Here is a 46,607-nt window from a genome sequence, read left to right as displayed (position 1 = left end):
GTAGTCGACGAGGTCCATCTTGTTGACGGCGAGGACGACGTGGGGGACGCGCAGGAGGGCGGCGATGGCGGCGTGGCGGCGGGTCTGTTCGACGACGCCGTTGCGGGCGTCGACGAGGATGACGGTGAGTTCGGCGGTGGAGGCGCCGGTGACCATGTTGCGGGTGTACTGCACGTGGCCGGGGGTGTCGGCGAGGATGAAGCGTCGCTTGGGGGTGGCGAAGTAGCGGTAGGCGACGTCGATGGTGATGCCTTGTTCGCGTTCGGCGCGCAGGCCGTCGGTGAGCAGGGCGAGGTCGGGGGTGTCCTGGCCGCGGTTGCGGGAGGCGTGTTCGACGGCCTCGAGCTGGTCGGTGAGGACGGACTTGGAGTCGTGCAGGAGGCGTCCGACGAGGGTGGACTTGCCGTCGTCGACGGAGCCGGCGGTGGCGAACCGCAGCAGGGTGGTGTCCGCGAACGCCCGTCCGTCGAAGGCGTGTTCCGGCGTGGTGCTGGTGCTCATGTCTAGAAGTACCCCTCGCGCTTGCGGTCTTCCATCGCGGCCTCGGAGAGCTTGTCGTCGGCGCGGGTGGCGCCGCGCTCGGTCAGCCGGGACGCCGCGATCTCCGAGATCACCTGGTCCAGCGTCACCGCGTCCGAATCCACGGCTCCGGTGCAGGACATGTCGCCGACGGTGCGGTAGCGGACCTGCCGCTTCTCGACGTTCTCGCCGTCCTTGGGGCCGCCCCACTCGCCCGCGGTCAGCCACATCCCGCTCCGCTTGAACACCTCGCGCTCGTGCGCGAAGTAGATCTGCGGCAGCTCGATGTCCTCGCGGGCGATGTACTGCCAGACGTCGAGTTCGGTCCAGTTGGAGAGGGGGAAGACGCGGACGTGTTCGCCGGGTGCGTGGCGGCCGTTGTAGAGGTTCCAGAGTTCGGGGCGCTGGCGGCGGGGGTCCCACTGGGAGAACTCGTCGCGCAGGGAGAAGACGCGTTCCTTGGCGCGGGCCTTCTCCTCGTCGCGGCGGCCGCCGCCGAAGACGGCGTCGAACTTCTCGCTCTGGATCTTCTCGGTGAGGGGGAGGGTCTGCAGCGGGTTGCGGGTGCCGTCGGGGCGTTCCCTGAGCACTCCGCGGTCGATGTAGTCCTGGACGGAGGCGACGTGCAGGCGCAGTCCGTGGGTGGCGACGGCGCGGTCGCGGTAGTCGAGGACCTCGGGGAAGTTGTGTCCGGTGTCGACGTGGAGCAGGGAGAAGGGCACCGGCGCGGGCGCGAACGCCTTGAGCGCCAGGTGCAGCATGACGATGGAGTCCTTGCCGCCGGAGAAGAGGATCACCGGCCGTTCGAACTCGCCCGCCACCTCGCGGAAGATGTGCACCGCCTCGGACTCGAGGGAGTCCAGGTGGGAGAGGGAGAAGCCGGTCACACCAGCCCCCGCTCCGCCAGCAGCGCGTGCACCGCGTCCGCCGACTCCCGGGGCGTCTGCTCCTGCGTGCGCAGCACCAGCGACGGGTCCGCGGGCTCCTCGTACGGGTCGTCGACACCGGTCAGCCCGGTCAGCTCGCCCGCGGCCTGCTGGGCGTACAGGCCCTTGACGTCCCGGGCGCTGCACACCTCGACCGGGGTCGCCACATGCACCTCCAGATACGGCGTGGAGCTCTTCTCGTGCCGTGCCCGCACCGCGTCCCGGCTGTCGGCGTACGGCGCGATCACGGGGACCACGGACAGCACGCCGTTGCGGGCGAGAACCTCCGAGACCAGCCCGATGCGCTGCACGTTCGTGTCGCGGTCGGCGCGCGAGAAGCCGAGACCGGCGGAGAGGAAACGGCGAATCTCGTCGCCGTCGAGGACCTCCACGCGGTGCCCCTCGGCCTTCAGGCGGTCGCCGAGGAGCCGGGCGATCGTCGTCTTGCCCGCGCTCGGCAACCCCGTCAGCCAGATCGTGGCCCCCTGGGTCCTTGGCGTGCTGGTCATCCGCTACAGCCCTCTTTCTCACCTGTTCGTCAACGCGTCGCATGCGTCGCGGTGAACGGTAGGTAAGAAGTCTGAGAGGACCGGTTAAACAACCTGAGGTTTGCCTTAGTGACGCCAGGTGTCCGAGGGAAACATGGTGCGAGCGGCTGCGGGACGACGGGTCGACAGGGCTGCGGGGCTCGGGGCCGCGGAACTGCGCGCAGCCGGCCTTCGCCGGTCACACCCCGGCGAAGGCCGCCCCCGCGTCCCGCAGCCGCTCGTGCAGCCCCTGGAAGACCTCGGCGGAGCGGGCGCCCGGCCAGTCGCCGGGCAGCAGCGCGGGCGGCAGCCCGGGGTCGGTGTAGGGCAGGTGGCGCCAGGAGTCGAGGGCGAGCAGATAGTCGTGGTACGCCGCCTCGGGCGGGGTGTCCGCGCGCCCCTCCCACGCGTGCAGGACCCGCTCGTGCCGGTCGAGGAACGCCTCGTGCTCCTTTGCGATCGCGGCCAGGTCCCACCAGCGGGCGACCGCGTCGGCGGTGGCGGCGAAGCCGAGGTGCTCCCCGCGGAAGAAGTCGACGTACGGATCGAGGCGCAGCCGCCGCAGGGTGTGCCGGGTCTCCTCGAACAGCCGGGCCGGGGCGATCCACACCCCGGGAGCCGCGGTGCCGAAGCCGAGCCCGGCCAGCCGCGAGCGCAGCACGTGCCGCTTCTGCCGTTCCGACTCCGGCACGGAGAACACCGCGAGCACCCAGCCGACGTCCTCGGGCGGTGCGGTGGCGTAGATGCGCCGGTCGCCGTCGTCGAGCAACTGCCGTGCCTCCGCGGAGAGTTCGTACCCGGCGGCGCCCGTCCGCGTGCGCGCGGGCAGCAGCAGGCCGCGGCGTTTGAGCCGGGACACCGACGACCGCACGGAGGGCGCGTCCACCCCGACCGCGGCGAGCAGCCGGATCAGTTCGGCGACGGGCAGCGGGCCGGTCACGAAGCGGCCGTACGCGCCGTAGAGCGTGACGATGAGAGACCGTGGAGCAGGTTGGTCGGGCACGTTGATCATCTTAGGTCTTCGGTGTCACTGCCCGTCACCTGCGCTGTCCCGGAGCAGGAATCTCTGGAGCTTGCCCGTCGCCGTACGCGGCAGCGAATCCAGGAACACCACCTCGCGCGGGCACTTGTACGGCGCCAGTTCGGACTTGACGAAGGCGCGCAGCGCCTCGGCGTCGGGGGCGGCACCCTGGCGCAGGACCGCGTAGGCGACGACGACCTGTCCGCGCGCCTCGTCGGGCCGGCCCACCACGGCGGCCTCGACCACGTCCGGGTGGCGCAGCAGGGCGTCCTCGACCTCGGGTCCGGCGATGTTGTAGCCCGCCGAGATGATCATGTCGTCGGCGCGGGCGACGTAGCGGAACCAACCGTCGCTCTCACGGACGTAGGTGTCGCCGGTGACGTTCCAGCCGTCGCGTACGTACGCGCGCTGGCGCTCGTCGGCGAGATAGCGGCAGCCGACCGGGCCGCGCACGGCGAGCAGGCCGGGTTCGCCGTCCGGCACGGGCACGCCGTGCGCGTCCTGCACCCGCGCCTGCCAGCCCGGCACCGGCACGCCCGTCGTCCCGGGGCGGATGGCGTCGTCGGCCGCCGAGATGAAGATGTGCAGCAGTTCGGTGGCGCCGATGCCGTTGATGATCCGCACCCCGGTGCGCTCGTGCCAGGCCCGCCAGGTGGCCGCGGGCAGGTTCTCGCCCGCGGAGACGCAGCGCCGCAGCGACGACAGGTCGTGGCCGCCGTCCGAGGCGAGCATCGCGCGGTACGCGGTCGGCGCCGTGAACAGCACGGAGACCCGGTGCTCCGCGACGGCCGCCGCCAGCTGGTCCGGGTGCGCCTGTTCGAGCAGCAGCGCGCTCGCCCCGGCCCGCAGCGGGAACACGACGAGGCCGCCGAGACCGAAGGTGAAGCCCAGCGGGGGACTGCCGGCGAAGACGTCGTCGGCGACCGGCCGCAGCACGTGCCGGGAGAACGTGTCCGCGATCGCGAGCACGTCCCGGTGGAAGTGCATGCACCCCTTGGGCCGTCCGGTGGTCCCCGAGGTGAACGCGATCAGCGCCACGTCGTCGGCCGCGGTGGATACGGCCGGGTACGGGTCCGCGGGCGCCGGCCGGCGCAGCAGGTCGTCGGGGGAGTCGCCGCCGTACGTCGTGACGGCGAGATGCGGGACCTCCGCCTTGGCGAGGTCGTCGACGGCGCGGACGTCGCACAGCGCGTGCCGCACCCGCGCGATCTCGCAGATCGTCGCCAGCTCGTGCGGGCGCTGCTGCGCCAGCACGGTGACGGCGACGGCGCCCGCCTTCAGCACGGCGAGCCAGCAGGCGGCGAGCCAGGGGGTGGTCGGGCCGCGCAGCAGCACGCGGTTGCCCGGTACGACACCGAGCTCGCCGGTGAGCAGGTGCGCGATCCGGTCCACGTGCGCCCGCAGTTCGCCGTACGTCCAGGCCGGTCCGGTCGGGGTGTGGAAGACCGGGCGGTCCGGGGCGGGGCCGGCGAGCAGTTCGGCGGCGCAGTTCAGCCGTTCGGGGTAGCGCAGCTCGGGCAGGTCGAGAAGCAGGTCGGGCCACTGGTCCGGGGGCGGCAGATGGTCGCGCGCGAAGGTGTCGACGTGGGCCGAGACGTGGGCCGAGACGTCCATGGCGGTTCGCCCCCTTGCCGGTGGGCTCGCGGAGCCGGTGGGTGGCGGGCCCGGGGAGCCGGGGGCTCGGGGTGGGTCCGCGGATCGAGCGTATCGTGTTGGTGACGACAGTCAATGGGGCGCGATACCGTCGGGTGGACGGCCGTACGACAGCTTCGGGAGACGGCCTGGGAGAGAGGACCGGGATGCCCGCATTCTCGCTCGAACCGGCACAGACCGCCTGGTGTGCCGAGCTGCGCGACCTGGCGGCGAGGCGGCTGCGCCCGCTCGCCGAGAAGGGCGAGCCGGGGCGGGTCAACCGCCCGCTGGTCGCCGAACTGGGCCGGCTCGGGCTGCTCGCCCGCCTCTTCGACTCCGGCGCGCTCGACCTGTGCCTGATGCGTGAGTCGCTCGCCTACGCCTGCACGGAGGCGGAGACCGCCCTCGCCCTCCAGGGCCTGGGCGCCCACCCGGTGCACGCCCACGGCACCCCCGCCCAGCGCGAGCGCTGGCTGCCCCGGGTGAGCGACGGCACCGCGATCGCCGCGTTCGCACTGAGCGAGCCGGGCGCGGGCTCGGACGCGGGGGCGCTCGCGCTGCGGGCGGAGGAGGACGGGGCGTCGGCGGTGCGGGCGGATGAGGACGGGGAGTTCGTGCAGCGGGCGGAGGGCGGCGGGTCCGGGGGTTCGGGTGGGGAGGCCCCCGGGGTGGCTGCGCGGCCCCACGGACCGGCCGGACCGGGCGGACCGGGCGGGGCTGGGGAGGTCCCGGCGGCGACGGCGGGGTTCGACGGCTCGGCGGCGCCCGAGGGTCGCGGTGGGGAGGCGTCCGGGGCGGCGCGGGACGGTGGTCGCGTGGGTTCGGGTGGGGAGGCCCCCGGGCTGGTGGCGCGGGCCGACGGGCCCGTGGGATGGCGGCTCACCGGGGAGAAGTGCTGGATCTCCAACGCGCCCGAGGCCGACTTCTACACGGTCTTCGCCCGGACCGGCCCCGGCGCCGGCGCGCGCGGGGTGACCGCGTTCCTCGTGCCCGCCGACCGGCCCGGACTCGACGGCGCCCCGCTCGACATGCTCTCCCCGCACCCCATCGGCACCCTCGCCTTCGACGCCGTACCGGTCGGCCCGGACGACGTGCTCGGCGAGCCGGGCCGCGGCTTCGCCGTCGCGATGGGCACCCTCAACCTGTTCCGCCCCAGCGTCGGCGCGTTCGCCGTCGGCATGGCCCGCGCCGCGCTCGACGCCACCCTCGAACACACCGCGCGCCGGGAGGCGTTCGGCGGCCGACTGCGGGATCTCCAGGCCGTCTCGCACCAGGTCGCCGAGATGGCACTGCGCAGCGAGGCGGCCCGGCTCATGGTGTACGCGGCGGCGACGGCGTACGACGCGGGCGAGCCGGGCGTGCCGCGCCGGTCGGCCATGGCGAAGCTGCTCGCCACCGAGACCGCGCAGTTCGTCGTCGACACGGCCGTCCAACTGCACGGCGCCCGCGCCCTGCACCGCGGCCACCTGCTCGAACACCTCTACCGCGAGGTTCGCGCGCCACGCATCTACGAGGGTGCCAGCGAGGTCCAACGGGGCATCATCGCGAAGGAGTTGTACAAGGAGATGGACGCGAAGGGGGAATCCGCATGACCGCCGAGCGGGTCAACCCGCCCGAACTGTCCCCGCCGACGGGCTTCTCGCACGCGGTCGTCGCCACCGGCTCCCGGCTGGTCTTCCTGGCCGGGCAGACCGCGCTGGACGGCGACGGCAAGGTGTGCGGCGACAGCCTGCCGGAGCAGTTCCGGCGGGCGCTCGACAATCTGCTGACGGCGCTCGCGGCGGCCGGCGGCCGTCCGGCCGACCTCGCCAGGGTCACCGTCTACGCCACCGACGTCGCCGCGTATCGCGAGCACGCGGCCGAACTGGGCCGGATCTGGCGGCAGTCGGCGGGCCGCGACTATCCGGCGATGGCGGTCGTCGAGGTCGTACGTCTCTGGGACGAGCGCGCACTGGTCGAGCTGGACGGGTTCGCGGTGCTGCCGTAGCGCCCGCGTACTGCCGTGACGCCCGCGATGCTGCCGTGGCACCCGCCGTACGGACGTGGTGCGTGCGGTGCCGCCGCGGAACCCGCGGAGCCGCCCGGAGGGGGACGGGCTCAGGCCGCCATCGCGACCGACGGCGCGGACACCCGGTGCGGGGCCACGATCCGTCCGTCCGGCAGCAGTTCACCGGTGTCGTCGAAGACGATCACCCCGTTGCACAGCAGGCTCCAGCCCTGCTCGGGGCGGGCGGTCACGATGTGCGCGGCGCCGGAGTCGGCCGCGGGGCACGAAGGCTGGTGGGAACACATGGCGCACCTCCACGTCGGAGCGAACGGTGCCGGCGGCCTCGGCGCCGCCGTCACGAGACCACCATGCTCCGCTCGCGGACGCCTTGGAACGGCGTGCAGCGAGGTGTGACAGCACGAGGACAATCCCCGGACGGTTCCCGGAAACCCGGTGCGGACTCGCCACCGAAGGAGTGACGATCACGGCTGTCGGCGTGCCCGACCGGTACCAGTTGGAGGCACTCGCTCCGCCGAGGTCCGCCGGTCCCCGACCCCCCCCGGCGGTCCGCGGAGCCCCCACGGAGCTCGCCGAGCTCCCGTCCCCCGGAGGTTTCCCCATGCCCCAGCGCCCCGCCCGCGCCCGCGTCCTGGCCCTGCTCGGCGCGGCCGCAGCCGCCGCGCTGCTGCTGCCCGCCGCGCAGACCGCGTCCGCCGACCCCTTCGAGTCGGTCACCGTCGACCCGCAGGGCACCGTCGCCGCGGACGGCACGGTCACCCTCTCCGGCACCTACCGCTGCACGGACGCGACCGGACCGGTCTACGTCAGCTCCTCGGTCACCGACGCCACGAGCGCCGACGGCATGGTGGTGAAGTACGGCGTCGGCGGCACCCAGGCGGTCTGCGACGGCGCGGAGCACATCTGGCGCAACACCGGCAAGGCCGAGCGGGTCGCGCCCGGCACCGCCCGGGTCGAGGCCACCCTGATGGAACTCGCCCCCCAGGGCGGCCTGCCGCTGCCCCGCTTCCACGCGGCGCACCAGCAGGACATCGACCTGAAGCGGATCTGACCGGCCGTCTCCCCGTCTCGCGCGCACGGACCTTCGCGGACGACGCCCTCGTCCGCGAGGGACCGCGTGGGAAATCCTCGTCGAGGACGTCCTCCATGGAAGGAATCGTCCATCTCCCGGCCACGGCTGGAGGCGGTACGGCCCTTTCCCCACGCTGACTCGTGGCCGGACCCGGTGCCCTGAAGGCCAGGGACCGGTCCGGCGCGTCGACGACGGAGGAGAGGAACCCCGATGACCGCTGAGAACGTGCTGGCGCCGACGCCCGCGGCGGCGTACCGATGGCGGTGGCCGGCGCTGACCGCCCTGTTGCTCGGTGAGGCCATGAACCTGCTGGACGCGACCATCGTGCAGGTCGCCGCGCCCGCGATCCACGCCGATCTGGGCGGCTCGGTGTCCGACATCCAGTGGTTCACCACGGCCTACACCCTCCCGTTCGCGGTGCTGCTGATCACCGGCGGCCGGCTGGGCGACATCGCCGGCCGGCGACGGCTGTTCGTCATCGGCGTCACGGGATTCATGCTGGCGTCCGCGGCCTGCGCCCTGGCGCCATCGGTGGGGGCGCTGATCGCCTTCAGGGTGGTCCAGGGGGCCGCGGCGGCCGTGATCATTCCCCAGACCATCGGCCTGATCAAGACGATGTTCGCCGGTGACGAGATGTCCAAGGCCCTCGGCAGCATCGGCCCCGTGATGGGCCTGGCCGCCGTGTGCGGTCCGGTGCTCGGCGGGGTGCTGACCCACGCCGACCTGTTCGGCTCGTCGTGGCGGGCGACCTTCCTGGTCAACGTGCCCGTGTCGCTGGTCGTGCTGGGCCTCGCCCGCAAACTGCCGGAGAACAGGGCTCCCAAGCGGCCCACGCTCGACCTCACGGGCACGCTGCTGGCCGCCCTCGGCGTCGGGCTGGTGGTCCATCCGCTGATCGGCGCGGACATCACCGCGATGTCCGCGGGCAGTTGGGCGGCGATCGTGGCCGGACTGCTCCTCATGGCGGTGTTCGCGGTGCATCAGCGCCGCATGGCGGCCGCCGGCCGCAGCCCGCTGGTCGAGCCGAGCCTGTTCGCGCACCGGGGCTTCCCCGCCGCGCTGGTGACATCGGCGACGTTCTTCGCGGTGACCAACGGCCTGATGACGGTCATCGTGCTCCAGCTCCAACTGGGGCTCGGCACCGACGTGCTGAAGGCGGGCCTGACCCTCGCCCCGTGGTCGGTGGGCCTGGCCGTGGCGTCCTGGGCGGCCGGCGCCCATCTCGTACGGCGCCACGGGCACCGCATGATGTCGCTGGGGCTCGCCGTGCTGCTGGTCGGTGAGCTGGCCGCGATCGCCGTCTACCACCAGGCGGACCCCACCTCGTACCCGACGCCGCTGCTGCTCGCGCTCGGGATGGTGGGTCTGGGCGTCGGGTTCTTCAGCCCCGCCTTCTTCACCATCGCCCTGAAGCCCCTGAAGCCGCAGGAGATCGGGTCGGCCGCCGGACTGCTCAACGCCGTCCAGCAGCTGGGCGCCACGCTCGGCGTGGCCGTCCTCGGCAGCGTCTACCTCGACGGCGCCGGTTCCGGCGGGCCTTCGGCCGCGCTGCACGCGGTCCAGGTCGCCTTCTGGGTCGCGGTGGGTCTGGTGGTGGTCAGCTTCGTCACCAGCAGGCCGATGACCGGGAAGGATGCGCCCGAGGGGGCCGGGGTGCACCATGATCCGGGCGTGCACCGTGCGCCTTCACAGCCGGGTCCGTGACGCCGAAGCCGAAGCCGAAGCCGAAGCCGCGCGCCGGGTGCGGGCCAGATCCGAGATCATGGGGCTGGCCGCCTTGATGTTCTGGAGCACCGGGCTGGTCTCCAGGGTGTGGATCGCGTCGAGAGAGCCGAGCCGGCGGGTCAGATAGTGGTGCAGGTCGGCCGGGTCCCGGCACAGCGCCTGGGCCACCAGGTTGGTGGGCCCCGTGGTCGCCGCGACGAAGGCGAGCTCGTCGTGGCCCGCCAGCGTCGTCGCCACATGGTCCAGATGCGCCGGGCTCACCGACATCCACAGCAGCGCCCTGGTGTGGGCGCCGAACAGCCCGGTGTCGACCTCCACGTCGAAGAACAGGGCCCCGCCCGCCTGGAGATCGGCCAGTCGGCGGGCGACGGTGACGGGGGACCAGCCGGTCGCCCGGGCGAGTTCCGCGTGGCTGGCGCGCCCGTCCTTCTGGAGCGCCACCAGCAGATCGGCGTCCCCGTCGCCCAGTCGCCGCGGCACCGGCACGTACGCGGTGTCGGCGGCGTCGTCCGAGCGCAGGACGCGCTGCTGTTCCTCGCTGAGGGAGTTCACGCTGCGGCGCCAGTTCGTCGGGCCGCCGAGGTACATGTGCAGTAGCCAGTGCGCGGACATGGCCGTGATGTGGTCGGTGCGCGGGATGTCGCGCAACAGCAGGGAGCTGCCGGCGTCGGTCGGCGCGTGCACGATGGCGACGATCTCGGTGCCGCCGGAGGTGAGTTTGACCCACGACGTGTCCGGGCGGCGGGCCAGGGCGTGCGCGAGGTCCTGCGCCGAGCTCGCCGCGGCGGTCAGCCGCACGAGCCACTGTGTCTGCCCCGCCCGGTGCGGGTCCGCGAGCCCGACGATGCGCAGCGACGCCTCGTCCCGCAGCCGCCGGTAGCGACGGGCGATGGTCTGGGGGGACACCTCGAGTGCGGCGGCGATCTGGCTGAAGGGCGCGCGGCCGTCTATGTGCAGCGCGTGAATCAGGGCACGATCCAGGGCGTCGAGCATGCACACATCCTTCAGTGGGGAGCGGCTTCAGGGAACAAGAGGTGGTCTCGTCATCTGCTGCATGACGGCCTGCCGGTCCCACGGGCCGTCCGGCTCGACCATGTGGGCCGTGAGCACGACGTAGCCGGTCACCAGTGCCGCGAGGGTGAGGACGCCGGCGCACACGCCGGTGCCGATCCGGGCCGCGGCCCCCGGTCCCTCTCGCGTACCTCGGCGGTCGAACCCGCGCCGGAGCTCACCGCGGCTCCTCTTTCTCGTCGTTCCGGCTTCTCGTCGAAGCCCCGACCGTATCCCCGGCGTTCGGGTCTCGTGGCCGGGGACGCCCCCGCAGTGCCCGGGGCGGAGCGGGGCGGAGCGCGGGTCCGACGGCGCGCACGCGACCCGTCCCCTCACCCCTTCAGCCCCCCCCGCACATGCGCCCCCCGCCCGCCGATGGTGCCCTGGGGTGAAGCCACCCGAGGGGAGCAGCCGTGCCCGCGACCGAAGCCCGAGGTGCCGGCGGGATGGACGGCACGGCCAGTGAGCTGCTGCTGCGCGCCGGGCGGTTCTTCCGGCGGGGGGAGACCTCCGCCGATCTGCGCACGCTCTCCAAGGAGGGCGGGCGCGGCGGTGACGTCTTCTACCGGGACCGGTGGAGCCACGACAAGGTCGTACGGTCCACCCACGGGGTCAACTGCACCGGTTCCTGCCGGTGGAAGGTGTACGTCAAGGACGGCATCATCACCTGGGAGACCCAGGAGACGGACTATCCGAGCGTCGGCCCGGACCGCCCCGAGTACGAGCCGCGCGGCTGTCCGCGCGGGGCCGCGTTCTCCTGGTACACGTACTCGCCGACCCGGGTGCGCTACCCGTACGTCCGCGGCGTCCTCCTGGAGATGTACCGGGAGGCCAGGGCGCGCACCGGCGACCCGGTCACCGCGTGGGCCGATCTCCAGGCCGACCCCGAGCGCCGCCGCCGCTACCAGCAGGCCCGCGGCAAGGGCGGCCTGGTGCGGGCGAGTTGGGACGAGGCGGTGGAGATCGCCGCCGCCGCGCACGTCCACACCATCAAGACGTACGGCCCCGACCGCATCGCCGGCTTCTCGCCGATCCCCGCGATGTCCATGGTCTCGCACGCCGCCGGCGCCCGGTTCCACTCGCTGATCGGCGCCCCCATGCTGTCGTTCTACGACTGGTACGCCGATCTGCCCGTCGCCTCCCCGCAGGTCTTCGGCGACCAGACGGACGTCCCCGAGTCGGGCGACTGGTGGGACGCGGCGTACCTGATGATGTGGGGCACCAACGTCCCGGTCACCCGCACGCCGGACGCGCACTGGATGGCCGAGGCCCGCTACCGCGGCCAGAAGGTCGTCGTCGTCTCCCCGGACTACGCCGACAACACCAAGTTCGCCGACGAGTGGCTGCACCCCCACCCCGGCACCGACGGCGCGCTGGCCCTCGCGATGGGCCACGTCGTGCTGAAGGAGTTCTTCGTCGACCGGCAGGTGCCGTTCTTCACGGACTACGTACGGCGTTTCACCGACCTCCCGTTCCTCGTCACCCTGCGGGAGCACGACGGCGGGCACGTCCCGGACAAGTTCCTGCGCGCCTCCGACCTGGGGGACACCACCGAAGGCGCCGCGTGGAAGACCGTCGTCCTCGACGGGCGGACCGGGCGGCCAGAGGTCCCCGGCGGGTCGCTCGGCTTCCGCTGGACCGCGTCGGGCGAGGGCCGGTGGAATCTGGAACTCGGGGATCTGGAGCCACGGCTGACGCTGTACGGACAGGACGGAGCCGTTCCCACCCAGGTGCTGCTGCCCCGCTTCGACACCGACGGCGGGCCGCACGGCCAGGGCAGCGGGGCGGTCCGCGCCGCCGGTGTCCCCGCCGCGCGCGTCGGCGGCCGTCTGGTGACGACCGTCTACGACCTGCTGCTCGCCCAGTACGGCGTCGGCCGCGAAGGGCTCCCCGGGGCCTGGCCCACGGGCTACGACGACCCCGAAGTCCCCTGCACGCCCGCCTGGCAGGAGGTCCACACCTCCGTCCCGGCCGCGGCGGCCGTCCGTACCGCGCGGGAGTTCGCGGACGCCGCCGAGCGGTCCCGGGGCCGCTGCATGATCCTCATGGGCGCCGGCACGAACCACTGGTTCCACTCCGAGACGATCTACCGCGCCTTCCTCGCCCTGCTCCAGCTCACCGGCTGCCAGGGCCGCAACGGCGGCGGCTGGGCGCACTACGTCGGCCAGGAGAAGTGCCGCCCGGCGACCGGCTGGGCCACCCTGGCCGCCGCGTCCGACTGGTCGCGCCCGCCGCGCCAGGCGATCGGCACCGCCTACTGGTTCCTCAACACCGACCAGTGGCGCTACGACCACTACCGCGCCGACACCCTCGCCTCCCCGCTCGGCACCGGGGCGTTCGCCGGGATGACGGCCGCCGACTGCCTGGCCCAGGCGACCCGTTCGGGGTGGATGCCCTCCTACCCGACCTTCGACCGCAATCCGCTCGACCTGTGCGACGAGGCGGGCGACGAGGACCCGGCCGTGTACGCGGTGAACCAACTCCGCGCGGGGAAACTGGGATTCGCGGGGGAGGACCCGGACGCCCCCGCCAACTGGCCGCGGATCGTCACCCTCTGGCGGGCCAACCTGCTGGGCTCGTCCGCGAAGGGCGCCGAGTACTTCCAGAAGCACCTGCTCGGCACCACCTCCTCGCTGGGCGCCGAGGAGGCCGCCCCCGGGGAACGCCCGCGCGACGTGCGCTGGCACGAGCAGGCACCCGAGGGAAAGCTCGACCTGCTCCTGTCCCTGGACTTCCGCATGACGTCCTCGACCCTCATGTCGGACGTCGTCCTGCCGGCCGCCACCTGGTACGAGAAGCACGACCTGTCCAGCACGGACATGCACCCCTACGTGCACTCCTTCACCCCGGCCGTCGACCCGCCCTGGCAGGCCCGCACCGACTTCGCCGCCTTCCACGCCCTCGCCCAGTCCTTCTCCGCCATGGCCGCCCGCCACCTCGGCGTGCGCCGCGACCTGGTCGCCACCGCCCTCCAGCACGACACCCCGGGCGAGACCGCGCAGCCCGGGGGCGTCGCGCTCGACTGGCGGCGCGGCGAGTGCGAGCCCGTACCGGGGAAGACCATGCCCCAACTGACCGTCGTGGAGCGGGACTACGGCGCCATCGGCGAGAAGATGGCCACCCTCGGCCCGCTGGCGGAGAAGCTAGGCCTGCCGGTCAAGGGCATCGCCTTCGACGTCGCGGAGGAGGTGCGGCTGCTCGCCGACCGGCACGGTGTGCGCGGCGCGGGACCGGCGGCGGGACGACCGCTCCTCGACACGGCCGTCAAGGCCGCGAACACGATCCTCGCCCTGTCCGGCACCACCAACGGTCATCTCGCCACCCAGGGCTTCCACACCCTGGAGCGCCGCACCGGGCAGCCGATGGCCCACCTCGCCGCCGAGCACGAGGGCAAGCGGATCACGTACGCCGACACCCAGGCGGCACCCGTGCCGGTCATCACCTCGCCGGAGTGGTCGGGCAGCGAGGCGGGCGGGCGCCGCTACACCGCGTTCACCCTCAACACCGAGCACGCCAAGCCCTGGCACACCCTCACCGGACGCCAGCACTTCTTCCTCGACCACGACTGGATCCACGAACTCGGCGAGGCGCTGCCCGTCTACCGGCCGCCGCTGGACATGCGCCGCCTCTTCGGCGACCGCACGGAGACCGGCGCCGACGGCCAGGCCGAGGTGACCGTCCGCTACCTCACCCCGCACAGCAAGTGGTCCATCCACTCCGAGTACCAGGACAACCTGCTGATGCTGTCGCTCTCCCGCGGCGGCCAGAACATCTGGATGTCCCCGCAGGACGCCGAGACGATCGGCGTGCGCGACAACGACTGGATCGAGGCGGTCAACCGCAACGGCGTCGTCGCGGCCCGCGCGGTCGTCAGCCACCGTATGCCGCAGGGCACGGTGTACATGCACCACGCCCAGGACCGCGTCGTCGGCACCCCCAGGGCGCAGACGACGGGCAGGCGCGGCGGGACCCACAACTCCCTCACCCGGCTCCTCCTCAAGCCGTCCCATCTCATCGGCGGCTACGCCCAGTTGAGCTGGGCGTTCAACTACCTGGGCCCGACGGGCAACCAGCGCGACGAGATCACGGTCATCCGGCGCCGCACCGAACCGGTGGAGTACTGACATGCGCGTCATGGCACAGATCGCGATGGTCATGAACCTCGACAAGTGCATCGGCTGTCACACCTGTTCGGTCACCTGCAAACAGGCGTGGACCAACCGCGGCGGCGTCGAGTACGTGTGGTTCAACAACGTGGAGACCCGCCCCGGACAGGGCTATCCGCGCCGCTACGAGGACCAGGAGACGTGGAAGGGCGGCTGGGAACTCAACAGGCGCGGCCGACTGAAGCTGAAGGGCGGCGGCCGCTTCTCCAAGCTCGCCCACATCTTCTCCAACCCCAAACTGCCCGACATCAGCGACTACTACGAGCCGTGGACGTACGAGTACGCCAACCTCACCGACGCGCCCCTCGGCGACGACATCCCCGTCGCCCGGCCCCGCTCGCTCCTCAGCGGCAAGCCCATCAAGATCGAGTGGAGCGCCAACTGGGACGACAACCTCGGCGGCGTGAGCGAACACGGCGCGCTCGACCCGATGGTGGCCAAGGTCCGTGAACAGGCGGCGGAGAAGGTGAAGTTCGCCTTCGAGCAGACCTTCATGTTCTATCTGCCGCGGATCTGCGAACACTGCCTGAACCCGTCCTGCGTCGCCTCGTGCCCCTCCGGCGCGATGTACAAGCGGCAGGAGGACGGCATCGTCCTGGTCGACCAGGACCAGTGCCGGGGCTGGCGCATGTGCGTCAGCGGCTGCCCGTACAAGAAGGTCTACTTCAACCACCGCACCGGCAAGGCCGAGAAGTGCACGCTCTGCTACCCGCGGCTCGAAGTCGGCCTGCCCACCGTCTGCTCCGAGACCTGCGTCGGACGGCTGCGCTACCTCGGCGTCATGCTCTACGACGCCGACAAGGTCCTGGAAGCGGCCTCCGCCCCCGACGACACCGACCTGTACGAGGCCCAACTGGGCGTGTTCCTCGACCCCGAGGACCCCGAAGTGCGACGGCAGGCGGAACGCGCCGGCATCGCCCAGGACTGGATCGACGCCGCCCGCCGCTCGCCCGTGCACGCCCTCATCAGCAGGTACAAGGTGGCGCTGCCGCTCCATCCGGAGTACCGCACGATGCCGATGGTCTGGTACATCCCGCCGCTCTCTCCGGTCGTCGAGGCCCTCACGGAGACCGGCTTCGACGGCGAGGACGCCGGCAACCTCTTCGGCGCGATCGACACCTTGCGCATCCCCCTTGAGTACCTCGCCGAACTCTTCACCGCCGGCGACACCGCGCCCGTACGGGCCTCGCTGGAGAAGCTCGCCGCGATGCGCGCCGCGATGCGCCCCGGGCTGCTCGCCGGCGGCCCCTCGGGCCCGGCCCCGGTCGACGAGGCGATCGCCCGCTCGGTCGGCATGTCCGCCGACGAGATGCACGCGATGTACCGGCTGCTGGCCCTCGCCAAGTACGACGAGCGGTACGTGATCCCCACCGCGGCCGTCGGCGACGCACGGCGCCTGGAGGAGTCCGTGCTGCCCGACGACTGCAGCCTCGACTACGAGGGCGGACCCGGCATGGGCGGTTCCGGCCCCTACGGCGAGGGGTCCGGCGGCCGGCCGCCGATGTCCGTGGAGAACTTCCACGTGCTGCGCGACCGCCAGACCGCCGACGGCTCCGCGGACCCGGCCCGCAGCCGCGTCAACCTCCTCAACTGGGACGGCCGGGGCCACCCCGCCGGAGCCTTCCCCGACAGAACCGGCACCGGTCCGCGACCGCCCGGAAGCACCGACCGACAACCGTCCGGGAGCGCCGGTCCGCACCCACCCGGAAGCACTGCCCCGCACCCACCCGGAAGCACCGCCCCGCCTCCGCCCGGGAACGACGACGAGGAGGAGAGATGACCACCCCGCACGCCGTCGTCCGCGCCGCGGTCGCCCGCTGCCTGGTCCACCCCGACGACGATCTCCGGGCCGGTCTCGGCCTCCTGCGCGCGGCCCTCGACGAACGACCCGGCCCGGGGGCCGGTCGGGTGCGCGCCTTCCTCGACCACGTGGAGGCCACCGACCCGGGCCGGCTCCGGCAGGAGTACGTCCGGACGTTCGACTTCACCGGCCGCCGCTGCCTGTACCTCACCTGGTGGACCGACGGCGACACCCGCCGCCGGGGCCGGTCCCTGGTGCGCTTCAAGGAGATCTACCGGGAGCACGGCTGGGAGTACGCGGACGCGGAGGAGCTCCCCGACTTCCTCCCGGCCGTCTGCGAGTTCTCCGCCCTCACCGGCAGCGACACCCTGCTGCGCGACCACCGCCCGGCGCTGGAACTGCTGCGCTTCGCGCTGATCGAGGCCGACTCGCCCTGGGCGCACCTCCTGGAGGCGCTCGTCGCCACCCTGCCCGGCGCCTCCCCCCGCGACCGCGCCGCGGCCCAGGCCATGGCACGGAGCGGGCCGCCGCGCGAGGACGTGGGGCTGGCGCCGTACGGGACCCCGCTGCTGGAGGTGGTCACCCGATGAGCCTCGCCGACAGCCTCCTGTGGACCGCGATGCCGTACGTCACGATCGTCCTGCTCGTCGGCGGGATCATCTGGCGCTACCGCTACGACAAGTTCGGCTGGACCACCCGCTCCTCGCAGCTCTACGAGTCGAGGCTGCTGCGGATCGCGTCCCCGATGTTCCACTACGGCATCCTGTTCGTGCTCGCCGGCCATCTCGTCGGGCTGTTCGTGCCGGACTCCTGGACCAGTGCGCTCGGGGTGAGCGAGACCGCGTACCACTACCTCTCCCTGACCACGGGCACGCTCGCGGGTCTCGTCACCGTCGCCGGGATCGCGCTGCTGATCTACCGCCGCCGCACCAACGGGCCCGTCTTCCTCGCCACCACCCGCAACGACAAGCTCATGTACGTCGTCCTGCTCGCGGCCATCCTCATGGGCATGATCGCCAAGCTCTCGCACGCGGGCGGCCACGGCTACGACTACCGCACCACCATCGCCCCCTGGCTGCGCAGCGTCTTCACCCTGCACCCGGACTACGCGCGGATGAACGGCGTCCCCGTCACCTACCAGATCCACATCGTCATCGGGTGCGCGCTCATCGCCCTCGTCCCCTACACCCGGCTGATCCACATGTTCAGCGCTCCCGTGCAGTACCTCTTCCGCCCCTACATCGTGTACCGCAGCCGTGAACGCGGTCAGCTCGGCACCCGTTCCGAGCGGCCCGGATGGGAGAGGGTCCAGTGACCGCGCAGACCGCCCGCGCCGCCGGGAGCGACACGGCGAGCGGCGCCGCCTACCGCAACCTCGTCGTCGCCACCGTCGGGTTCGCGCTCACCTTCTGGGCCTGGAACCTCATCTCGCCGATCGCCACCCCGCTGGGCGAGAAGCTCTCGCTGAGCTCCTTCGAGCAGTCGCTGATGGTCGCCGTCCCCGTGATCGTCGGCTCGCTCGGCCGGGTCCCGGTCGGCGCGCTCACCGACCGCTTCGGCGCGAAGATCATGTTCCCGCTGGTCACCGCGCTGACCATCGTGCCCGTCCTGCTGCTCATCGCCGTGAAGGACTCCTACGCGGGCCTCCTGGTCGTCGGGTTCGTCCTCGGCCTCGGCGGCACGACCTTCGCGATCGGCGTCCCCCTCGTCAACTCCTGGTTCCCGCCCGCGCGCCGGGGCTTCGCCATCGGCGTGTTCGGCATGGGCATGGGCGGGGTGGCCCTGTCCGGCTACTTCACCCCCCGCATCTACAAGCACGGCGAGAACCTGCCGTTCGTGGTCCTCGCCATCGCCCTGGCCGTCTTCGCCGTCCTCGCGTACTTCCTCATCTCCGACCGCCCCGACCGCGTGGTGCCGACCACCTCGCTGGCCGAACGGCTGGGCGAGGCCGGACGGCTGCGGGTCACCTGGGAACTCGCCGCGCTCTACGCGATCGGCTTCGGCGGCATCGTGGCGTTCGGTGTCTACCTGCCGACGTACCTCAAGACCTGGTACGACCTCTCGCCCACCGACGCCGGGTCCCGCGCGGCGGGCTTCGCGCTCGTCACGGTGATCTTCCGCCCGATCGGCGGCTGGCTCTCCGACCGCATCCACCCCGCCGTCGTCACCTCCTGGGCGCTCGGCGTCGTCGGGATCATGGCGGTGTGCCAGGCCTTCGAGCCCCATCTCGTCCCGGGCGGAACGGTCTTCCTCCTGGTGATGGCGGCCGGTCTCGGCACCTCCAGCGGCAGCGTCTTCGCGATGGTCGCGCGGGTCACCCCGCCGCCGCAGGTCGGCAGCGTCACCGGCATCGTCGGCGCGATCGGCGGCCTCGGCGGCTTCGTCCCGCCCCTGGTCATGGGCGCCGTCTACAGCAACAAGGGCTCGTACGCGATCGGCTTCATGCTCCTGTCCGACCTCGCCCTGGCCGGCTGCGTCTACGCGTACGGCCGCATGCGCGAGGCCGGCCGCCCCGCCCGGCAGTCCGCCTGAGACCGGGGGCACCCCCGGCCCGCAAAAGCCGCCGCACTCCGCCGGAACCCCACGTGTCGTGGGCCCTGCGGAGTGCGGCGGCTTTTGTTCTGCTGTGTTGTCAGATGTCCCGGAAGATCTCGATCTGCGCCCCGATCGAGTTGAGGCGCTCCGCGAGGTCCTCGTAGCCGCGGTTGATGACGTACACGTTGCGCAGGACCGACGTGCCCTCCGCCGCCATCATCGCGAGCAGGACGACCACGGCCGGGCGCAGCGCGGGCGGGCACATCATCTCGGCGGCGCGCCAGCGGGTCGGGCCCTCGACCAGGACCCGGTGCGGGTCGAGGAGCTGGAGGCGGCCGCCGAGGCGGTTGAGGTCGGTCAGGTAGATCGCGCGGTTGTCGTAGACCCAGTCGTGGATCAGGGTCTTGCCCTGCGCGACCGCCGCGATGGCCGCGAAGAAGGGGACGTTGTCGATGTTCAGGCCGGGGAAGGGCATGGGGTGGATCTTGTCGATCGGCGCCTCCAGCTTGGAGGGCCGGACGGTGAGGTCCACCAGCCGGGTGCGGCCGTTGTCGGCGACGTACTCGGGCGTGCGGTCGTGGTCGAGGCCCATCTCCTCCAGCACGGCCAGCTCGATCTCCAGGAACTCGATCGGCACCCGGCGCACCGTCAGCTCCGACTCCGTGACGACGGCGGCGGCCAGCAGGCTCATCGCCTCGACCGGGTCCTCGGAGGGGGAGTAGTCGACGTCGACATCGATGTCCGGCACACCGTGCACCCGCAGGGTGGTGGTCCCGATGCCCTCGACCCGGACACCCAGCGTCTCCAGGAAGAAGCACAGGTCCTGGACCATGTAGTTGGAGGACGCGTTGCGGATGACCGTGACGCCGTCGTGGCGGGCGGCGGCCAGCAGCGCGTTCTCGGTGACGGTGTCGCCGCGCTCGGTCAGCACGATCGGCCGGTCGGGACGGATGGAGTGGTCGACCTGGGCGTGGTACTGGCCCTCGGTGGCGGCGATGTCGAGGCCGAACCGGCGCAGCGCGATCATGTGCGGCTCGATGGTGCGGGTGCCGAGGTCGCAGCCGCCGGCGTACGGCAGCATGAAGCGGTCCATGCGGTGCAGCAGCGGGCCGAGGAACATGATGATGGAGCGGGTGCGCACGGCCGCCTCGGCGTCGATGGCGCCCATGTCGAGGACGGCCGGCGGCACCAGCTCCAGGTCGACCCCGCTGTTGATCCAACGGGTGCGCACACCGATGGAGTTGAGCACCTCCAGCAGGCGGTAGACCTCCTCGATGCGGGCCACCCGGCGCAGCACCGTGCGGCCCTTGTTGAGCAGGGAGGCGCACAGCAGGGCCACGCAGGCGTTCTTGCTGGTCTTGACGTCGATGGCGCCGGAGAGCCGGCGCCCGCCGACGACCCGCAGATGCATCGGGCCGGCGTAGCCCAGGGAGACGATCTCGCTGTCCACGGCCTCGCCGATGCGCGCGATCATCTCAAGGCTGATGTTCTGTCCGCCGCGCTCGATGCGGTTGACGGCGCTCTGACTCGTGCCGAGGGCCTCGGCGAGCTGTGACTGGGTCCATCCGCGGTGCTGACGAGCGTCACGGATGAGCTTGCCGATGCGTACGAGGTAGTCGTCTGCCATGCGGTTGAGGTTATCTCAGATATGAGATGGCGCCCGCTGGGGGGTCCATTCGGGTGACATGACGTCAATGTCCCCTGGTGTTCCGCGTGCGACGCCAGCCGAAAGGTCCGGGCAGATCCATCGATGTCGTACGGCGCCCCGTGCTGCTGTGGGTGAAGTGGGGACCCTTCTTCCCGCCCGTCGTGATGGACACGGAGTGCCGGTTGATGTTCAGCCGCACCCCGGGCAGGATCCGGAAGCTCTTGCGGAACGTGAGCCCCATGTGTGTGCTCCCTCCGAGTGAGTGACACGTCGATACCTGCCTACTCGGATGCCCCGCGTTTTCATCAGGATGCCCGGCGCTCGCGGGGTGCCCGGACATGACCATCCGGCCCCCATGTATTAGTGTTATCTCGACATCGAGATATCTGCCGAGGCGCACCGCAGCCGCCCTCCTGGTAAGGGCTACCTAACTTAGCCTTACCTTAGCGGATCGGCCAGGACGGCGTGGCGGCAGGATGCGGTGGTACGCGCAAAGAAATGAAGGAGACTGTCGTGTCGGCGAACAGCTTCGACGCCCGCAGCACGTTGCAGGTGGGCGACGAGTCGTACGAGATCTTCCGGCTGGACAAGGTGGAGGGTTCGGCCCGGCTGCCGTACAGCCTCAAGGTCCTGCTGGAGAACCTGCTCCGCACGGAGGACGGCGCGAACATCACCGCCGACCACATCCGCGCCCTCGGTGGCTGGGACTCCCAGGCCCAGCCGTCGCAGGAGATCCAGTTCACGCCGGCCCGCGTGATCATGCAGGACTTCACCGGCGTCCCCTGCGTCGTCGACCTCGCCACCATGCGTGAGGCCGTCAAGGAGCTCGGCGGCGACCCGGCGAAGGTCAACCCGCTCTCCCCGGCCGAGCTGGTCATCGACCACTCCGTCATCGCCGACAAGTTCGGCACGAAGGACGCCTTCGGCCAGAACGTCGAGCTGGAGTACGGCCGCAACAAGGAGCGCTACCAGTTCCTGCGCTGGGGCCAGACCGCCTTCGACGACTTCAAGGTCGTCCCGCCGGGCACCGGCATCGTCCACCAGGTGAACATCGAGCACCTGGCGCGTACGGTCATGGTCCGCGGCGGCCAGGCGTACCCCGACACCCTCGTCGGCACCGACTCGCACACCACGATGGTCAACGGCCTGGGCGTCCTCGGCTGGGGCGTCGGCGGCATCGAGGCCGAGGCCGCGATGCTCGGCCAGCCGGTCTCCATGCTCATCCCGCGCGTGGTCGGCTTCAAGCTCACGGGCGAGCTGCCCACCGGCACCACCGCCACCGACCTCGTGCTGACCATCACCGAGATGCTGCGCAAGCACGGTGTCGTCGGCAAGTTCGTCGAGTTCTACGGCGAGGGCGTCGCCGCCACCTCCCTGGCCAACCGCGCCACCATCGGCAACATGTCGCCGGAGTTCGGTTCCACCGCCGCGATCTTCCCGATCGACGGCGAGACCCTGAACTACCTGAAGCTCACCGGCCGCTCCGCGCAGCAGGTCGCGCTCGTCGAGGCGTACGCCAAGGAGCAGGGCCTCTGGCTGGACCCGAAGGCCGAGCCCGACTTCTCCGAGAAGCTGGAGCTCGACCTCGCCACGGTCGTCCCCTCGATCGCCGGCCCGAAGCGTCCGCAGGACCGCATCGTCCTCGCGAACGCCGCCGAGCAGTTCAAGAGCGACGTGCGCAACTACGTCGCCGACGACGACGAGGCGGGCAAGGAGTCCTTCCCGGCCTCCGACGCCCCCGCCTCCTCCAACGGCGTCCCGTCCAACCCGGTCCAGGTGACCGCCCCCGACGGCACGACCTACACGCTCGACCACGGTGCGGTGACGGTCGCGGCCATCACCTCCTGCACCAACACGTCGAACCCGTACGTCATGGTCGCCGCCGCGCTCGTCGCGAAGAAGGCCGTGGAGAAGGGTCTGACCCGCAAGCCGTGGGTCAAGACCACCCTCGCCCCGGGCTCCAAGGTCGTCACCGACTACTTCGACAAGGCGGGGCTCACCCCCTACCTCGACAAGGTCGGCTTCAACCTCGTCGGCTACGGCTGCACCACCTGCATCGGCAACTCCGGCCCGCTGCCGGACGAGGTCTCCAAGGCCGTCAACGACCACGACCTCGCGGTCACCTCGGTCCTCTCCGGCAACCGGAACTTCGAGGGCCGGATCAACCCCGACGTCAAGATGAACTACCTGGCCTCCCCGCCGCTGGTCGTCGCCTACGCCCTCGCGGGCTCCATGAAGGTGGACATCACCCGCGACGCGCTCGGCACCGACACCGAGGGCAAGCCGGTCTACCTGGCCGACATCTGGCCCTCCGAGGCCGAGGTCAACGACGTCGTGGCGAACGCCATCGGCGAGGACATGTTCAACAAGTCCTACCAGGACGTCTTCGCGGGCGACGCCCAGTGGCAGGCGCTGCCGATCCCCGAGGGCAACACCTTCGAGTGGGACCCGCAGTCGACCTACGTGCGCAAGCCCCCCTACTTCGAGGGCATGACGATGGAGACCACCCCGGTCTCGGACATCGCGGGCGCCCGCGTCCTCGCCAAGCTGGGCGACTCGGTCACCACCGACCACATCTCCCCGGCCGGCGCGATCAAGGCCGACACCCCCGGAGGCAAGTACCTCACGGAGCACGGTGTCGAGCGCCGTGACTTCAACAGCTACGGCTCGCGCCGCGGCAACCACGAGGTCATGATCCGTGGCACGTTCGCCAACATCCGCCTGCGCAACCAGATCGCGCCGGGCACCGAGGGCGGCTACACCCGCGACTTCACGCAGGACGGCGCCCCCGTCTCCTTCATCTACGACGCCTCGCGCAACTACATCGCGCAGGGCATCCCGCTGGTCATCCTGGCCGGCAAGGAGTACGGCTCCGGCTCGTCCCGCGACTGGGCCGCCAAGGGCACCGCGCTGCTCGGCGTCAAGGCCGTCGTCGCCGAGTCGTACGAGCGCATCCACCGCTCGAACCTCATCGGCATGGGCGTCCTGCCGCTCCAGTTCCCGGAGGGCGCGAACGCCGAGTCCCTCGGCCTGACCGGCGAGGAGACCTTCTCCATCGCGGGCGTCGAGGAGCTCAACAACGGCACCACCCCGCGCACGGTGAAGGTCACCACCGACACCGGCGTGGAGTTCGACGCGGTCGTCCGCATCGACACCCCCGGCGAGGCGGACTACTACCGCAACGGCGGCATCATGCAGTACGTGCTGCGCAACCTGATCCGCAAGTAGGACGGCATCCGCAAGCAGGACGGCATCCGCAGGTAGGACGGTCCGGCCCCCGCGGGGGACGGCGCCGCGCGCACCGTCGAGGGTCGCGTCCCGGTTCCCGGGGCGCGGCCCTTCGCCGTGTCCGGGCCCGGAAAGTGATCCCGCGCCCGCACCGGGGCCCGGTTCGGGGCCTGCCCGGCCCCGGCTCCCGGACCGGCCCTTCCCGGTTCCGGGGCCCGTCCTGTCCCGGCTTGCACCCAAGTGCCCAATAGGTCATGACGGTTCCTCAGGTTGAACACAGGATTCCCCCAGCGGACCGGGACAGGATCCGTACATGACTGGCACCACCGCGCCCCGTACCGACGGCCGGCGGGTGCGCAGCGCCCCCGGCCGGGCACTGCGCACCCGGCTGCTGCTGTTCATCGGCGTCACCCTGGTCGTGGTGTGCGCGGCGATGGCGGTGACCACGGCCTACGTGCAGCGCGCCTACATGCTGAACGGACTGGACGGCAGGGTCGGCGACGCCGCCGAGCGCAGCCTGAGCGGCGCCGCCGCCCACCCGGACCGGGCCGACGACCTGACGTTCCTCGACCGGATCGGGCAGCCCGCGGGGCTGCTCGCCGCCCGGCTCGACGGCGACGGCTCCATCCTGACCGCGGCGGTCGTCCGGGAGGGCGCCACGCCGCGGAACCTGACCGCCGCCCAGCGCTCCGCCCTGACCGGTGTCGTGGCGGACGGCTCGATGCACACCCGGACCGTGCCGGGCCTCGGCACCTACCGCGTCGGCGTGCTGGCCGCGGACGGCACCCGCGTCCTGACCGGACTGCCCATGGACGGCGTACGGGACATGATCGGCCGGCTGATCGTGGTGGACACGCTGGTCGCGGGCGCGGGCCTGACCGTCGCGGGCTGCGTCTGCGCGGTCGTGATCCGGCGTCAGCTGCGCCCGCTCGGCCGGGTCGCCGCGACCGCCGCCGAGGTCTCCCGCACCCCGCTCGGGCACGGCGACGCCGCCGTCCTCAGCCGGGTCCCCGAGCGCGACACCGACCCGCGCAGCGAGGCCGGGCAGGTGGGCGCCGCGCTCAACCGGCTGATCGACCACGTCGAGACCTCACTCGCGGAGCGCCGGGCGAGCGAGGAGCAGGTGCGCCGCAGCGAGGAGCGGATGCGCCGCTTCCTGGCCGACGCCAGCCACGAACTGCGCACCCCGCTGGCCTCGATAGCCGGCTACGCGGAGCTGATGAACCGGGGACCGGGCCGGGTGGAGCCGGTCCTCGCCTGGCGCCGGGTGTCGGCGGAGTCGGCGCGGATGACCGGCCTGGTGGAGGATCTGCTGCTGCTGGCCCGGCTGGACGAGGGCCGCCCGCTGCACGCGGCCGAGGTGGACCTGGCCGCGCTGGTGGCCGACGCGGTCTGGCAGGCCCGCGCCGCGGACGACGGCCACGACTGGCAGCTCGACTTCCGCCTGGACGCGCCCGCCCTGGTCACCGGGGACGCCGCGCGGCTCGGCCAGCTGGTGGCGGTCCTGCTGGCCAACGCGCGGATGCACACACCGGCCGGCACCCGCGTGGTGGCGACCGTGGAGGCCGCGGCCGGCCGCCGGGTGATCCGGGTGCGCGACGACGGTCCGGGCATCCCGCCCGATCTGCTGCCCCGGGTCTTCGAACGCTTCACCCGCGCGGACAGCTCGCGCACCCGCGCGGCCGGCCTGGCGGGCGGCTCGGGCCTCGGCCTGGCGGTCGCGGCGGCGATCACCGCGGCGCACGGCGGGCGGATCGACGTGGAGAGCGCCCCCGGGCGGACCGAGTTCCGGGTCGAACTGCCCGCCCGGGGTGGCGGCCCCGGGCGGGACGCCGCGGCCACGGACCCGCACGCCGTGCAGGATCCGCACGCCGTGCAGGACCGCCCGACAGGCGACCGCCCGACCGGCGGCCTGATCGCCCCGCCCCGCCGCCCGGAGGCGCCGTCCCTTCCCTGACGGGAGAGGACGGCTGCGGGCGAGGGACGGCCACGGGACCCGACGGCCACGGGCGGCCGCACAAGGCGGGACGCGACGGCGGGCGGGCCGCGACGGCGGGCGGGCCGCCCCGGGCGAAGGTGCTCGGGGCGGACCCGGTGCCACGAGCGCACCGGGTCCGCGAGCCGGACGGGCGGCGGGGGAGCGAGTCCGTCCGGAGATCGTTCCGGCTTGTGGGACGTCGTGCTGCGACAACGTTGTCTGACTGATCCGGGCATGACTCTACCGCCTCAACGGACAACGATGTCAAGCGAGTTGGCGACGGTCCCCGGGGTTACACGTGTGACATGCGAGGGCCGCCCGGGTGACCCCCGAGGAGCGCCTGCCCCGGCGCACGCGCCCTTCCGTGGTACGGCTGGCGCACGCTACTGTCCCTGCGGCTTGTGCGACCCGTGGTGCGCGACCCGTCCGGAGGAGGAAGGGCCGCGTCATGCGTTTCCGTTCCCTGTCCCTGCTGCTCGCCGCCGCGCTCGCGGTCGCCGGTGGCACCCCCGCCCTCGCGGCGGCCGAGGCCGTGCCCCCGAAGCTCGTCAAGGACCCCACCCCGTACGTCGATCCGCTGATCGGCACGAGGAACGGCGGGAACGTCTTCCCGGGCGCCGTCGTGCCGTTCGGGATGCTCTCCTGGAGCCCCGAGAACACCAGGGGCGACGCCACCAGAACCGCCGCGCCCGGCGGCTACCAGTACGACGCCACCCGCATCCGCGGCTTCAGCCTCACCCACATGTCCGGCACCGGCTGCGCGGGCGGCAGCGGCGACATCCCGTTCTTCCCCTACGCGGGCGAGGTCACCTCCTCCCCGGCGAGCGACACCAAGGACGCCGTCTACGCCTCCGACTTCAGCCACACCGACGAGAAGGCCGCGCCCGGGCACTACACGGTCGGCCTCGCCTCCGGCGTGACCGCCGACCTGACCGCCACCGCCCGCACCGGCTCCGCCCGCTTCACCTATCCGGCGGACAAGCCCGCCTCACTGCTCATCCGCACCGCCAACTCCGAGGTCGGATCGTCGGATTCGACCGTCACCATCGACCCCGCCACCCGGACCGTCTCCGGCTCCGTGACCTCCGGGAACTTCTGCGGCTACCTCGACCCCGAGGGTCAACGCTCGTACTACACCCTGTACTTCACCGCCCGCTTCGACCGCGCCTTCAAGGCGACCGGCACCTGGCAGGACGGCCGGCTCGACCCCGGCTCCACCAGCGCCTCCGGCTCCACCGGCGGCTTCGCGCAGGGCGGCCGGCCCGTCGCGGGCAAGGGCGCCGGCGGCTATGTGGAGTTCGAGCCCGGCAGCGGCCCGGTCGGCGTCAAGGTCGGCATCTCCTACGTCAGCCAGGCGGGCGCCGCCGCCAACCTGGCCGCCGAGAACCCGCCGCACCGCTCCTTCGACGCCGTGGCCTCCGCCGCGCGCCGCGCCTGGCGGCAGCGGCTGGGCGCCGTGGCGGTCGGCGGCGGCACCGACGCCGACCGCACCACCTTCTACACCGCCCTCTACCACGCCCTGCTCCACCCCAACGTGGTCAGCGACGCCGACCGCCGCTACCGCGGCAGCGACGGCGAGGTGCACCGCGTCGGCCGCGGCCACCGGGCCGCGTACGGCACCTTCTCCGGCTGGGACGTCTACCGCGACCAGGTGCAGCTGCTGACCCTCCTCGACCCGGACACCGGCTCCGACATCGCGCAGTCCCTCTACGAACTCGCCGAGCAGAACGGCGGCGTCTGGGACCGCTGGCTGCACGGCGTCTCCGGCACCCACGTGATGAACGGCGACCCCTCGGCCACCGCCCTGGCCGGCATCCGCGCGTTCGGCGGCACCGGCTTCGACCTCGACGGGGCGCTCGACTCCCTGGTGCGGGCGGCCACCGTGCCCACGGCAGGGGACCTCTCCGCGGCGGGCAAGCCCGTGCTGTCCGCCGGCCAGCGCCCGTCCCTCGACACGTACCTGAAGCTGCACTACATGCCGTCCGTCTCCAACGCCTGGGGCGGCGCGGCGGAGACCCTGGAGATGTCCACCGCCGACTTCTCCCTCTCCCAACTCGCCACCGCTGCGGGCGAGAAGGACACAGCGGCCGCCTTCGCGCGGCGCGCCCAGTACTGGCAGAACAACTTCGACATCGCCGCGGACCCGGGCGGCGGCTACATCGCGGACCGCAAGGCCGACGGCAGTTGGGTCACCGGCTTCACCCCCGGCACCGGCAGCGGCTTCGTCGAGGGCACCGCCGCGCAGTACACCTGGATGGTCCCGCACGACGCGGCCGGGCTCTTCGCGGCGATGGGCGGCACCGCGCGGGCAGAGCAGCGCCTCGACGACTTCTTCCACGACGAGGACGGCGGCTGGGCCTTCACCGGCGCCGGCGGCACCAAGTCCGAACTGGACAACGAACCCTCGATCAACGTGCCCTACCTGTACGACTACGCGGGCGCGCCCTACAAGACCCAGGAGACGGTCCGCGCGGCGATGCGGCAGCTGTGGTCGACCGAGCCCGGCGGCATCCCCGGCAACGACGACCTCGGCGCGATGTCGTCCTGGTACGTCTTCTCCGCGCTCGGCATGTACCCGCAGGTGCCCTCCCGCGCCGAACTCACCCTCGCCTCACCCCTGTTCGAACGCGCGGTGATCTCCCGCCCGCACGGCAACGACATCACGGTCCGCGCGCCGGGCGCCGCCGACGACGCGCCCTACGTCCAGTCCCTGAAGGTCGACGGCCGCAGCGGCGACCGGCCCTGGCTGCCCGCGTCCTTCGTGCGCGACGGCGGCACCCTGGACTACACCCTCACCACCACCCCGAACCGCGCCTGGGGCAGCGCCCCTTCGGACGCCCCGCCGTCGTTCCGCCAGGGCGAGCAGCCCTACCAGATCGGCGTCGGGCCGACGACGGCGACGCTCGCGCCCGGCGGCAGCACCGACCTCTCCCTCCGCGCCCTCTCCCTGACCGGCGGACCGAGACCCGAGGTCCGCTTCCAGATGCGGACCCCGGCCGGCATCACCGCGAGCCCGGCCTCCGGCACCGTCACGGACGGCTCCCGGCAGGTGACCCTCACCGCGGACGCGGGCCTCGCGCCGGGCTTCTACGACGCGAAGGTCACCGTGACGTCCGGGGACACCTCCTACGAGCAGCCGGTCGCCCTGACCGTCGCCGCCCCCGGCACGCTGCTGGCCGCCTACAACAACACCGGCGTCTCCGACGACGACGGCGACCACGGCGAGGCCGACTACGACGGCGGCGGCTGGAGCTACTCCCGCCAGGCCCTCGCCGCGGCCGGCCTCGCGCCCGGCGCGCACGGCACCGTCGACGGGCTCGCGTACACCTGGCCCGACTCCCCGGACGCCCGCCCCGACAACGCGGCGGCCGCCGGGCAGAGCGTCCGACTGGACCAGCCGGCCCAGCGGTTGTCCTTCCTCGGCAGTGCGGTCAACGGCGACCAGCGCACCAGGGCCACCGTCACCTACACCGACGGCACCAGCGAGGACATCGACCTGTCCTTCACCGACTGGACCGTCGGCGGGGGCGGCGGCAGCGTCCAGTACGGCAACGAGGTCGTCGCCGAGACGGCGTACCGCAATGTCTCCGGCGCCGACAAGGACCCCGTCGCCACCTACGTCTTCGCCACCGTGCCCTTCACCGCCCGGGACGGGAAGCGGATCGCGGCCGTACGGCTGCCGTCCGACCAGGACCTGCACGTGTTCACCCTCGCCACCGGCTGACCGCGGCCCGCCCAACGGACGTGCGCCCCGCCGGACGAACCGGCGGGGCGCACGTCCACGGGTGCGTCACCCGGGGCTCAGGCCAGCAACTCCACCTCCGCCAGAGTCGATTCGCCGTCCAGGACCAGGCGGTAGTGGCGGTAGTCGCCCGGGTGGGCGACGGTGAACGCCCTGGTCTGCCGGTCCCAGCGGAAGCTCTCGCCCTCGCGCCGGTCCACGGTCCGCCAGGTGGCGCCGTCGCGCGAGCCCTGGAGCGTCCAGCCGGTCGGGGCCTTGGTGTGGTCGGCCGACGAGGTCAGCGTGTACTGGACGCCCTTCACGTCGTCCGTCACCGGCAGGTCCACGGAGGTCACCGTGGCGTCCGTGGCCGAGGTGTCGTCGAACAGGGCGCCGTCGCCCTTCAGCGCGTCCGCGCGCGGCGTCGGCGCCGTGTCGCCCTGAGTGACCGAGACGGGCCCCGCGTTCTTGCCGGTGCCCCACGACGACGGCTTCGGGCCCATCGCGAAGTCCAGGGTGCCGCCGCGGGAGAGCAGCGAGTGCGGCAGCGAAGTGGAGTTCCACGTCTGCCCGTTCACCCTCACACCCTGCACGTACACGTTCTTCGCGCTGTTCTTCGGCGCCCTGATCACCAGGTCGTGCCCGTTCTCCAGATGGACGGTCGCCTTGGTGAACAGCGGTGAGCCGATGGTGTATTCACCGCTGCCCATCACCAGCGGGTAGAAGCCGAGGGCGGAGAAGAGATACCAGGCCGACTGTTCGCCGTTGTCCTCGTCGCCGTGGTAGCCCTGGCCGATCTCGCTGCCGACGTACAGCCGCGAGAGCGCCTCGCGGACCTTGGCCTGCGCCTTGTACGGCTCGCCCGCCGCGTCGTACATGTAGATCACGTGGTGCGCGACCTGGTTGGAGTGGCCGTACTGGCCCATCCGCACGTCCCGTGCCTCGGTCATCTCGTGGATGATCCCGCCGTAGGAGCCGGCGAAGTCCGGGGACGCGGTCTCCGGCGTGGCGAAGTAGGTGTCCAGCTTGTCGGCGAGGGCCGAGCGGCCGCCGTAGAGGTCGGCGAGTCCGCGGCTGTCCTGGGGGACCGAGAACGCGTAGCCCCAGCCGTCGGTCTCCGTGTAGTCGTAGCCCCACACACGTGGGTCGTACGACGCGGAGTCCACGCGCCAGTCGCCCTTCGCGTCCCTGCCCTGGAAGAAGCCGGCCTGCTTGTCGAAGAGCCGGACGTAGTCCTGGGCGCGGTTGAGGAAGTAGTCGGACTCCTCCTTGTAGTGCTGCTCGCCGGTCTTCTTGTAGAGGGCCTTGCCCATCTGCGCGATGCCGTAGTCGTTGACGTAGCCCTCCATCGCCCAGGAGAAGCCCTCGCCGGTGTCGGTGCTGGTGTAGCCGAGGAAGGGCGAGGTGCTCATGCCCTTGCGGCCCACACCCGACGTGGGCGGCACGACGGTGGCGTTCTTCAGGGCCGCGTCGTACGCCGCCGCCGCGTCGAAGTCGACGCCCTTGACGTAGGCGTCGGCGAAGGCGACGTCGGAGGAGGTGCCGGTCATCAGGTCGGCGTAGCCGGGCGAGGACCACCGGGAGGTCCAGCCGCCGTCCTTGTACTGCTGCACGAACCCGTCGACCATGTCGCCCGCCTGACCGGGTGTCAGCAGCGAGTAGGCGGGCCAGGTGGTCCGATAGGTGTCCCAGAAGCCGTTGTTGACGTACACCGTGCCGTCCACGATCTTCGCGCCGGTGTGGGTCGGGGTGTCCGGGCCCGGCATCTTGGAGAACGGCGAGGCGTACTGGTTCTTGCCGTCCACCGTCTCGAAGCCCGAGTTGGGGTAGAGGTAGAGCCGGTACATGCTGGAGTACAGGGTGGTGAGCTGGTCCGAGGTCGCGCCTTCCACCTCGACCTTGCCGAGCAGCCGGTCCCAGGTGCGCTGCGCCTTCGCCTCGACGTCGCTGAACGAGGCGCCGTCCGGGATCTCCTGGGCCAGATTGGCCTTGGCCTGGTCGACGCTGATCAGCGAGGTCGCGAGGCGCAGGGTGACCGTGCGGTCGGCGCCCGCGTCGAAGCGCAGATAGCCCTTGACGCCGTTCGCGGCGCCGTCGGTGACCGGCTTGTCGAAGACGCCGTAGACGAACAGCCGGGTCGCGCCGGTCGACAGCCCCGACTTCACGTCCGAGTAGCCGGTGACGACGCCGTGTTCCTGGTCGAGGGTGAGGCCCGCCTGCTCGGTGACGTTGTCGAACAGCACGCTCGCGTCGTCGCCGGGGAAGGTGAAGCGCAGGGACGCCGCGTGGTCGGTCGGGGCGATCTCCGCCTTCAGGCCGTTCTCGAACTTCACGCCGTAGTAGTAGGGTCGCGCGGTCTCGTTCTCGTGCCGGAACTCCAGTTCGCGGGCGGTGCGCCCGGTGTCGGGGGTGCCGGACGCGGCCGACGGCATCACCTGGAAGGTCTGCCGGTCGCCCATCCACGGGCTCGGCTCGTGGCTCGCGCTGAACGCCTGGATGGTCGGCAGGTTGTCGTCGTCGTTGGCGCGGGAGTACTCGTACAGCCAGCTGAGCGAGGACGCGTTGGTCACCGGCGTCCAGAAGTTGAAGCCGTGCGGGACGGCCGTCGCCGGGAAGTCGTTGCCGCGCGAGAAGGAGCCACTGGAGTTGGTGCCGCGGGTGGTGAGGACGTAGTCCGACAGATGCGCCTTCGGCCTCTCCGGTGCGACGGTCTTCAGCGCCACGTCGTCCAGCCAGCCGCGGAACTTCGCGGGTCCGGACGGGGAGTCGTAGCCGATGAGGATCCGGTCGACGGTCTTGCCTGCCGCGACCGAACCGATCCGGGAGACCACGTTGTTCCACTGGTTGACGTAGAGCCCCTTCGCGTCGCCCTGCCCGCGCGGGCTGAGCGCGAAGCCGTGGCCGTCCACCGCGCCGAGGTCGCTGAGGTAGGTGCCGTCGGTGAAGGCGAGGTCCACGGAGACGTTCGTGGCGTCGTAGTCCCGGTCCCCGTCCGCCATCTGCGGATAGATCCGGTACGACAGTTCGGTGTCCCGGCCGACGGCCACGTTCACGTCGAAGACCTTGTTGTACGAGTACGCCCGCCCGTCCGCGGTGTGCCGCCCGGCGTAGCGCAGCGCGCGCCGCCCGGTGTACCCGGCCGCGGCCTTGGCGGTCGGCGAGCCGCTCGGGCCCCGGTCGACCAGCGACAGCATGTCCTCGGGCACCGGTCCGCCGCCCGCGCCCGTGGCGAACTGCACGTCCGCGATCTGGAGGATGTCGGAGACGCCGGCGGTGCGCGTGACCTCCAGCCGGAAGTGCTGGAACTCGGCCGGTTCGGCGAGGCCGTAGGACTTCGTCCGGAACCGCTCGCCGAACGATTCGCCGGAGCGGGTGTCGACGGTCTTCCAGTCCTTGCCGTCGGTGGAGCCGGCCAGGCTCCAGTCCGCCGGGTCGCGCTCGGCGTGGTCGTTGGCCGAGGTGAGCGCGTACGTGGTGATGTCCACCGGTTTGTCGAAGTCGAACTCGACCCAGCCGGTGGGCTCGAACGTCAGCCACTTGGTGCCCTGTTCGCCGTCGACGAGGTTCTCCTTCACCTCGCCCGCACCGGTGTTCTCGCCGCTCGCCCGGAGGTCGGTGACGTGGTCGTCGACATTGCCCGGGATGCCGGTGCTGTAGCCGCCGTCGACCCCCGAGGCCCGCTCGGTGCCGTCCGGCGCGGTGTCGACGGTGTTCAGCCAGTCGGGCGCCGGATCTCCCGTCTCGAACGAGGACGCGAACTCCCGGTCCGCCGCGGGTGCCTTGGCGGGCAGGGCGACGGCCGCCCCCTGCATACCGGCCACCCATGCGAAAGCGGCCGCCAGGGCGACCGCCGGAAGCCATCTGTGCCGTGTTCTGCGCTGCACGAGGAAACACCCTCCCTGCACTGCGGACAACGTTGTCATAATCACGCGCAAGGACCAGTAGGGAGTCAAGTGGCGGGGGATGTCAAGGGTGTTGGGTGTGGCATTCGGGGTCAATGCGGAGGAAATTCCGCTCGGGCGATCCACAGGGCGCTCATATTTCCGCGAGGTCTCAACTCGGAAAAGACCAACTGCCAACCTTGCATTCGATCTTGCTCCGCTGGCGGGAAGTGGACTATACCTGTCGGCACCCGAAGAGCTCTCCGGGTGCCGGCGAGCGGGTCCGGGGGAGCTGGAAAGGGCGGTTTGACGTGCCGTAATGCGCCGACCGCCGCGCATGTGAATCCTTCCCCCGGCAGATCACGCACACAGCACTTCCTGCACGACCCAGCTTGACCCGACAGCGGTGCCGGGGAGGATCCGGTTCACCGCCTGAGTCCTGGAGAAGGCGAGGACTTGAGCATGGGATCCACTTCCGCCGAGAACCGCGACGCCCAAGGCGTCGGCCGCCGCGACCTGATCAAGCGCTCCGCGGCGCTCGGCCTGGTCACCGTACCCACCATGAGCTTCCTGGCCGCCTGCGCGAGCGGCGGCGGGGACGACAGCAGCGGCGGCGACGCCGACAAGGGCACCGCTTCCAAGACCAACCCCTTCGGCGCGAAGAAGGGCAGCAAGCTCGACGTCGTCGTCTTCAAGGGCGGTTACGGCGACGACTACGCCAAGGCGTGGGAGGCCTCGTTCAAGAAGTCGAACGGGATCACCTCCACCCACACGGGCACCCAGGAGATCACCGGCAAGCTCCAGCCGCGCTTCAACGCCGGCAACCCGCCGGACATCGTGGACGACTCGGGTGCCCAGCAGATCAAGATCGACGTCCTCTACAAGAACGGGCAGCTGCTCGACCTCGCCGCCGTCCTCGACGCCCCGTCGGTCGACGACCCCAGCAAGAAGGTGCGCGACACGCTCATCGCGGGCACCCTCGACCCGGGCGTCCAGGAGGGCAAGGTCGTCGCCCTCAACTACATCTACACGGTGTGGGGCCTGTGGTACTCCGGCAAGCTCTTCAAGGAGAAGGGCTGGACGGCGCCCAAGACCTGGGACGACTTCCTCGCCGTCTGCCAGCAGGCGAAGAAGGCCGGCATCGGCGGCCTCGCCCACCAGGGCAAGTACCCGTACTACATCAACGTCGCCATCATGGACCTGATCGCCAAGAAGGGCGGCATCGACGCCGTCAAGGCGATCGACAACCTGGACTCCAAGGCGTTCGTGGGCTCCGACGCGGCCCAGGCCGGCGTCGAGGCCATCTACGAGGTCGTGGAGAAGGGCCTGTTGATGTCCGGCACCAACGGCCTGACCCACATCGAGTCCCAGACCCGCTGGAACCAGTACCAGGCCGCCTTCATCACCTGCGGCTCCTGGCTGGAGAACGAGCAGCTCAAGCAGACCCCCGCCGACTTCGAGATGACGTTCCTGCCCATGCCGCTGCTGGACGGCAGCAAGATGCCGTTCGAGGCGATCCGGGCCGGCTCGGGCGAGCCGTTCATCATCCCCGCCAAGGCCGGCAACCTCCCCGGCGCCAAGGAGTTCATGCGCCGCATGCTCTCCAAGGAGTGGTCGACCTCCTTCGCCAAGGAGGCCAACTCGCTCACCATCCTCAAGGACGGCGTCGACGCCAGCGTCAAGCTGCGCCCCGGCACCCAGTCCACGGTCGAGGCGTCCAAGGCGGCCGGTGACAACACCTTCCGCTACCTCTACCCGGACTGGTACAGCGAGATGGACACCTCCATCCAGAACGCGTCCAACGAGCTGATGGCCAAGCGCATCCAGCCCAAGGAGTGGCTGAAGCGCTGTCAGGCCGCCGTCGACAAGCAGGCCAAGGACCCGGCCTCCAAGAAGAACCGGCACGAGTAGACCGCGGACGGCGCCGCGGGTCGGGCTCCGGGCCCGGAGGGTGCATCCTCCGGGCCCCGGGCCTGCCGCGCGGCGCCGCGCGGCTCCCCGCGTCCCGCGGGGGCGCGCCACCGACCGGAACACCAGTGGGGCAGGAACGCCAATGCGCACAGGGCAGCACCGGTTCGTCGCGGGATTTCTCCTCGTTCCCGTGGCGCTCTACCTGATCTTCGTCATCTGGCCGTACATCCAGACGTTCGGCTATTCGCTGACCGACTGGAAGGGACAGTCGCAGACCTTCAAGTTCGTCGGCCTCGACAACTACAAGGCGCTGATCCACGACGACGTCTTCATGGAGGCCATCTGGCACAACATCCTGTTCCTGATCTTCATCCCGGTGATCACCATTCTGCTCGCCCTGTTCTTCGCGTTCATGGTGAACGCGGGCGGGCGCAGCAAAGCGGGCGGAGTTCAGGGCGTCGCCGGATCGAAGTTCTACAAAATCGTCTACTTCTTCCCGCAGGTGCTCTCGCTCGCGATCGTCGCGGTGCTGTTCAACGCCGTGTACCGCAGCGACGGCGGCGGCCTGCTCAACGGCGTACTGATCAAGATCCACCTGGTGGACCCGAACAATCCCGTCGAATGGCTCAACGAGCCGAACATGGTGCTGTGGGCGCTGCTCGCCGCCGTGGTCTGGCACGGTGTCGGCTTCTACCTGGTGCTGTTCTCGGCCGCCATGCAGTCCATCCCGCGGGACGTCTACGAGGCCGCCCTGATCGACGGGGCGAGCCGCAACCAGTCCTTCTTCCGCATCACCCTGCCCCTGCTGTGGGACACCGTGCAGACCGCCTGGGTCTATCTGGGCATCGTCGCGATGGACATGTTCGTCCTGGTCTCCTCCATGACCCAGAACATGGGCGCCTACGGCGGCGGCCCGGACCACCACAGCGACGTCATGTCGACGGTGATGATGCGCAACTTCGAGTACTTCGGAAAGAGCGGCTACGCCTGTGCCATGGGCGTGGTCATGCTGCTGCTGACCCTTGTCCTGTCCGTGGTGATGCTGCGTGCCACCCGCCGTGACCGCGTCGAGTTCTGAGCGGGAGACATCAAGATGAGCGCACCCCTCAAGGAGACCGCCGCGCAGGGCGCCGGCGTCCCGGCCCAGCGGACCGCGTCCAGGACTCCGGCCCGGCCGGGGGAGCGGCGCGGCGAAGGCGTCGTGCTGAACGCCTTCTCGCACGGCTTCCTGGCCCTGTGGGCCCTGCTGATCATCCTGCCGCTGCTGTGGCTGGTGTTCAGCTCCTTCCGGTCCGACGCGCAGATCGGCGGTTCCGCCTTCGGCTGGCCGCAGGCGTGGTCCTTCGACGTCTTCCGGCGCGCCTGGAACAAGGGCATCGGGGACTATTTCCTCAACACGGTCATCGTGCTGGTCTTCTCCGTGCCGCTGACCATGCTGTTCGGCTCGATGGCGGCGTACGTGCTGGCCCGCTACCGCTTCTGGGGCAACCGGGTCGTCTACTACTTCTTCGTCGCCGGGGCCATGTTCCCGGTGTTCCTCGCCCTGGTCCCGCTGTTCTTCATGGTCAAGCGGCTGGACATGCTGAACACCTACCAGGGGCTGATCCTGGTCTACGTCGCCTACTCGATGCCGTTCACGGTGTTCTTCATGCACGCCTTCTTCCGCACGCTGCCGACGGCGGTGTTCGAGGCGTCCGTGCTGGACGGCGCGTCGCACACCCGGACCTTCTTCCAGGTGATGCTGCCGATGGCGAAGCCGGGCCTGATCAGCGTGGGCATCTTCAACACCCTGGGCCAGTGGAACCAGTTCATCCTGCCGACGGTCCTGATGCAGCCGCAGAGCGGCTCCGATCCCGAGCGCTATGTCCTCACCCAGGGTCTGATCCAGCTCCAGCAGCAACAGGGATACGCCTCCGACCTGCCGGTCCTGTTCGCCGGCGTCACCCTCGCCATGATCCCGATGCTGGTCGTCTACCTGTCCTTCCAACGCCAGGTCCAGGCCGGTCTGACCTCGGCGACGCTGAAGTAGCCGCAGCCGGCCGCGCCGCGGCGGTCCCGGCGCGCTCCGGCCCCGTGCGCGCCCGCGCACGGGGCGTGACCGACCCCGCGTACGCCGCTCCCGGCCCCCGGAGGCGGCGTACGTACATACATTCGAAGGGTGTGGCCTAGTACCTGGATACGGTTCAACCTCTTGACGGGAGGCAACCCGAACGGCTCAGCTTAGAGTTCACTAGTTGGACATAGACGGGGCCTCATCGATGCGGTCCCGCGCGCAGGAGGTCGTCGTGGAGACTCCGGGGTCGCAGTCGTCGCTGCACCGAGCCAACCTGGAGCGGGTCGTCCGGGCCGTACGGCTGGCCGGATCGCTCACCCAGGCGGAGATCGCGAGGACGACCGGACTGTCCGCGGCGACGGTCTCCAACATTGTGCGGGAGCTGAAGGACGGCGGGACCGTCGAGGTCACCCCCACGTCCGCGGGCGGCAGGCGGGCCCGCAGCGTGTCGCTGAGCGGGGACGCCGGAATCGTCATCGGCGTCGACTTCGGGCACACCCATTTGCGCGTCGCGATCGGGAACCTGGCCCATCAGGTGCTGGCCGAGGAGTCCGAGCCGATGGATGTCGACTCCTCCGCGGCCCAGGGCTTCGACCGGGCGGAGGAGCTGGTCAACCGGCTCATCACGGCCACCGGAGTGGACCGTTCCAAAATCGCCGGCGTGGGCCTGGGCGTGCCCGGCCCGATCGACGTGGAGTCCGGCAGCCTGGGCTCCACGGCCATTCTGCCGGGCTGGACCGGCACCAGACCGGGCGAGGAGCTCAGAGAGCGCCTGGGCGTGCCTGTGCACGTCGACAACGACGCCAACCTCGGGGCCCTCGGCGAGCTCGTCTGGGGCAGCGGCAAGGGCGTACGGGACCTCGCGTACATCAAGGTGGCCAGCGGCGTGGGGGCCGGTCTGGTGATCAACGGCAAGATTTATCGCGGCCCAGGTGGCACAGCCGGAGAAATCGGACATATTACTCTTGATGAGTCCGGCCCGGTCTGCCGCTGCGGAAACCGTGGCTGCCTGGAGACGTTTGCGTCCGCGCGCTATGTGCTGCCGTTGCTCCAGCCCAGTCATGGCAATGAATTGACCATGGAAGGTGTGGTGCGGCTGGCCCGGGACGGCGACCCGGGCTGCCGTCGCGTGATCGCCGACGTCGGCCGACACATCGGCAGTGGAGTCGCGAATCTCTGCAACCTCCTCAACCCGAGCCGTGTGGTTCTCGGCGGCGATCTCGCCGAGGCCGGTGAGCTGGTGCTCGGTCCCATCCGGGAGTCAGTCGGCCGCTACGCCATCCCCAGTGCGGCCCGTCAACTCTCCGTTCTCCCAGGGGCACTTGGCGGCCGCGCGGAGGTGCTAGGAGCGCTCGCTCTCGCACTCAGCGAGATGGGCGATTCGACCCTTTTGGACGGCACTCTGCACGCGTCGGCACCCGCCTTCACTTAGAGAACGGATGACGCCGTTGCCGACTCGTTAAGTATTTACTTCTTGACGTCGCACTCGTGGCCGAGTTGACTTCCAGCCACCTCGGCCGCAGCGTTGCGGCCCTGTCAGGGAGGCACCCCCAAAATGAACGCAACGATGCGTAGAGTCGTCATCGGTACGGCTGCGGTTTCCATGGCTCTCTCCGTGGCCGCGTGTGGCAAGGCCGGCGACAAGAAGGACGACTCGTCGAGCAGCAGCTCCAGCAGCAAGACCATCGGTCTCCTGCTCCCCGACAGCGTCACCGCCCGGTACGAGAAGTTCGACAAGCCGTACTTCGAGGCCAAGGTCAAGGCCGAATGTGCCGACTGCAAGGTCGAGTACGCGAACGCCGCCGGTGACGCCGCCAAGCAGGCCCAGCAGGTCAGCAGCATGATCACCAAGGGTGTCGGGGTCATCGTGATCTCCGCCCAGGACTCGGCCGCGATCAAGTCCTCGATCCAGTCCGCCGTGGACAAGGGCATCAAGGTCATCGCGTACGACCGCCTCGCCCAGGGTCCGGTCTCCGCCTACGTCTCCTTCGACAACGTCAAGGTCGGCGAGCTCCAGGGCGAGGCCCTGCTCACCGCCCTCGGCGACAAGGCGACCAAGAAGTCGAAGATCGTCATGATCAACGGTGACGACGCCGACCCGAACGCCGGTCAGTTCAAGAAGGGCGCGCACCAGGCCCTCGACGGCAAGGTCGACATCGCCTACGAGCAGTCCGGCCTGTGGAAGGACACCGTCGCGGCGCAGAAGATGTCCGCGGCCATCACGCAGCTCGGTGCGAAGAACATCGCGGGCGTCTACTCGGCGAACGACGGCATGGCCGGCGGCATCGCCAACACCCTCAAGGGCGCCGGCATCTCCGGTATCCCGCTGACGGGCCAGGACGCCGAGCTCGCGGGCATCCAGCGCATCGTGGCCGGCACGCAGTCCTCCACGGTCTACAAGGCGTTCAAGCCCGAGGCCGAGGCCGCTGCCCAGCTCGCGGTCAACCTGCTCAACAACAAGAGCATCTCGGACCTGGCCACCACCACCCAGACCAGCGGCTCCGGCGACAAGGTGCCCTCGCAGCTGCTGACCCCGGTGTCGGTCACCAAGGCCAACATCAAGGACACGGTCGTCAAGGACGGTCTGTACACGATCGACCAGATCTGCACCGCCGACTACGCCAAGGCCTGCAAGGCTGCCGGCCTCCAGTAATCGGTCCGATCTGAGCTGACAGGCCAGGGGCTCCCCGAGCCCCTGGCCCAGCCGGGACTCCGGTCCCACCGGCGGGGACCACGGTCCCCGTCCAGGGATTCGGTCCCCTCGCAGGGACAACGGAGTCCCCGAGCCGAGGACCGCCCGTGCGGCGGTCCAGCGAAGCCCCTCCGACGCCCGACCCGGCCTTCATACCCCGCTGCCGGGTCGGGCGTCGGAAGGAACCGTTGCCAACGGCAGCGGATTCGCGCATGTTCATCTTGTAAACCTGTGCTTTGTGCACAACCCTCCGCGCCTTACCCAAGCGCGGCATCCCCGCCGGTCAGGCGGCGAAGGAGATGGTTCACGTGTCCGCTACGCCCGTGCTGGCGTTGCGCGGAGTCTCCAAGCGATTCGGTGCGGTTCAGGCCCTCACCGATGTCGAGCTGGAGGTTCACGCCGGAGAAGTGGTCGCCCTGGTCGGCGACAACGGCGCAGGGAAGTCGACCCTGGTCAAAACGATCGCCGGTGTCCACCCCATCGATGAGGGCGTCATCGAGTGGGAGGGCAACCCGGTCAACATCAACAAGCCGCACGACGCCACCGGTCTCGGCGTCGCGACGGTCTACCAGGACCTCGCTCTGTGCGACAACCTCGACGTGGTGGGCAACCTCTACCTCGGGCGCGAGCTTCTGCACCGCGGCGTCATCGACGAGGTGTCGATGGAGAAGAACGCCCGGGAACTGCTGAGCACCCTTTCGATCCGCATCCCGAGCGTGCGCATCCCGATCGCGAGCCTCTCCGGTGGCCAGCGTCAGGTCGTCGCCATCGCCCGTGCGCTGATCGGCCAGCCCAAGCTCGTCATCCTCGACGAGCCGACCGCCGCCCTCGGCGTCGAGCAGACCGCCCAGGTCCTCGACCTCGTGGAGCGACTGCGCGAGCAGAACCTCGCGGTCATCCTCATCAGCCACAACATGGCCGACGTCAAGGCGGTCGCCGACACCGTCGCCGTCCTGCGCCTGGGCAAGAACAACGGTTCCTTCTCCGTGAAGGACACCAGCCACGAAGAGATCATCGCCGCGATCACCGGTGCCACGGAAAACGCCGTGACCCGTCGTGCGGGGCGTCGCAGCACGGAGGCCGCGAAGTGAGCGACACGTCCAACGTTTCGAAGACGGACGCCACGGAGCAGGACACCGTGGCTCCGGCGGAGGACCCCACGGCCGCCCCGGTCGCCGTGGTCGACCCCCGTCTGCTGGTCCGTGAAGAGGGCTTCAAGGGCTACATCACGGAGTTCAAGCGCAAGATCAAGGGCGGCGAGCTCGGCTCCCTCCCGGTCTTCGTCGGCCTGATCATCATCTGGACGATCTTCCAGGCGAAGAACAGCCTCTTCCTCAGCGCCGACAACCTGTCGAGCATCAGCTACTTCATGTCGGCCACCGGCATGCTGGCCATCGGCCTGGTGTTCGTACTGCTGCTCGGCGAGATCGACCTCTCCGTCGGCTCGGTCAGCGGCCTGGCGTCCACGGTGTTCGCCGTCTTCGTGGTCACGCACGGCATGAACCCGTGGCTGGCGCTGGTCCTGACGATCATCACCGGTATCGGCATCGGTGCCATCCAGGGCTGGTTCTTCGCGAAGATCGGCGTGCCGGCCTTCGTCGTCACCCTGGCCGGCTTCCTCGGCTGGAACGGTCTGATGCTGTGGCTGCTGGGCTCCAGCGGCACGATCAACATCCCGGCCGACTCCGGCCCGGTGCACCTGCTCGGCCAGAACTCGTTCTTCATGGACCAGGCCGTCGTCGGCGCCTACGTCCTGGCCGGTCTCGGCGTCGTCCTGGCCCTCGTCGGCCAGTTCAACGACCAGCGCCGCCGCAAGGCCGCGGGTGTGCCGTTCCGGCCCACCAGCGAGATCCTGCTGCGCGTCGTCCTGCTCGCCATCGCGTCCTTCGCGGCCGCGGCCGTGCTGAACAACGCCTCCGGTGTCTCCAACGCCCTGGTGATCTTCCTCGCGTCCCTGGTGATCGTGGACTTCGTGCTCCGTCGTACGACGTTCGGCCGCAAGGTCTTCGCGGTCGGCGGTGGCATCGAGGCCGCGCGTCGTGCCGGCATCAGCGTGCCGATGGTCCGCATCACGGTGTTCGCCATCTCGGGTGCCTTCGCGGCCATCGGCGGTATGTTCTTCGCCGGTCAGACCGCCAGCGCCACGCTGAACGCCGGTGGCGGCAACACCCTGATGCTCGCCATCGCGGCGGCCGTCATCGGTGGTACGAGCCTCTTCGGCGGCCGCGGCAGCGTCTGGTCGGCCCTGCTGGGCATGCTGGTCATCCAGTCCATCCAGACCGGTCTCGACCTGCTCAACATGAACACCTCGATCCAGTACATGATCACGGGTGGCGTGCTTCTGGGCGCGGTCGTCATCGACTCGGTCTCCCGCAAGAGCCAGAAGGCCGCGGGCCGCGCCTAGCGCGGGCCGGCGGCGCTCCCAGCGCCGCCGGGGTGCGGTGCCCCCGCGCCGCCAGGGTGCGCGGAGCCGCGCAGAAACGGTCTGTCACGGCCGTGGACGCCGGCTCCCCGCCCCCACTCGGGACGGCCCCGCCGTCCCGTCGTACGGTCCCTGTGCCCGGCACCAACGGCGGTGCCGGGCACAGCCGTGTCCTGGAGGAGGGACACGGCGGGCACGGTGGTGTCATGGGCGTGCCCTGACCGGGGTACCGCCGAACGGGTGACACCTCACGTACGGCCCGGACGCCGGTCGCCGAGCCGGAACATTAGACTCGGGCGAACCCGGCAACAGCTCGATCACTGCAAGGAGGCACGGGTGGCGCTGCTGACCCGCATCACGGGACCGCGCGATCTGGACCGGCTCACCCTGGAGCAGCTCGACCAGCTGGCCGGGGAGATCCGGACCTTCCTCGTCGACGCGGTCTCCAAGACCGGCGGCCACCTCGGCCCGAACCTGGGTGTCGTGGAGCTCACCATCGCTCTGCACCGCGTCTTCGAATCCCCCGAGGACAAGGTGCTCTGGGACACCGGCCACCAGTCCTACGTGCACAAGCTGCTCACCGGCCGGCAGGACTTCTCCCGGCTGAAGATGAAGGGCGGCCTGTCCGGCTACCCCTCGCAGGCGGAGTCCGAGCACGACGTCATCGAGAACAGCCACGCGTCCACCGTGCTCGGCTGGGCCGACGGCCTCGCCAAGGCCAACGAGGTCCTGCAGCGGGACCGCCACGTCGTCGCCGTGATCGGTGACGGCGCGCTGACCGGCGGCATGGCCTGGGAGGCGCTGAACAACATCGCCGACGCCAAGGACCGCCCGCTCGTCATCGTCGTCAACGACAACGAGCGGTCGTACGCGCCGACCATCGGCGGCCTCGCCAACCACCTGGCCACCCTGCGCACCACCGACGGCTACGAGCGCTTCCTGGCCCGTACCAAGGACCTCCTGGAGCGCACCCCGGTCCTCGGCAAGCCGCTCTACGACACCCTGCACGGCGCGAAGAAGGGCCTGAAGGACTTCATCGCCCCGCAGGGCCTCTTCGAGGACCTCGGCCTGAAGTACGTCGGCCCGATCGACGGCCACGACATCGAGGCCCTGGAGTCCGCGCTGGCCCGCGCCAAGCGCTTCGGCGGACCGGTGATCGTGCACTGCCTCACCGAGAAGGGCCGCGGCTACCAGCCCGCCCTCCAGGACGAGGCCGACCGCTTCCACGCCGTCGGCAAGATCCACCCCGACACCGGCCTGCCCATCGCCTCCTCCGGCGCCGACTGGACCTCCGTCTTCGGCGAGGAGATGGTCAGGCTCGGCCGGGAGCGCAAGGACGTCGTCGCGATCACCGCCGCAATGCTCCAGCCGGTCGGCCTCGACAAGTTCGCCAAGGAGTTCCCCGAGCGCGTCTACGACGTCGGCATCGCGGAACAGCACGGCGCCGTCTCCGCGGCCGGCCTCGCCACCGGCGGAGTGCACCCCGTCTTCGCCGTCTACGCCACCTTCCTCAACCGCGCCTTCGACCAGGTCCTCATGGACGTGGCCCTGCACAAGTGCGGGGTGACCTTCGTCCTGGACCGGGCCGGCGTCACCGGCACCGACGGCGCCTCCCACAACGGCATGTGGGACATGTCGATCCTCCAGGTCGTCCCCGGCCTCAGGCTCGCCGCGCCGCGCGACGCCGACCAGGTCCGCGCCCAGCTGCGCGAGGCCGTCGACGTCACCGACGCGCCGACCGTGGTGCGCTTCTCCAAGGGCGCCGTGGGCCCCGCCGTCCCCGCCGTGGGCACGGTCGGCGGCATGGACGTGCTGCGCGAGCCGGGCACGGACACGCCCGACGTGCTGCTCGTCTCCGTCGGCGCGCTGGCCCCGATGTGCCTGGAGATCGCCGCCCTGCTCGACCGGCAGGGCATCTCCACCACCGTCGTCGACCCGCGCTGGGTCAAGCCGGTCGACGAGGCCATGGCCCCGCTCGCCGAGCGGCACCGGGTGGTCGTCACCGTCGAGGACAACTCCCGGGTCGGCGGCGTCGGCTCCGCGATCGCGCAGGCCCTGCGGGACGCGGGCGTGGACATGCCGCTGCGCGACTTCGGCATCCCGCCGCGCTTCCTCGACCACGCCTCGCGCGCCGAGGTCATGGCGGAGATCGGCCTGACCGCGCCGGACATCGCCCGCCAGGTCACCGGCCTGGTCGCCAAGCTCGCAGGGCAGCCGGGGGACCGGCTCAACCCGGGCGGACGCACCGAGGCCGAGCAGCCGGAGCCCGCCCGCGACCAGCTCAGCTGAGCCCTCCGCCCTCCCACGGGCCGGTTCCGCCACTCGTACAGGTGGCGGAACCGGCCCGTTTGCGTGAACCTGCCTGTGCCGGGGCACACGGTTTCCCGGCCCTCTCGATCATGTCGAGGACGACAAGCGTGGGAGGTAGGGACGTGAGCAGCACGCTCTTCAGGACGAAGAACATCGAACAGTCCATCAAGGACACCGAGGAACCGGAGCACGCGCTCAAGAAGTCGCTGTCGGCGCTCGACCTGACGGTGTTCGGCGTCGGGGTGATCATCGGCACCGGCATCTTCGTCCTCACCGGCACCGCCGCCAAGAACACGGCCGGTCCCGCCGTCTCCCTCTCCTTCGTCGTCGCCGGCGTGGTCTGCGCGCTCGCCGCGCTGTGCTACGCCGAGTTCGCCTCCACGGTCCCGGTCGCGGGATCGGCGTACACCTTCTCCTACGCCTCGCTGGGCGAGTTCCCCGCCTGGATCATCGGCTGGGACCTGGTCCTGGAACTGGCCCTCGGCACGGCGGTGGTGGCCGTCGGCTGGTCCGGCTACATCCACTCGCTGCTCGACAACGCCGGCTGGCAGATGCCCGAGTCGCTCAGCGGCCGGGACGGCGCCTCCGGGTTCGGCTTCGACATCCTCGCCGCGGCGCTCGTCCTGGTGCTGACGGCCATCCTCGTCGTCGGCATGAAGCTCTCCGCGCGGGTCACCTCGGTCGTCGTCGCCATCAAGGTGGCCGTCGTCCTCGTCGTGATCATCGCGGGCGCCTTCTTCATCGAGAGCGACAACTACAAGCCCTTCATCCCCAAGGCGCAGTCCGTCGAGGCGGGCGGCAGTCTCAAGGCACCCCTCATCCAGCTGATGTTCGGCTGGGCGCCGTCGAACTTCGGCGTCATGGGCATCTTCACCGCCGCGTCCGTGGTGTTCTTCGCCTTCATCGGCTTCGACGTCGTGGCCACCGCCGCCGAGGAGACCCGCCACCCGCAGCGGGACGTGCCCCGCGGCATCATCGGCTCACTGATCATCTGCACCACGCTGTACGTCGCCGTGTCGATCGTCGTCACCGGTATGCAGAAGTACAGCTCGCTGTCGATCGACGCCCCGCTCGCCGACGCGTTCAAGGCGACCGGCCACCCCTGGTTCGCGGGCCTGATCAGCTTCGGCGCCGCCGTGGGCCTGACCACCGTGTGCATGATCCTGCTGCTCGGCCAGTCCCGGGTGTTCTTCGCGATGAGCCGCGACGGGCTGCTGCCCCGGTTCTTCTCCCACACCCACCCGAAGTTCCGCACGCCGTACCGCCCCACGATCCTGCTCGGCGTGATCATCGCGATCGTCGCCGGCTTCACCAGCCTCAGCGAGCTGGCCGAACTCGTGAACATCGGCACGCTCTTCGCCTTCATCGTCGTGGCGATCAGCGTCATCATCCTGCGCCGCACCCGCCCCGACCTGGAGCGGCCCTTCCGCACCCCGTTCGTGCCCTGGCTGCCGGTCCTGTCGGTGCTGGCCTCGCTGTGGCTGATGCTGAACCTGCCCGCGGAGACGTGGCTGCGGTTCGGCATCTGGATGGTGATCGGCCTGGCCGTGTACTTCCTCTACGGCCGCACCCACAGCCGGCTGGCACGCGGGGAGCAGGCGGCGGGGGCGGCGCCGGGCGGGGGCGCGTAGCCCCTGTCAGGGGCGCGGGGAACCGCGCGAACGGGCCCCACCGGCCCGCACCCGGCCACCGAGCGCGGTGGCACCCCGCGGGCGGGTCGTAGGCCGTACGGCAGCGGGGAGCGGGCAGCGGGCAGCGGGTCCTTGACCGACGTAGGGCCTCGG

At 71.0% G+C, this 46,607-nt stretch carries 31 protein-coding genes and 1 pseudogene; 21 read left to right on the top strand and 11 right to left on the bottom strand.

The annotated features are described in order from the left end of the window. The 5 genes from WN71_RS21890 to WN71_RS21870 form a co-directional block, all read right to left on the bottom strand. A partial coding sequence (locus WN71_RS21890) for a GTP-binding protein (protein WP_046592867.1) occupies nt 1-501 on the bottom strand: 501 nt, incomplete at its 3' end. Nucleotides 502-503: 2 nt separating this feature from the next. Beyond that, nucleotides 504-1,406 carry a sulfate adenylyltransferase subunit CysD gene (cysD, locus tag WN71_RS21885; RefSeq protein ID WP_071369869.1) on the bottom strand — a complete coding sequence of 301 codons (903 nt, stop codon included), beginning with the start codon at nt 1,404-1,406 and terminating at the stop codon, nt 504-506. Further along, on the bottom strand, nt 1,403-1,954 hold the full coding sequence (cysC, locus tag WN71_RS21880; RefSeq protein WP_046590550.1) for an adenylyl-sulfate kinase: 552 nt from the start codon (nt 1,952-1,954) through the stop codon (nt 1,403-1,405). The genes cysD and cysC overlap by 4 nt, the downstream gene beginning before the upstream one ends. 217 nt (nt 1,955-2,171) lie before the next feature. Next, nucleotides 2,172-2,984: a PaaX family transcriptional regulator gene (locus WN71_RS21875; protein ID WP_046590548.1), complete on the bottom strand. Its 813-nt coding sequence runs from the start codon at nt 2,982-2,984 to the stop codon at nt 2,172-2,174. A 15-nt stretch (nt 2,985-2,999) separates the two neighbouring features. After that, nucleotides 3,000-4,607, bottom strand: coding sequence for an AMP-binding protein (locus WN71_RS21870; protein WP_046590546.1), 1,608 nt, complete (start codon nt 4,605-4,607; stop codon nt 3,000-3,002). 185 nt (nt 4,608-4,792) lie between these two features. Between WN71_RS21870 and WN71_RS40015 the strand changes: the two genes are divergently transcribed. Then, entirely contained in the window at nt 4,793-6,217 is a 1,425-nt protein-coding gene (locus WN71_RS40015) for an acyl-CoA dehydrogenase family protein (RefSeq protein WP_046590545.1), read from the top strand. Beyond that, a complete protein-coding gene (locus tag WN71_RS21855) occupies nt 6,214-6,612 on the top strand; it encodes a RidA family protein (RefSeq protein ID WP_046590543.1) in 399 nt (132 codons plus the stop codon). Before WN71_RS40015 ends, WN71_RS21855 begins: the two co-directional genes overlap by 4 nt. A gap of 110 nt (nt 6,613-6,722) precedes the next feature. Here the strand turns inward: WN71_RS21855 and WN71_RS21850 are convergent, their stop codons facing one another. Next, entirely contained in the window at nt 6,723-6,917 is a 195-nt protein-coding gene (locus tag WN71_RS21850; protein WP_046590540.1) for a DUF5999 family protein, read from the bottom strand. A gap of 314 nt (nt 6,918-7,231) precedes the next feature. Here WN71_RS21850 and WN71_RS21845 point away from each other — a divergent pair, with 314 nt between their 5' ends. After that, nucleotides 7,232-7,681, top strand: a complete 450-nt coding sequence (locus tag WN71_RS21845) for a DUF6299 family protein (protein WP_046590537.1) — start codon at nt 7,232-7,234, stop codon at nt 7,679-7,681. 231 nt (nt 7,682-7,912) lie between these two features. Further along, the gene (locus WN71_RS21840; protein WP_046590536.1) at nt 7,913-9,406 is read left to right on the top strand and encodes an MFS transporter; all 1,494 of its coding nucleotides are present in this window, start codon (nt 7,913-7,915) and stop codon (nt 9,404-9,406) included. Here WN71_RS21840 and WN71_RS21835 read toward each other — a convergent pair. Together WN71_RS21835 and WN71_RS41990 are read right to left on the bottom strand one after the other, a co-directional pair. Further along, complete coding sequence (locus WN71_RS21835; protein ID WP_046590534.1) at nt 9,389-10,420, bottom strand: Lrp/AsnC family transcriptional regulator; 1,032 nt, start codon at nt 10,418-10,420, stop codon at nt 9,389-9,391. The two genes, WN71_RS21840 and WN71_RS21835, sit on opposite strands and share 18 nt — an antisense overlap. A 27-nt stretch (nt 10,421-10,447) precedes the next feature. Then, complete coding sequence (locus WN71_RS41990) at nt 10,448-10,585, bottom strand: hypothetical protein (protein WP_167382943.1); 138 nt, start codon at nt 10,583-10,585, stop codon at nt 10,448-10,450. 338 nt (nt 10,586-10,923) lie between these two features. Between WN71_RS41990 and WN71_RS21830 the strand changes: the two genes are divergently transcribed. From WN71_RS21830 to WN71_RS21810, 5 genes and pseudogenes are all read left to right on the top strand, one after another. Beyond that, on the top strand, nt 10,924-14,601 hold the full coding sequence (locus WN71_RS21830; protein WP_046590531.1) for a nitrate reductase subunit alpha: 3,678 nt from the start codon (nt 10,924-10,926) through the stop codon (nt 14,599-14,601). A gap of 1 nt (nt 14,602) precedes the next feature. Continuing rightward, a pseudogene (narH, locus tag WN71_RS21825) lies at nt 14,603-16,198 on the top strand (nitrate reductase subunit beta); the annotation flags it as partial. Nucleotides 16,199-16,419: 221 nt separating this feature from the next. Then, nucleotides 16,420-17,034: a nitrate reductase molybdenum cofactor assembly chaperone gene (gene narJ, locus WN71_RS21820; protein WP_046590528.1), complete on the top strand. Its 615-nt coding sequence runs from the start codon at nt 16,420-16,422 to the stop codon at nt 17,032-17,034. After that, a complete protein-coding gene (narI, locus tag WN71_RS21815) occupies nt 17,031-17,759 on the top strand; it encodes a respiratory nitrate reductase subunit gamma (RefSeq protein ID WP_046590526.1) in 729 nt (242 codons plus the stop codon). The genes narJ and narI overlap by 4 nt, the downstream gene beginning before the upstream one ends. After that, nucleotides 17,756-18,976 carry an MFS transporter gene (locus WN71_RS21810; RefSeq protein ID WP_046590524.1) on the top strand — a complete coding sequence of 407 codons (1,221 nt, stop codon included), beginning with the start codon at nt 17,756-17,758 and terminating at the stop codon, nt 18,974-18,976. The genes narI and WN71_RS21810 overlap by 4 nt, the downstream gene beginning before the upstream one ends. 100 nt (nt 18,977-19,076) lie before the next feature. Here WN71_RS21810 and WN71_RS21805 read toward each other — a convergent pair whose 3' ends face one another. Together WN71_RS21805 and WN71_RS40010 are read right to left on the bottom strand one after the other, a co-directional pair. Further along, nucleotides 19,077-20,606: a helix-turn-helix domain-containing protein gene (locus WN71_RS21805; protein ID WP_046590521.1), complete on the bottom strand. Its 1,530-nt coding sequence runs from the start codon at nt 20,604-20,606 to the stop codon at nt 19,077-19,079. A gap of 64 nt (nt 20,607-20,670) precedes the next feature. Beyond that, complete coding sequence (locus WN71_RS40010; RefSeq protein WP_079178015.1) at nt 20,671-20,868, bottom strand: DUF4236 domain-containing protein; 198 nt, start codon at nt 20,866-20,868, stop codon at nt 20,671-20,673. A 272-nt stretch (nt 20,869-21,140) separates the two neighbouring features. Between WN71_RS40010 and acnA the strand changes: the two genes are divergently transcribed. From acnA to WN71_RS21790, 3 genes are all read left to right on the top strand, one after another. After that, nucleotides 21,141-23,855 carry an aconitate hydratase AcnA gene (gene acnA / locus WN71_RS21800; RefSeq protein ID WP_046590519.1) on the top strand — a complete coding sequence of 905 codons (2,715 nt, stop codon included), beginning with the start codon at nt 21,141-21,143 and terminating at the stop codon, nt 23,853-23,855. Between the two features lie 313 nt (nt 23,856-24,168). Further along, the gene (locus WN71_RS21795) at nt 24,169-25,812 is read left to right on the top strand and encodes a sensor histidine kinase (protein WP_079178014.1); all 1,644 of its coding nucleotides are present in this window, start codon (nt 24,169-24,171) and stop codon (nt 25,810-25,812) included. A 469-nt stretch (nt 25,813-26,281) separates the two neighbouring features. Further along, complete coding sequence (locus WN71_RS21790) at nt 26,282-29,557, top strand: GH92 family glycosyl hydrolase (RefSeq protein WP_046590517.1); 3,276 nt, start codon at nt 26,282-26,284, stop codon at nt 29,555-29,557. Between the two features lie 77 nt (nt 29,558-29,634). Here WN71_RS21790 and WN71_RS21785 read toward each other — a convergent pair whose 3' ends face one another. Next, nucleotides 29,635-33,438, bottom strand: coding sequence for a GH92 family glycosyl hydrolase (locus WN71_RS21785; RefSeq protein ID WP_420856516.1), 3,804 nt, complete (start codon nt 33,436-33,438; stop codon nt 29,635-29,637). Between the two features lie 459 nt (nt 33,439-33,897). On the opposite strand from WN71_RS21785, the gene ngcE reads away from it, so the two are divergent. The 9 genes from ngcE to WN71_RS21740 all read left to right on the top strand — a co-directional run bounded on the left by ngcE (nt 33,898) and on the right by WN71_RS21740 (nt 46,454). Next, the gene (ngcE, locus tag WN71_RS21780; protein ID WP_046590513.1) at nt 33,898-35,346 is read left to right on the top strand and encodes an N-acetylglucosamine/diacetylchitobiose ABC transporter substrate-binding protein; all 1,449 of its coding nucleotides are present in this window, start codon (nt 33,898-33,900) and stop codon (nt 35,344-35,346) included. A gap of 142 nt (nt 35,347-35,488) precedes the next feature. Continuing rightward, nucleotides 35,489-36,424, top strand: coding sequence for a carbohydrate ABC transporter permease (locus tag WN71_RS21775; protein ID WP_046590511.1), 936 nt, complete (start codon nt 35,489-35,491; stop codon nt 36,422-36,424). Between the two features lie 15 nt (nt 36,425-36,439). After that, nucleotides 36,440-37,375, top strand: coding sequence for a carbohydrate ABC transporter permease (locus tag WN71_RS21770; RefSeq protein ID WP_046590510.1), 936 nt, complete (start codon nt 36,440-36,442; stop codon nt 37,373-37,375). Between the two features lie 256 nt (nt 37,376-37,631). Beyond that, nucleotides 37,632-38,831 (top strand): ROK family transcriptional regulator, encoded by a 1,200-nt coding sequence (locus WN71_RS21765; RefSeq protein WP_046590560.1) that lies wholly within the window; start codon nt 37,632-37,634, stop codon nt 38,829-38,831. 135 nt (nt 38,832-38,966) lie between these two features. After that, complete coding sequence (locus WN71_RS21760; protein ID WP_046590509.1) at nt 38,967-40,052, top strand: sugar ABC transporter substrate-binding protein; 1,086 nt, start codon at nt 38,967-38,969, stop codon at nt 40,050-40,052. A gap of 338 nt (nt 40,053-40,390) precedes the next feature. Further along, a complete protein-coding gene (locus WN71_RS21755; protein WP_079178012.1) occupies nt 40,391-41,182 on the top strand; it encodes an ATP-binding cassette domain-containing protein in 792 nt (263 codons plus the stop codon). After that, nucleotides 41,179-42,495: a sugar ABC transporter permease gene (locus WN71_RS21750; RefSeq protein WP_046590503.1), complete on the top strand. Its 1,317-nt coding sequence runs from the start codon at nt 41,179-41,181 to the stop codon at nt 42,493-42,495. Before WN71_RS21755 ends, WN71_RS21750 begins: the two co-directional genes overlap by 4 nt. Nucleotides 42,496-42,849: 354 nt before the next feature. After that, complete coding sequence (gene dxs, locus WN71_RS21745) at nt 42,850-44,802, top strand: 1-deoxy-D-xylulose-5-phosphate synthase (RefSeq protein WP_046590501.1); 1,953 nt, start codon at nt 42,850-42,852, stop codon at nt 44,800-44,802. Nucleotides 44,803-44,945: 143 nt separating this feature from the next. Further along, nucleotides 44,946-46,454, top strand: coding sequence for an amino acid permease (locus WN71_RS21740; protein ID WP_046590499.1), 1,509 nt, complete (start codon nt 44,946-44,948; stop codon nt 46,452-46,454). Nucleotides 46,455-46,607: the final 153 nt, after the last annotated feature.

It is taken from the genome of Streptomyces mangrovisoli (genome assembly GCF_000974985.2).
In the GTDB taxonomy this organism is placed as follows: domain Bacteria; phylum Actinomycetota; class Actinomycetes; order Streptomycetales; family Streptomycetaceae; genus Streptomyces; species Streptomyces mangrovisoli.
Note: the sequence above shows the minus strand (reverse complement) of the source record. Positions and strands in the feature narration are given on the sequence as shown.

Bases quoted from the DNA above. Each gene is read 5' to 3' on its own strand.
- WN71_RS21835 (WP_046590534.1), bottom strand. From the start codon at position 10,420: ATGCTCGACGCCCTGGATCGTGCCCTGATTCACGCGCTGCACATAGAC.
- WN71_RS21845 (WP_046590537.1), top strand. From the start codon at position 7,232: ATGCCCCAGCGCCCCGCCCGCGCCCGCGTCCTGGCCCTGCTCGGCGCG.
- WN71_RS21850 (WP_046590540.1), bottom strand. From the start codon at position 6,917: ATGTGTTCCCACCAGCCTTCGTGCCCCGCGGCCGACTCCGGCGCCGCG.
- WN71_RS21795 (WP_079178014.1), top strand. From the start codon at position 24,169: ATGACTGGCACCACCGCGCCCCGTACCGACGGCCGGCGGGTGCGCAGC.
- WN71_RS21875 (WP_046590548.1), bottom strand. From the start codon at position 2,984: ATGATCAACGTGCCCGACCAACCTGCTCCACGGTCTCTCATCGTCACG.
- WN71_RS21830 (WP_046590531.1), top strand. From the start codon at position 10,924: ATGGACGGCACGGCCAGTGAGCTGCTGCTGCGCGCCGGGCGGTTCTTC.
- WN71_RS21855 (WP_046590543.1), top strand. From the start codon at position 6,214: ATGACCGCCGAGCGGGTCAACCCGCCCGAACTGTCCCCGCCGACGGGC.
- WN71_RS40010 (WP_079178015.1), bottom strand. From the start codon at position 20,868: ATGGGGCTCACGTTCCGCAAGAGCTTCCGGATCCTGCCCGGGGTGCGG.
- WN71_RS21755 (WP_079178012.1), top strand. From the start codon at position 40,391: ATGGTTCACGTGTCCGCTACGCCCGTGCTGGCGTTGCGCGGAGTCTCC.
- WN71_RS21760 (WP_046590509.1), top strand. From the start codon at position 38,967: ATGCGTAGAGTCGTCATCGGTACGGCTGCGGTTTCCATGGCTCTCTCC.
- WN71_RS21870 (WP_046590546.1), bottom strand. From the start codon at position 4,607: ATGGACGTCTCGGCCCACGTCTCGGCCCACGTCGACACCTTCGCGCGC.
- WN71_RS40015 (WP_046590545.1), top strand. From the start codon at position 4,793: ATGCCCGCATTCTCGCTCGAACCGGCACAGACCGCCTGGTGTGCCGAG.
- cysC (WP_046590550.1), bottom strand. From the start codon at position 1,954: ATGACCAGCACGCCAAGGACCCAGGGGGCCACGATCTGGCTGACGGGG.
- WN71_RS21790 (WP_046590517.1), top strand. From the start codon at position 26,282: ATGCGTTTCCGTTCCCTGTCCCTGCTGCTCGCCGCCGCGCTCGCGGTC.
- WN71_RS21840 (WP_046590536.1), top strand. From the start codon at position 7,913: ATGACCGCTGAGAACGTGCTGGCGCCGACGCCCGCGGCGGCGTACCGA.
- WN71_RS21775 (WP_046590511.1), top strand. From the start codon at position 35,489: ATGCGCACAGGGCAGCACCGGTTCGTCGCGGGATTTCTCCTCGTTCCC.
- WN71_RS21805 (WP_046590521.1), bottom strand. From the start codon at position 20,606: ATGGCAGACGACTACCTCGTACGCATCGGCAAGCTCATCCGTGACGCT.
- ngcE (WP_046590513.1), top strand. From the start codon at position 33,898: ATGGGATCCACTTCCGCCGAGAACCGCGACGCCCAAGGCGTCGGCCGC.
- narJ (WP_046590528.1), top strand. From the start codon at position 16,420: ATGACCACCCCGCACGCCGTCGTCCGCGCCGCGGTCGCCCGCTGCCTG.
- WN71_RS21770 (WP_046590510.1), top strand. From the start codon at position 36,440: ATGAGCGCACCCCTCAAGGAGACCGCCGCGCAGGGCGCCGGCGTCCCG.
- narI (WP_046590526.1), top strand. From the start codon at position 17,031: ATGAGCCTCGCCGACAGCCTCCTGTGGACCGCGATGCCGTACGTCACG.